Genomic DNA, 56,648 nt, shown 5'->3' with positions numbered 1-56,648 from the left:
GGCCGTGGCGTTGCAGGTCTTCATTCTTTCCTGAGGCGTGGACGGGGTAGCCGCAGCTGCCGGGGCCGCCTTGAGGCAAGTGCTCATGAAGGCTTTGCGCTCATCGCCCTTCAGGGTCTTGGCGGTGGCCTCGGCATTGCAGGTGGTCATCTTGTTCTGCTGGGCGGTGGCGGCAAAACCCTGGGAGCACAGCAGCAGGCCCACCATCAACAACGGAATACGCAACATCTTCATGGAGTTTTCTCCTTGTCACCGCGCCGACGGGCACGGCCTCCAGCGCAGTGTAGACAAAGCCTGTTACACCTTCACCTGTTCTGCAGGCCGGCCCGGCGATACTGCTCCGGCGTGCTGCCAGCCTGGCGCTGGAACATCGCGATAAACGCCGAGGCGCTGCTGTAGCCCATGTCGAAGGCGATTTCCTGGATGCTGCGCGAGCTCTCCAGGGCCTCGATGGAGGCCAGGAAACGCTGGCGCTGGCGCCATTCGCCAAAACTCATGCCCAATTCGCGCACGAACTGCCGGGCCAGGGTCCGCTCGCTGACATGGGCCAGCCCCGCCCAGTGGGCCAAAGGCTGGTTGTTGCCCGGTTCGGCCTGCAGGGCCTGGAGCACCCGCAGCAGGTCGGGGCTGCTGGCGTAGGGCAGGTAACAGGTATGCACCGGCGCCTGGCGCAACTGGTCCAGCAGCACCTGGGCCAGGCGCTGGTCGGCCTCGCCCTCGGGGATCTGCACGTCACGGGCGGCGAAGTCCTTGAGGATCGCCTTGAGGATCTCGCTGATGGCCAGGGTACTGCCCCCGGCCGGCAACTCGGCACACAGCTCCGGGGCCAGCAGTACGGCGCGGTAGTTGATCGGCTGCGCGGTGTAGAAACTGTGGGGCGTCTGTGGCGGCACCCACACCGCATATTGCGGAGGCGACATGAAACGCTGGCCGGCAATCTCCATGTGCATCACGCCGTGGGCCGAATACTCCAGGCAGCCCCAGGGGTGGCGATGCTCCAGGGCATGGCTGTGGGCGGCGAAGTCGGCATAGCGGAAGTACACCGGCGCGGGCAGCCCGTGGAAATCCAGGAGATCGATGTGTTTTTTGCTCATGCTGTCCGGATGTCGGGGCGGGTTGTCCGGTTCGCAGTATAGGCATTGATCCGGACAAGAGGATAATCAGCCTTCATCAACTGTCTGGTTGTCTCCATGCAATACGCTTATCCACTGCTGGCCATCTTTATCTGGGCCGGCAATACCGTGATCAACAAACTCGCCGTGGGCGCGATCTTTCCCGCGGAGATCGGCTTCTATCGCTGGTTGCTGGCGGGCCTGCTGTTTACCCCCTTCATGCTCAAGCCGGTGATCAAGCACTGGCCGGAGGTCCGCCCCAACCTCTGGCGCATCGCCATTCTCGGCGTGCTGGGCATGGCGGTGTACCAGAGCCTGGCCTACTTCGCCGCCAGCCTGACCTCGGCCACCAACATGGGCATCATCCTTTCGCTGATGCCGCTGATGTCCCTGGCCATGGCCATCGCGGCCCTGGGCCAGCGCCTGACTGCCGGAGCCCTGGTGGGCGCCGTGCTGTCCTTCGCCGGGGTGCTGGTGGTGGTGTCCTCCGGCAGCCTGGCCGCGCTGCTGCAACACGGGGTCAACCTGGGGGACGCGATGATGCTGGTGGCCACCCTGGCCTACGCCATCTACAGCACCCTGCTGAAGAAATGGCAGCTGCGCCTGCCGCCGCTGGTGCTGTTGTATCTGCAGGTGCTGGTGGCGGTCGTGGTGCTGCTACCGTTGTTCCTGGCTTCGCCGAAGGTAGGCCCGACTCTGCAGAACATTCCGCTGGTGCTCTATGCCTGCCTGCTGGCTTCGATGCTCGCGCCCTTGGCCTGGATGCAGGCGGTGGTGCGCCTGGGGCCAAGCCGGACCACGCTGTTTTTCAATCTGCTGCCGTTGATCACGGCGCTGATTGCGGCAGTGGTGCTGCATGAGCAGTTGGCCTGGTTCCATTTGGTGGGTGGCTTGCTGACCTTGGGCGGGGTGATTCTCTCGGAACGCTGGACCACCGTGCTGGGACCGCTCGCCGGCAAGCCGGCTTCTGCCGGGCAACGCTGAGATCAGAGTCCGGCGGCCTTGAGGCGCCGGGCATGTTCGACGAACAGGCGGATCGGCTCCGCGCCCTTGCCCACCAGCCCCAGGGACTGGTTGACGATATCGAAATGGTCCAGCGGGTAATCATCGCCAATGACCTGCCCCAGGTGCGAGCTGTAGCGCCCCACCATACCGTCGCACTGGCCGGCTTCACGGACGAAGGTGCGGGCGAACAGCCGGCAACTGCGGTTGGTGCCGTCGAACAGGTTACGCCCGCGGTTGGTCTTGCCCGGCTGCAAAATGCCGGACCAGGAGTAGTAGTGCACACCGTCGACCTGCGCCGGCCCTTGCCCGCCCCATTCCTGCGGCAACCCCTGGGGGTACTGGCGGTTGAACAGGGCCACGCCCTCGGTGGTCAGGGACTGGTGCGAAGCATGGATATCCACCGGCTGCTTCGGTCCGCGATAGCCGGTTTCCAGCAACCGCATCAGGCTTGAAATCCCCCTCAGCAGCAGGCTCAGCACTCGCCCCCGCAGGCTATGGGCGGGTGAATGCCGTTGCAGATAATCCGCCAGCTCGGAGCCATGGTTGGGCCCCGCCACCGACGTTACCGAGGCCACCCAGTCCGGGCGCCTGGCGGCGGCGTAACGCGCGGTGAGCGCGCCCTGGCTGTGGCCGATCAGGTTGACTCGGGCGGCGCCGGTCTCGGCCATGATCCGCTGGATCTGCGCCAGCAACTGCTCACCGCGCACCTCGCTGGAATTGAGCGGCGAGACCTGCACCGCGATCACCTGCGCCCCGCCCCGGCGCAAGGCCGGAATGATCCCGTACCAGTAGGGGTACAGCAGCAGGCGGACAAAGCCGAGCATGCCGGGCACCAGGACCAGGGGGTAACGGGTGGCAAGCTCTTGGGACATGCGGCGACATCCTTGTGCGAAGGCAGCGGGGGCTGGCTGAAAGCTAGACCATAACCGAGGCCGTCGTCAGCCCCCATGACGCTTTGGCGACAAACCGGTGACAGCCCGTTTCTCCCGGCAGCTACTTCAGCCCGGCCACCCCCGCCACGATCAGCCCCACCGACACCAGCTTGACCGCCGTCAGGCTTTCTCCCAGCAGCAGGCAGCCCAGCAGCACCGTGCCCAGGGAACCGATGGCGGTCCAGATCGGGTAGGCCACGCTCACCGGCAACTCGCGCATGGCCAGGGTCAGGAAATAGATCCCGCCCACCGCCGCGACCACCGTCAGCAGCGACGGCCAGGGCCGGGTAAAGCCCTCGGCGTACTTCATGCCCATGGCGAACGTGACCTCGAAGGCCGCCGCCAGCAGCAGGAACATCCAGGCCATGGCGCCGCCCCCTCAGAAACTCTGCGCCAGGGCCAGCAGGCGCTGCTGGGCTTCGCCACAGGACTGCGCGAATCGCTCGGGCGCCGACTCCTCGCCTTCCGCCGCAACCACGGTGACGTCTTCGATACCGATAAAACCCAGGGCCGTGCGCAACCAGCGGTCCGCGTGGTTCATCGCTTCATGCTCGCCCCCCGGGCCAAAGCCGCCCCCGCCGCGGCTGGTAACGATCAACACCTTCTTGCCCTGCACCAGGGGCTGGTACTGGGCCACGCCGTTGTCCTGCTGGGTGTTGAAGGTCAGCCCCAGGCGCACGATGTGATCGACCCAGGCCTTGATCCCGCTGGGCACGCTGAAGTTGTGCATTGGCGCCGAGATCACCAGGCGCTGATGGTCAAGCAACTCCGCCACCAGTTCGTCGCTCAGGGCCAGGTCGGCCTGCATCGACAGAGGCCGCGCCTCGGGCTGTGGATAAAACGCGGCGGCGATAAAAGCTTCGCTGACGTGGGGCAAGGCACCCCGGCCAACCTCGCGCCGGGTCAACTGCCCCTGGGGATTGGCCGCTTGCCAGGCCTGGAGGAAGGCGTCGGCCAGGCGCCGGCTGTGGGAACGCTCGCCCCGTGGGCTACCGTGGATCGCAAGAACTGTACTCATCTCATCTGCCTCAGAGGGGTTGCTGATGGAGGCCTTGAAACCAAGGCCGGTCCGCGCTAAAGCTAAGAGCACAGCCGCACTGCAACAAATGAACAGAATTTCTTTCAGATGAATTTATATCAGCCATGGAGCACTCGATGTTCGCCCACCTGCCCCTCACCGCCCTGCGCACTTTCGAGTCCGCCGCGCGCCTGCTGAGTTTCAAGGCCGCCGCCGAGGACCTGTCGGTGACGCCCACCGCGGTGTCGCACCAGATCCGCAGCCTGGAGCACTGGCTGGGGGTGGCGCTGTTCGAACGACTGCCGCGCCAGGTGCGCCTGACCGAGCCCGGCCAGCGCTTGTTTCACAGCTTGCACGGTGCTCTTTTGGAAGTGACCCAGAGTGTCGATACGCTGCGGCCCACGCCCAGCAATGCCCAACTGACCGTTTCCACCACCGCGGCCTTTGCCGCCCTGTGGCTGGTGCCGCGGCTGGGGCGCTTCTATGCCCGGCACCCCGGCATCAGCCTGCGCCTGGATACCCAGTGCGAGGTGGTGGACCTGCAACAGGACGCCAGCATCGACGTGGCGATCCGCTACAGCCAGGAGGGCTACCTGGACCTGCACGGCCTGTGCCTGTTCGACGAACGTTTCGCGGTCTACGGCTCGCCCCAGCAGGTGGCCCTGGCCCGCCAGCAGGCGCCGACCCTGATCAGCGTGCACTGGCGCAACTCCCGGCTGTATGCCGACGGTTGGCAGGCCTGGTGCGCCCAGGCCGGGGAAAGCTGGTTCGATGACGCGCCGCTGATCCGCTCCTACGACGAGGAACAGTACGCCCTGCAAGCGGCCATTGCCGGCCAGGGCCTGGTCCTGGCCAGCGACATCCTGGTGTCCCAGAGCGTGGCCAGCGGCCTGCTGCAGCCCTACCGACCCGAAGTCCAGGTGGACGGCGCCGGCTACAGCGCCCTGTGCGTGCCCGGCCGCGAGCGCCATCCGCCGGTGCGCGCCTTCCTTCAATGGCTGCAGCAGGAATCATTGCTGGCCGGGCACCCGCCACTGGCACGCAGTTGACCGCCGGGCACATCCGATAAAACTTTTTGCCGCCGCCGCGACTCACAACCAAGGTAGCGATCAGGCCAACAGAGCCTGGCGTAAATCGGATTAGCCTCCAGGAGATCGAGATGAGCGACATGCATTTGTCTGATGTGAACACCCTGCGCGAACGGGCCCGCCAACACGTGGAAAACGGAGCCGTGACCGAGGGCTACAACGCCGATCGCGAGGAGATACTGCGCCTGCTCAACGAGTCGCTGGCCACCGAGCTGGTCTGTGTGTTGCGCTACAAGCGCCACTACTTCATGGCCAACGGGATCAAGGCCAGCGTCGCCGCCAGCGAGTTCCTCGAACACGCCACCCAGGAAGCCGAGCACGCCGACAAACTGGCCGAGCGCATCGTCCAGCTCGGTGGCGAACCGGAGTTCAACCCCGACCTGCTGTCCAAGCACTCCCATGCCCAGTACGTGGCCGGCAACACCTTGAAGGAAATGGTCTACGAAGACCTGGTGGCGGAGCGCATCGCGGTCGACAGCTACCGCGAGATCATCCAGTACATCGGTGACAAGGACCCCACCACCCGCCGCCTGTTCGAAGAGATCCTGGCCCAGGAAGAAGAACACGCCGACGACATGGCTGACATCCTCAACGACCTGTAACGCCCTCTCCCCCAAGCCCGCCCTGCCTGCAGCGGCGGGCTTTTTTCTGGCCGCGCGCCCAGGCCCTTAATGAGTCGGTTTCACCGTCACCGGTGCCTTGCCCGAGCGCATCTGCTGCAACAGCGGCGCGCACTGGTTGGGCTCATCGCCGCTGGGCGCCACCAGCGCCAGCAGGCCCGCAGCAGGCCCGGCGATCACCCCCAGGGCCACCATGCCGGCACCGCGCAGTACCAGGGGCACGGCCTTGACCCCGGCACTGGGCTGGATGAACTTGCCCTGTACATAAAGCGGCGAGCGCAGGGAGAACAGGCGCAGGCCCTTGGATTCCGGAGTGATGGTCAGGTCCAGTTGCTCGCTGGCCATATTGGCGGTGCCATCGATGTAGATGATGGCGTTCTCGGTGTCGAAGACGAACAGCCGGGAAGACGCCAGGCCGCTCTTGATGCCGAAGTCGGCCGCCGCGCAATTGATCTTCACTTCCTTGTCGCCAAACATCTTGCCGACCACATAGTTGCCGACGTTGAGCCCGGCGATTTCCATCAGGCTGCGGCTGATGGCGCCATCGTTGATCAGCATCTTCAGGTCACCGTTGGCGCTGCCCAGCAGGGCCGCCACCGAGTTGCCGCGACCGGCGATGTCGGCATCGCCATTGAGCTCGCCAAAGCTGGTCTTCATCGGTTCGAAGGTGGGGAACAGTTGCTTGAGCTTGAAATTGCGCGCCGTCAGCCTGGCCCGACCCTCCAGCGGCGTGGTGTGGCCGTTGAGGCGGATCTGGGCGTCGAGCTTGCCGCCGGCCACGCCGAAGCGCAGGGGCTCCAGGCTGAGCTGGCCGTCGTCGAGCACCAGGTGGGTGTACAGATCGGTGAACGGCAGCTCGGCGCTGTGGACGATGCGCTTGCCGGTGAATTCCACATCGGCGTCCATGTCCCGCCAGCGCTCGGTGCGGAACTCTTCCACCGGCAGCACCTTGTCCGCCGGCTGCTTGCTCTCGCCGCCCCGGGCCTTCTGCTTGGCGTTGGAGTCGGCGCCGATCAGCGGCGCCAGGTCGCTCATCAGCAACTGGTTGGACACCAGCGCGCCACTGAGCTTGGGCCGTGGCTGGCTGGCCACGTAGGTCAGGTTGCCGTGGATGTCGCTGTCGCCGATCTTGCCGTTGAAGTCCTGGTAACTGAAGGTCGCGCCCGCCGGATCGTGCAGCTTGGCGGTCAGGTGGCCGTCGGTGGAATAGGGCGGCGAATCCGGCAGGGTCACCCCGGTCAGCGGGTAGAGGTTGCCCAGGCTGGTGCCCGCCAGCTTCAGGCGCAGGTCCAGGGCGCCGAGGTTCAGCGGGTCGGTCAGGCTGCCGCGCAGCTCCACCTTGGTGTCGCCGATCTGCGCCTGGGCCTGCAGCGGAAACGGCTTGCGGGAATCCTGCAAGGCCAGCAGGCCGCCGATCTTGCCGGTGCCGGCGAGCTTCTGCCCGTGATACTGGCCCTTGACCTTGAGGGCGAAGGCATAGGCCTGGGCCTCGGCGCCTTTCTCGGCCACCTTCTTCGCTTCACTTTCACCGACGATATCGCTGAACGGGATCGGCTTGCCGAGCAATTCCACCTGCAGGTCCAGCTGGGTCTTCAGGCTCTGGTCATCGAGGGTCACGTGGCCCTTGTCGAAACCGATGGCACCGATGTCCACCGTCCAGTTGGACGGTTCGGCGTTCGGGTCCTTGGGGTCGAACTTGAAAGTCCAGTTGGCGCGCCCGTCGGCCAAGCGCTGCAACGCGGCGTCGGGCTCGGTGAGGTCGATGCGCGGAATGCTCACCCGTTGCGCCAGCAGGGCCAGAGGCGAAATGCGCAGCTCAACCCGCTTGAGGCTGACCATCTGCGGCGCCTTGGACCAGTCCGGGTTGCCCAGGGTCAGGTCCTCGGCCACCACGTGAGGCCAGGGCACCCAGGCCCGCCAGCCACCTTCGTCAGGTTCGCGTTGCCAGACCACCGACAAATCGCCATTGATCGCGAAGGGCCGGTGCAACTCCTCGGAGACCTTGGCATTGAGCGTGGGTTTGATCCGGTTCCAATCGAAGAACGCGATCACCAGCACCAGCACCGCCAGTAGCAGGATCAGGCCAGTGATGGACCAGGCGAGAATTTTACGAGTGCGCGTCATTGCACGAGACTCCTGAAGACAACTGAGCGCCCAACCACGACGCATCGATGAACTGCCGATGGAAAAATCACCGGCCATGAAAACTACGACTGACAAAGCCCGCGCAGGTTTAATCCGGCTACCCGATCCGCTGAAAAAACCTGCTTTCCTGATCACTCGGACAGCTTTGTGTTACCTCGAGCCGCCCCTCCCTGAAGCGGCAGTGAGTCGAAAATACCCACCCTGGTGCAAAAGCAATCGGCGTTAACGCCCGAGCTAGAGCCTTCGCGGCAAACAATCAATTCCGTTGATTATTACCATTGTGTTTATGAACTTTTATATCGATTTAGCGGCGGTAACATTAGCTCCGTACCCAATTTATCGCCCTACCAAGGAGCAACCCATCATGAAACGCCAACTTTTACTGAGCCTCGCCATATCTGTTCTGGCTGCCAACGCCTTCGCCCTGCCAGCCGCTGAACAAGCCACCCCACAGGTCAAGGCCAGCCACAGCGTGTTCACCCAGACCCTGGCCGAAGGCGGTTCGGATCGCCTGATCGAACGCAACAAAGTCGCTGCAGACGGTTATGACCGTACTCCACAAGGCCAGAGCGTTGCCGAAGACGGCTATGATCGCACCCCTCAAGGCCAGAACGTTGCCGAAGATGGCTACGACCGTACACCTCAAGGCCAGAACGTCGCCGAAGATGGCTACGACCGCACCCCACAAGGTCAAAACGTAGCTGAAGGCGGCCGTGATCGCCTGGAAGAGAAAGGCCTGGTGGAAGATGGCTACAGCCGTACACCTCAAGGTCAGACCGTTGCCGAAGGCGGTGCTGATCGCCTGGCCGAACGTCATCAAGCTGCGAGCTAAGGCCATGCTGGCCCTGGAAAAAAGCCCGATCCCTGGATCGGGCTTTGACTTTCATAGCAGCTGCATTTTTCCCCCTGCCTCTCCCTCCTGTCTCTGACAGCAGTTCGACTCCGGCAAAGTTGATTTGCTAGAGTGCGCCGCTCCCATTGAGCAAAGAACGCCCCGCCGATGCTGCCCCGCGCCGAACAGAAGCAACAGACCCGCAACGCCCTGATGGATGCCGCCCGGCACCTGATGGAGTGTGGCCGTGGGTTTGGCAGCCTGAGCCTGCGGGAAGTGGCGAAAGCCGCGGGTATCGTGCCCACCGGTTTCTACCGGCACTTCAGCGACATGGACCAACTGGGCCTGGAACTGGTCAGCGAAGTCGGCCAGACCTTTCGCGAAACCATCCGCCTGGTGCGCCACAATGAATTCGTCATGGGCGGCATCATCGATGCCTCGGTACGCATCTTCCTCGATGTGGTGGAAGCCAAGCGCTCGCAGTTCCTGTTTCTGGCCCGAGAGCAGTACGGCGGCTCGCTGCCGGTTCGCCAGGCCATCGCCACCTTGCGCGAGAACATCAGTTCGGACCTCGCCGCCGACCTCACCCTGATGCCCAAGCTCCAGCACCTGGACGCCGCCGATCTCAGCGTCATGGCCGACCTGATCGTCAAAAGCGTGTTCGCCACCCTGCCCGACATCATCGATCCCCCGGCCCAGGCCCTGCCCGAACACCTCACGCCCCAGGCCAAGATCACCCAGCAACTGCGCTTCATCTTCATCGGCCTCAAGCACTGGCAAGGCCTGGGCAGCACCGAGTAACTCGCCCGCACCACTGCCCCCTTCACACTATGCGCCCCGCTCTGGGCTGCGCGTTTGCGCCTGCCTGCCCGCCGGGCACCGGATTGCAGCAAAAACATTTCCCGCGCACCAACTCAGTGCTATAAATCAGCTCAGCGCATCAATTTGTAACAAGATGAAACAAGGTTTTGCCCCTTTTTCAGGCGCAGTTCCGGCATCGAGAAAGGGTTTTCCCTCTCCACCGAGTGATTGGCAAGGCCCTTGCTCTGGCTTGTGCATCGCTCATAGCTGGAAGCTTTCCGATGCTGGTGATCCACCGCAGAACCGCCCCCCAAGCCACCTGGTCCGCCGAACTGCACCTGACTTACGAGGCCCGCAGCAAAAGCCGCCTGCGCTGTTTCAGTGCCGCCGGTGAAGACGTCGGCCTGTTTCTGGAGCGGGGCCAGCCACCGCTGCACGATGGTGAGTTCCTGGAGGCCGAGGACGGGCGCATCGTCAAGGTCTGCGCCCGCCCGGAAGCCCTGCTGCACGTCACCTGCCGCAACGCCTTCGAACTGACCCGAGCCGCCTATCACCTGGGCAACCGCCACGTGGCCCTGCAGGTGGGTGACGGCTGGCTGCGCCTGCTGGACGACTATGTGCTCAAGGCCATGCTCGAACAGCTGGGGGCCAGCACCGCGCCCCTTGAGGCACCGTTCCAGCCCGAGCATGGCGCCTATGGCGGCGGCCACCATCATTCGCGCCACGGCGATGAAGACTTCAACTATCCGCCGCGCCTGCACCAGTTCGGCGTCCGCCCATGAACCCGGCCTGGGCCCTGCTGCGCCTGGCCAGCCCGCAGTTGCCGATTGGCGGCTACAGCTATTCCCAGGGCCTGGAAATGGCCGTGGAGCAGCAGCGGGTAAATGATCAGGCCAGCGCCCGCCGCTGGATCAGCGATCAACTGCTGCTGAACCTGGCACGCTTCGAAGCACCGCTGCTGCTCGCCCACTGTCAGGCCGCAGCCGACCAGGACTGGGCCCGCTTGCAGCAGTTGTGCGAGGAACATCGGGCCAGCCGCGAAACCCGCGAGCTTTACCAGGAAAGCCGGCAGATGGGTTATTCCCTCAAGCAACTGCTGGAGGGTTTGCCGGAACTGGACAGCGATGCCAGGGAACTGCTGACGCACCAGGACGAACCACACCTGGCCCTGGGCTGGGCCCTGGCGGCACGGGCCTGGGGCATCAGCCCGGCGGACGCCCTGGCCGCCTGGCTGTGGAGCTGGCTGGAAAACCAGCTGGCGGTGCTGATGAAGACCCTGCCCCTGGGCCAGCAGGCCGCCCAGCGCCTGACCAGCGAGCTGCTGCCACTGTTGCAGCAAGCCCAGCACCACGCCGCGAACCTTGACCCCAACCATCATGGCAGCGCCGCTTTCGGCCTGTCCCTGGCGAGCATGGCCCACGAGCGCCAGTACAGCCGCCTGTTCCGTTCCTAGGAGAAACTCATGAACGCACAACCTCTGCGCGTCGGCATCGGCGGCCCGGTGGGCTCCGGTAAAACCGCCCTGACCCTGGCCTTGTGCCTGGCCCTGCGCGAGCGCTACAACCTGGCGGTGGTGACCAACGATATCTACACCCGCGAAGACGCCGACTTCCTGGTACGCAATGAGGCCCTGGCGCCGGAACGGATCATCGGCGTGGAAACCGGCGGCTGCCCGCACACCGCGATCCGCGAAGACGCCTCGATCAATCTGGAAGCGGTGGACCAGTTGAACCGGCGCTTTCCCGGGCTCGACCTGATCCTGGTGGAGTCCGGCGGCGACAACCTCTCGGCCACCTTCAGCCCCGAACTCTCCGATCTGACCATCTATGTGATCGACGTTTCCGCCGGTGACAAGCTGCCGCGCAAGGGCGGTCCGGGCATCTGCAAATCCGACCTGCTGGTGATCAACAAGATCGACCTGGCGCCGCTGGTGGGGGCCTCCCTGGAGATGATGAACAGCGATACCCAGCGCATGCGCGGCGGCAAGCCGTTCGTCTTCAGCAACCAGAAAACCGGCCAGGGCCTGGCGGACATCATCGCCTTCATCGAACGCCAGGGCCTGCTCACCGCTGCCTGATCCCCGAACCCAATCCGCTCAACAAGGAAAGCCACTCCATGACCCTAAAACGCATCCTCGGGGCCCTGGCCCTGCTGCTGACCCCGGCCCTGGCCTTCGCCCACCCGGGCCATGGCGACAACGGCCTGATGGCCGGTATCAGCCACCCCATCAGCGGCCTCGACCACCTGCTGGCCATGCTCGCTGTCGGCCTGTGGGCCGCCCAGCAGCAAGGCGCCGCGCGCTGGGCGCTGCCTTGCACCTTCGTCGGCACCATGCTGATCGGTGGTGTGCTGGGCTTCGAGGGCCTGGAGTTGCCGGCCCTGGAAAGCGGCATCGCCGCCTCGGTATTGGCCCTGGGCCTGGCCGTGGCCCTGGCCGTGCGCCCGCCCCTGAGCCTGGCGATTGCCGCCACCGCGCTGTTTGCCCTGTTCCATGGCGTGGCCCACGGCCTGGAACTGCCGGACATGTCCAGCCCTTGGGCCTATGCCGCCGGTTTTGTGGCGGCCACTGCGGCCCTGCATGCCGCCGGCTATGCCGTGGTACGGGTACTGCCTCAGGCGGCAGCGCCGCTGGTGCGCCTGGCCGGTGCGGCCTCGGCCGCTACGGGCGTCTGGTTGCTGGCAGGCTGATCCCTGCTTCATCTGCAGGAGCCGGCGTGCCGGCGAAGGCGATCTTGCGGGCCGCCTTCGCTGGCAAGCCAGCTCCTGCCAGCAGGTCGTGCTCGGCGGGCAAGCCGCCTTGTGGGGCTTCTCTGGTAACATGTCGCGCATTCAAAACTGCCGTGACGACGCCAGCCAATGCCCGATGTATCCCGCTCCGCCACCTCGCCTGAATCGAGCGCTCTGTTCAACGCCATGCAGCAGCATTTCCACAAGGTGATAGTGCCGCTGTGGCAAGGCCCGGGCTGGAATCCGCAGTTGGCGCTGCCCTATGAGGCGCTGGACGCCGAGCATCGGCCGCTGCCGCCGCAGCGCTATCGAGCCATGGCCTGTGCCCGACAGTTGTATCTGTTTTCCCAATTGATCGGCGATGCCGCCGCGCCCTTTGCCCAGGAGCGTGCCGCCGCGCTGTTTCGCTCGCTGCAGCGGCACTTCCACGACGCCGAGCACGGTGGCTGGTTCTACAGCATCGACCCCGAAGGCGCGCCGCTGGATCGCCGCAAGGACCTCTATACCCACTCCTTTATCCTCTTCGCCTGCGCTCATTACTGGGCCAAGGTCCGCGAGCCGCTGGTGGAGTCGGTGCTCAACGCCGCCCTGGAAGTGGTAGCCCAGCGCTTCGCCCGCGGCGACGGGCTCTACGAAGCCAGCCTCGCCGAGGACTGGTGCATATTGGGTTCGGGGCCCCTGCAGAATCCACTGATGCACCTGGCCGAAGCCTTTCTCGCGATCCTGGCCGTACGCGAGGACGCTGCGGTGCAAGCCGCGTTGCTGGACCTGTGCCAGGCCATGCAGCAGCAGTTCATCGACCCCCAGCACGGGGTGATGATGGAGAAGCCCCTGGGAGCTGTGGATAACTGGTTCGAGCCGGGGCACCAGTTCGAGTGGTACTTCCTGCTGGCCTCATCACAGTTACTGCGCGGCAGAGCCCTGCACGCTTGCGTGGAACGAGCCTTCGCCTTTACCGAGCAACTGGGTGTCGAGCCCGAGAGCGGCGCCGTGTGCGCCATGCTCGAACTGCCGCCCCGAGCCGGCGTCAAGGACGCCACCCAGCGCATCTGGGCCCAGGCCGAGTACCTGCGCGCCCTGACCTTGCGTGCGGACAGCCAGGCGCCCTTGCTGCGTCAGCTAAAGGCGCTGCAAGCGCATTTCCTGCATGCCGGGGGCTGGAATGAATGCCTGGATACCAGCGGCGCGGTCAGCCGGCGGGATATGCCGTCGACCACGCCTTATCACCTGGCGACCTGTTATCGCGGGCTGGCGGAATATTTTGCCTGAAGCCCTTCGCCTGCAAGCCGGCTCCTACGCGGTGTTGTAGGAGCCGGCTTGCCGGCGAAACAGGCGCCGCCCATCAAGCGATCCACTTGCGATCCCCGGTAAAGCTGATGGTCAGCCAGCGCGCTGCGTCGGCCTCTCCCAACTGGCTGGAAATCTCCTCGCGCAAGCGATCCAGAGTCGCTACATCCTGCAGCGGATAGTGCGCCGGCAAGACGATATGGATCTCGATGAACCGCGCCCGACCGTGCTTCTGCACGTAGCTGATGTAGTCGTCGAAACCATGGGCGGCCTTGGCCTGCTCCATCACGTTGCGGACCTTTTCGTCCAACTGGTCCGGGGCGATCCCCAGCACATCACGCAGGGCCGGGCGCAAGATCTTCAGCGCCGGCGGCAACATGCTCAGGGCCAGCAGGATCAGGATCGCCGGGTCGACATACACCGCCCACTGGCCGTGCCCGTACTGCTTGAGCAGCAAGGCGATGATGAAGCTCACCAGCAGCCCCACCGAGAGCATCGCGTCTACCAGCCAGCTGATGTTGTCGAACTGGATCAGCGACGACTTGAGCTTGCGGTTACGCCGGCGCACGTAGAAGAAGTAGGCGAACTCCGCCACGGCGAAAAACGCCGCATAGAAAATCACCAGCCCCAGCTCGACCTCGCGGCCACCGTTGATGATGCCGAACACCCCATTGAGGAAGGCGTAGATGGCGATGAGCATCAGGAAGCTGCCTTCGATCAGCAGCACCATGGGTTCCAGGTGCCAGAAGCCGAACTGGAAACGGTGGTTGCTTTCCTTGGCGATCAGCTTGGCGGTGATCAGCATCAGGACCTTGATGAAGGTGGCGATCAGCGAAAAAAATCCATCGAACAGGATGGATTGGGCGCCAGAAACAAAACCCGTGACGATACCGGCGATCGCCACGGCGAACATCAGTACGGTCGATTGTTTGAGCAGAGCCTGCTCACCTCGGTTACTCACAATTCCTCCTATCGAACTTCAAAAACGCCGCCTCGTGTGAGGCAGCGGCGAAATTTCTGGCGGGAATTCTAACCTGTCAGGGCTGACCACAAGCTGAAACGAATCAGCTTATGTGTATCCGAGTACAACTGTAGCCGCTGCCGAGCGATGGCGAGGCTGCGACCGCCTCCGCAGGAGGCGCAAGATCTTGCGGGCGCCGGAGGGCCCTGCGGCCCTGTCGCAGCCTGCGGCAGCGGCTACAGGAGGCTCATGACTTGGCGTTGCGTTCGATGGCGAAACCGGCCCAGGTCTGGCTCACAGGCATCAGCTCCAGGCTGTTGATGTTGACGTGTGCCGGGGTATTGAGCACCCAGAAAATGGTGTCGGCGATGTCCTCGGGCTGGATCGGCTCGGCCCCGGCGTAGGTGGCGTCGTAGCGTGCCTGGTCACCGGCGAAGCGCACCAGGGAGAACTCGCTTTCGCACAGCCCCGGCTCGATGTTGGTGACGCGCACGCCGGTGCCCTGCAGGTCGCAGCGCAGGTTCAGGGAGAACTGCTTGACGAAGGCCTTGCTCGCGCCATAGACGTGGCTGCCCGGGTACGGGTAGTTGCCGGCGATGGAGCCCAGGTTGACGATGCCTGCGCCGCGACCGTGGGCGATCAACCGTGGCAGCAGCAGGCGGGTGCTGTACATCAGGCCCTTGATGTTGGTGTCGACCATGGTGTCCCAGTCATCCAGGTCGCACTTGGGCGCCGGGTCCACGCCCAGGGCCAGGCCGGCGTTGTTGATCAGCCCGCGCAGCTTGCTGAACGAGGGCGGCAACTGGGCGATGGCCTCTTCCATAGCCTTGCGGTCGCGCACATCGAGCACCAGGCCGTGCACCTCGGTCTGTTTGGACAGCTCCGCGCACAGCGCGTTGAGGCGCTCCTCGCGGCGGCCGGTCAGTACCAGGGACCAGCCGGCTGCGGCAAAGCGCCGGGCGCAGGCTTCGCCAAAACCGGAAGTCGCGCCCGTAATGAACAGTGTGGAAGTCATGGTGTTCTCCTTGCTGGGTGGCGAGCCGCCGTTTCGATAAAAAACGCTTCGCAGCATGCCCGGGCCGGCTCCTACCGGCAACCGCGCCGTTGGCCGTAAAGAGCCGCAAGCGGTGAGCGCGCCCGATGCTCGCTGTACAAAAAACACTCACCAGGCGCCAAGCCACGGGTTACATGGCCTGCAGCCATGTGCACGCACCTTATCCACAGGCCGGTCCACAGTCTTTGGGGGCAAGTGCAAAGGGCTGAAAGCCGCTATCCACAGGGCCTGCGCGGGTCCAGCAGAAGTTTTTTGCTTGACCCGGACCGCGGGTCCATGCAGCCGGCCCGGGCAAAGATGACCGCACGGTCAAGGTTGACAAGGCCAGAGGCCAGTAACTACGCCGCTCAGAGCCGTCTTTCCAGAGTTTAATCACAGACTTATCCACAGGCTTATCCCAACCCTTTTCCAGGTACAGCTGCGACAATAAAAAGGTTGACAAGCGCACCTTCAGCTCCCACAAAAAGCACCGATCAAAAAACAACCAATCGCCTGCAAGCCACGTGGTTAAAGGCCTGCAGCCAGCTACACCCACGTTACCCACAGCCCGCTCCACAGCAAACGGGGACAAGTCAAAACAGTGGAAAAACAACTGTTTGCAGCGTCTTTATGCCGCGTTAAAGCAGCTTGCCAGGAATGTTTTCCACAATTACCGGACACAGGCTTGGTGCAGGCGCAAAGCGCCAGTCGGCACTCGGTGAAATCAGAAGGGCGGTCAGGCGGTCCCCTTCGCTGGCAAGCCAGCGCCTACAGGGGAGGACGGGATGGGGTGGGCATAACAATGCCCCGGCGGCGCGGGCCGGCGGGGCATGCTTTATCCACAGAGCGGACGGTCAGTGGCCGCCCAGGTAGGCGTTGCGCACCTCCTCGTTGACCAGCAGTTCCTTGCCGGTGCCGCTCAGGCGGATCTCGCCGTTGACCATCACGTAGGCGCGGTCCGAGAGCTTCAGCGCGTGGTTGGCGTTCTGCTCCACCAGGAAGATGGTCATGCCGGTGGCCGCCAACTCCCTCAAGGTGGCGAAGATCTGCTTCACCACGATCGGCGCCAGGCCCAGGCTCGGCTCATCCAGCAGCAGCAACTTGGGCCGGCTCATCAATGCCCGGGCAATGGCCAGCATCTGCTGCTCGCCGCCAGACATGGTCATGGCCCGCTGGGTACGCCGTTCCTTGAGGCGGGGAAACAGCTCGAACATGCGCTGCATGTCCTCATTGGCGTACTTGTCGCCAATCGGGATGGTGCCCATCAGCAGGTTTTCCTCCACGGTCATGTCGGGGAACACCCGACGCCCTTCCGGGGACTGGGCGATGCCGTTGGAGGCGATGTAGTGGGACGACTTGTGGGTGATGTCCACACCGCGATAGAGAATCTGCCCGGACTCCGCCCGGGGCTGGCCGAAGATCGACATCAGCAGGGTCGACTTGCCGGCGCCGTTGGAGCCGATCAGGCTCACGGTTTCCCCTTCGTTGATGTGCAGCGAGACTTTCTTCAGGGCCTGGATCGGGCCGTAGTACACGTCCAGGTCCTTGAGTTCGAGGATAGGTTGAGTCATGCCAGTTCCTCTTCGTCGGCACCCAGGTAGGCGGCAATCACTTTCGGATCATTGCGGATCGCCTCCGGGCCGCCCTCGGCGATCACGTTGCCGTGGTCGAGCACCACGATGTGGTCGGAAATACTCATCACCATGCCCATGTCGTGTTCGATCAGCACCACGGTCAGGTCGTGCTCGTCGCGCAGCAGCCGGATCATTGCGCTCAGCGCTTCGGTTTCCTGGGGGTTGAGGCCGGCGGCGGGCTCGTCGAGGCAGATGATCTGCGGCCGGGTACACATGGCCCGGGCGATCTCCAGGCGCCGTTGCTGGCCGTAGGACAGCTCGCCGGCCAGGCGGTTGGCGCAGTCCACCAGGTCCACCACCTCCAGCCAGTAGAAGGCATGGTCCAGGGCGGCGCTTTCCGCCTTGCGGTAGCCCTTGGTGTTGAGGATGCCCGCCAGCAGGTTGCGGTTGACCCACATGTGCTGGGCCACCAGCAGGTTTTCCACCACGGACATTTCCTTGAACAGGCGAATGTTCTGGAAGGTCCGCGCCAGCCCGGCGCGGTTCACCAGGTGGGTGCCGCCGAACATCTTGTAGTACAGGCGGCTGGCGAAGCTTTTCGGCGAGACGAAGTCGGTGGCGCGAAAGGGCTCGCCCAGGAGCTTGATGACGTTGGTCTGCCGGCCCCGGGTATTGAGCTCGATGCGCCCGCCGGAGGCCTTGTAGAAGCCGGTCAGGCAGTTGAACACCGTGGTCTTGCCGGCGCCGTTGGGGCCGATCAGGGCGAAGATCGAGTTGCGCTTGACCTTCAGGCTGACGTCGCTGAGGGCCTTGATGCCACCGAAGTGCATCATCAGGTTTTCGACCGAAAGAATGTATTCGCTCATGGCGCGTTCCCCTCAGTCAGAGCACCTTTGCGTGGAGTGACGCCAGTACGGCTGATGCGGATCAGCCCTCGCGGTCGCCAGATCATCATCAACACCATGAGAATGCCGAACAGCAGCACCCGGTACTCGGAGAAGCTGCGCAGCAACTCCGGCGCCACAGTCAGCACGAAGGCCGCGATCACCACACCCACCGTCGAGCCCATGCCCCCCAGCACCACGATGGCCAGGATCAGCGCCGATTCGAAGAAGGTGAACGACGACGGGTTGACGAAGCCCTGGTAGCTGGCGAAGAACACCCCGGCCAGGCCGGCGGTGGAAGCACCGATGGTGAAGGCCGAGAGTTTGACCAGCACATGGTTCAGGCCCATGGCGCGGCAGGCGATCTCGTCTTCACGCAGGGCTTCCCAGGCCCGCCCCACGGGCATGCGGGTCAGCCGGTGCTTGATGTAGAGCACCAGCAGCACCACCAGGAACAGCACGATGTAGATGAACAGGAATTTCAGGTTGGGGTTGTATTCCAGGCCGAAGAACTCATGAAACGGCACCCCGCCGTCCTTGGCCTTGCGGCCGAACTCCAGGCCCAGGAAAGTCGGCGACGGTACCGGCATGCCGTTGGGGCCACCGGTGAAGGACAGCCAGTTATTGAGCACCAGGCGGATGATCTCGCCGAAGCCCAGGGTCACGATGGCCAGGTAGTCGCCGTGCATCCTCAGCACCGGGAAGCCCAATATGCACCCCGCCAGGGCCGCGGCAATCGCCGCCAGGGGCAGCACGGTCCAGAAGCCCAGGCCCAGGTACTGGTAACCCAGGGCCAGGCCGTAGGCGCCGATGGCGTAGAACGCCACGTAGCCCAGGTCCAGCAGGCCCGCCAGCCCCACCACGATGTTCAGCCCCAGGCCCAGCAGTACGTAGATCAACCCGAGAATGACCACGGTCAGCAGGTACTTGTTGGCGAAGAACGGAAACACGATGGCGATCACGATCAGGGCCGGGATGATCCAGCGCAGCCGCGACTTGTAGTCCGGCGCCAGCACATGCACGCCGGAGCCGGTGCTTTCAAAGCCCTGGAGAATCTTCAGGCCCTTGGGGGTTTGCAGGAACAGGCTCAGGGCCAGCCGGCCGGCCATGACAATGGCTACCAGCCAGGCCACGCGAGTCGGCTGCAGGTTGAAACTGTAGCCATCGAGCACCACACCCACGATGGGGCCAAACACGATCAGCGAGATCAGCCCGGCCAGCACGGCGTCGATGACGCTCTTTTTGATATCAATCGGTTTATTGGCAGCAGACATACTTACACCTTCGCCACGAGTGGGCGACCCAGCAGGCCTTGGGGACGGAAGATCAGGATCAGCACCAGCAGCGAGAAACTGAACACGTCTTTGTAGTCGGAGTTGATCAAGCCGGAGAACAGCGACTCGGAGATGCCGAGGATGATCCCGCCGAGCATCGCCCCAGGCAACGAGCCGATGCCGCCGAGTACCGCCGCGGTGAACGCCTTGATGCCGATGACGAAGCCGGCATAGAAGTCGAACGTGCCGTAGTTCATGGTGATCAGCACCCCGGCCAGGGCCGCCATGGCCGCGCCGATGACGAACACGTAGGAGATCACCCGGTCGGTGTTGATGCCGAGGATCGAGGCCATCTTGCGGTCTTGCTGGGTGGCCCGGCACATACGCCCGAGCTTGGTGTACTTGATGATGTAGGTGAGCAGTGCCATGCCGGCGAACGCCGCCACCAGGATGAAGATCTTGGTGTAGGTAAGCTGCACGAAGCCTGTGCCGATATCGACTTTCCAGGCCCCGGCCAGCAGGGTCGGAACCCCTTGCTGCTTGGCGCCCTGGCTGATCTGCGCGTAGTTCTGCAGGATCAGCGAAATGCCGATGGCGCTGATCAGCGGCGCCAGGCGGGTGGAGTTGCGCAGGGGTTTGTAGGCCACGCGCTCGATGACCCAGCCATAGATCCCCGTCACCACGACGGTGAAGATCAGCGTGCCGAGAATGAGTAGCGGGAAGGATTCAATGCCGAAATAGGCCAGCAGAGCCAGACTGATTGCCGCGAGGTAGGCGGAAATCATGTAAACCTCGCCGTGGGCGAAGTTGATCATGCCGATGATGCCATAGACCATTGTGTAGCCGATGGCGATCAGACCGTAGACGGACCCGAGGGTCAGCCCATTGATCAGTTGCTGCAGGAAAATACCATCCATAACGCAATCTCACGGACTTGAGAGACTGCACAGGCCGTCGACGCCGGACAGGGATCACCCGTCTGCGCAACACGTCCGTTGTGCAGCTCTACGAGAAAAGGCAAGTACTGCACGAGCAGGGACCGGTACCAGGGGGTGGTACCGGCCCGTTCGGACTCATGTCACTTCTGTTTTTCCAGCTGGTGGTACTTGCCGTCCTTGTCCCACTGATAGACCACGTAGTCGGAAACCTTGAGGTCACCCTTGGCGTCCCAGGACTTCTCGCCCATCACGGTTTTCACCGGATTGGCCTTGAGCCATTTGGCCGCATCTTCGCCCTTGTTGGACTTGGCGCCGCCGAAGCCGGCCGCCAGGGCCTGGATCGAGGCATAAGCGTACAGGGTATAGCCCTCTGGCTCGGTGCCGGCCTTGCGGAAGGCATCCACCACGGCCTTGCTGTCTGGCAGCAGGCGCGGGTCGGCGCCGAAGGTCATGTACACGCCGTCAACGTATTGCGGGCCACCGGCGGTGGTCACCAATTCGTCGGTAACGATGCCGTCGTCGGACATGAACTTGACGTCCTTCAGGCCCTGCTCGCGCAGTTGGCGTACCAGCGGACCGGCTTCCGGATGCAGGCCGCCGAAGTACACCACGTCGGCGCCGGCGGCGCGGATCTTGGTCACCACGGCGCTGAAGTCTTTCTCGCCACGGGTCAGGCCCTCGTACAGCACCGGGGTCACGCCGCGCTTGGTCAACTGTGCCTTGGTGGCATCCGCCAGGCCCTGGCCGTAGGTGTCCTTGTCGTGCAGCACCACGACTTTCTTGCCCTTGAGCACATCGATGATGTAGTCACCGGCGACGATGCCCTGCTGGTCGTCACGCCCGCACATGCGGAACATCGCGGAGAGGCCACGCTCGGTGACCTGGGGGTTGGTGGAGCCCGGGGTGATGGCAATCACACCGGCGTCGCTGTACACCTCGGAAGCCGGAATGGTCGACGAGGAGCAGAAGTGCCCGACCACGCCGGCCACCTTGTCCTGGTCCACCAGGCGGTTGGCCACTGCCACCGCCTGCTTGGGTTCACAGGCGTCATCGCCCTTGACCAGGACGATCTTCTCGCCGTTGACCCCGCCCTTGGCGTTGATCTCGTCAGCCGCTGCCTGTGCACCCTTCATGTACTGCTCGCCAAATGCCGCGTTGGCGCCTGTCATGGGACCCGCTACACCGATCTTCAGGTCGGCTTGAGCAAACGCAGAAACACCCAGCGCAGTTGCCACTGCGAGGGCCAGAAAGCCTTTCTTGTAAAACGTCTGGGACATGAGGTGGTGCTCCAAGGTTTTTTTAGTTGGCACTGCGACTTCACTAAGGTTGCTCAGAGCAAGCGCCGTGCCAGTGGTTTTTTATTCTGAAAAAAGTCGCTGTCTTATTGTTATTTCGACTGTTTCGAGCCCTTTTTTATTGGGCGTGCAACCGTCTAAACCGCGGAAGGTAAAACCCTGCTTTTTAATGGGCGCAACCCATGCGTGCCATCATTGCAACCGCGACACAATTCAACGTGCAACCCTGCTGTAACAGCTCGCGTCACCGAACTGCACACTGCTGGTGCGAGACTGCTACGAGCCGCACCATTACAGGCTAGTCGCTGCATCGAAAAGCGTCGTCGGCCGCCCGCTATTTCCTTGTTCAGATCACAATTCGCAGGCACTGGCCCGCGTGGTAGAGGGAGAAGCCGGCTTCGTACAGGCAACTGCGCAAGCCCACGCCGGCCAGGGGCTGCATGGCTGCGAAGGGGATCGGCAGGGCCTGGGGGTCGCCGTTGCACAGGTAGTCGGCGAAGGCCTTGCCCACCACGGTTCCGGTGGTCACGCCCCGGCCGTTGTAACCGGTGACAGCCACCAGGCCCGGGGCCGGCTCGAACAGGCGCATCAGGTGGTCGGGGGTGAAGGCGATGCAGCCGGTCCAGGTGCATTCCCACTCCACCGGCTTGAGGTACGGGAAGTAATGCTGCTGTACGCGGTCGGCCCAGGCCTTGAGGAACCACAAGGGCTTCTGGCTGCCATTGCCCAGGCTGCCCAGCAACAGGCGGCCCTCGGCATCCCGGCGGATGCTGCTGAGCACCTGTCGGGTATCCCAGGAGCCCTGGCCCCCGGGCAGGATCTGCTGCGCCGCTTCTTCGGTCAGGGGCGCGGAAGCCACCTGGTAGTAGTAGCCGGGGAAGAAGTTGCGCCGCAGCTCGGTCCAGTCGCCTTCGGTGTAGGCGTTGGAGGCGATCACCACCTGCTCGGCCAGCACCGAGCCCTGCTCGGTCTGCACCGACCAGCGCTGGCCCTGGCGCTCCAGGCGGGTGACCGGGGAATGGTCGAACAGACGCCCGCCCAATTCCGTCGCCGCCCTGGCCAGGCCGCTGACGTAAGCCATGGGGTTGAGGGTTCCCGCCCGCCGGTCGAGCAGGGCCGCGGCAATCTTGCGAGTGCCGGTGGCCGCCTCGCACGCCGCGCCGGTCAGCAACTCCACGGGGGCCCCGCGACGTTTCCACTGTTCTTCACGGCTGCGCAGATCGGCCTCGCCCCGGGCGTTGTGGGCCATGTGCAAAGTGCCTTCGCGGCGCAACTGGCAATCGATGTGGTACTTGTCCACCAGGCTGAACACCAATGACGGCGCCGCGCCGAGCATGCGGTTGAGCTGGCTGCCCACCTGCTCGCCGAAACCGGCCTCGATCTCGTCCGGCGGGATCCACATGCCGGCGTTCACCAGCCCGACGTTGCGCCCTGAACCGCCGTGCCCCGCGCGGTGGGCTTCGACCACACAGACCCGCTTGCCCTGCTCCAGCAAATGCACGGCGGCCGACAGCCCGGTGAAGCCGGCGCCGATGATGCACACATCCGCCGTCAGCTCGCCCTTGAGCGGCGCCCTGTCAGGCCGTTGCGGGGTGAGTGTTTCCCACAGACATTGTTCTTGTAGCGCCATTGCCAGACTCCGAAATCAACGAACCACAGACGCTGAAACGCACTTGCCGCTGTTCGCCAGCAAGCTGGCTCCTACAAACCTCCCCGTAGGAGCGAGCGTGCTCGCGAAAAGACTCAATCGAAGGTGATGCCCTGGGCCAGCGGCAGCTCCCGGGAGTAGTTGACGGTGTTGGTCTGGCGCCGCATGTAGCCGCGCCAGGCATCGGAGCCGGATTCGCGACCGCCGCCGGTTTCCTTCTCGCCGCCGAAGGCGCCGCCGATCTCTGCGCCGCTGGGGCCGATGTTGACGTTGGCGATGCCGCAGTCGCTGCCCACCGCCGACATGAACTGCTCGGCCTCACGCACGTCGGTGGTGAAGATGCAGGACGACAGGCCCTGAGGCACGGCGTTGTTCAGGCGCAGCGCTTCTTCGAAGTCGTTGTAGCCGATCACATAGAGGATCGGCGCGAAGGTTTCGCTGCACACCACCTCGCTCTGCTCGGGCATTTCGACGATGGCCGGCGACACGTAGTAGGCGTTGGGGAACTGGTCCTGCAACTGGCGCTGGCCGCCGAAGACCCGGCCGCCCTCGCTCAGGGCCTGCTCCAGGGCATCCTGCATGGCCTCGAAACTGTGCTTGTCGATCAGCGGGCCGATCAGGTTGCCTTCCAGCGGATGGCCGATGCGCACCTTGGAATAGGCCGTCTTGAGGCGGCTGATGATTTCCTCTTTCACCGACTCGTGGGCAATCAGGCGACGCAGGGTGGTGCAACGCTGGCCGGCGGTACCCACGGCGCTGAACAGGATGGCGCGCACCGCCATGTCCAGGTCGGCGCTGGGGCCGAGAATCATGGCATTGTTGCCCCCCAGTTCGAGAATGCTGCGGGCAAAACGTGCGGCCACTTTCGGCGCCACTTCGCGGCCCATACGGGTACTGCCGGTGGCGCTGATCAGGGCCACCCGCGGATCGTCCACCAGGGCGGCACCGGCATCACGGCCGCCGATGATCACCTGGCTCAGGTATTCGGGAGCATCCTGGAAGTTCTTCAACACGCGCTCCAGCAGCGCCTGGCAGGCCAGGGCGGTGAGCGGGGTCTTTTCCGAGGGTTTCCAGATCACCGGGTTGCCGCAGACCAGCGCCAGGGTGGTGTTCCAGGCCCAGACCGCTACCGGGAAGTTGAAGGCGCTGATCACCCCGACAACCCCCAGGGGATGCCAGGTTTCACGCATGTGATGGCCCGGGCGCTCGGAGGCGATGGTCAGGCCGTAGAGCTGGCGCGATAGGCCGACGGCGAAGTCGCAGATGTCGATCATTTCCTGCACTTCCCCCAGGCCTTCCTGGGTGATCTTGCCGGCTTCCCAGGAAACCAGCTCCCCCAGGTCGGCCTTGTACTCGCGCAGCACCTCGCCGAATTGCCGCACCAGCTCGCCGCGACGGGGTGCCGGCACCTTGCGCCACAGGGCGAATGCATGCTCTGCGCGACTGACCTGCTGCTCCACCTCGGCGGCACCCTGCCAGTTCACCGCAGCGATCCGGCTGCCGTCGATGGGCGAGTGCACAGGCTGGGTGCCCGACTGGTACAGGGCCGGGTTGACACCCAGACGATCAAGCAATGCGGCAACCATGGGGTTACTCCTTACAGATGAAAGCGAAAGAACCAGGCCGCTGCGACGGCCATCAAGGCTAGTAGTTGTAGCTGGCCCGAGACTTGCCAACAAACGACCTTTAAGCGAGATATCATTCCGTTTATTCATGCTGAGCCGCTCGCTGGCACCCATAAGAACAAGGACCACCCATGCTCAACAAACGCTACTTGCCGTCGATTACCGCCCTGCAGTGCTTCGAGGCCGTGACCCGGCACCTGAGCTTCACCCGTGCGGCCGAAGAGCTCAACCTGACCCAGAGCGCGGTGAGCAAGCAAGTGGCGCAACTGGAAGAGCTGCTGCAACACCTGCTGTTTCGTCGGGTACGGCGGCGCCTGCAACTGACTCCGGCCGGCGACCTGTACTTGGTGGAGGTGCGCAAGATCCTCACCCAGGTGGAGATGTCTACCCATTACCTGCGTTCCTACGGCGGCGAGACCGAAGTCCTACGAGTCTCCACGCCTTACACTTTTGGCGCCCGCTGGCTGGTGCCGCGCCTCAAGGGCTGGCGACTGCGCCACCCGCACATCCACCTGGACCTGTGCAATGAGCAAGAGCCTGACGAACTGCTCCAGGGCCATGCCGACCTGGCCTTCTACTTCGGCCAGGGTTCACGCCCCGGCACCGAGAGCCTGAAGCTGTTCAGCGAAGAGCTGGTGGCGGTCTGCGCCCCTGACAGCCTGCCCGCCGAGCCCTTGACCGACCCCAGGCAACTCACTGAACTGGTGCTGTTGCAAAACGCTTCACGGCCCCAGGGCTGGCACGAATGGTTCGACCAACAGGGCTACCAGACCGAGCACAGCTACCACGGCCCACGCTTCGAAACCTTCTATATGTGCATCCGTGCGGCCCAGGTCGGCTGCGGGGTCGCCCTGCTGCCACGTTTTCTGGTGGAAGAAGAACTGGCTGAAGGCAAGCTGGTGATCGCCTGGGAATACGCCATGCCCAGCCAGGACGCCTATTACCTGGCCTACCCCGAACACTCGGCGGAAGTGCCCAAGGTCCGGGACTTCGTGCGCTGGATGCTCGAACACAACGACTCGCCCCTCCCGTAGGAGCCGGTTTGCCGGCGATGGGGCCCTTGAGCCCTGCTCAAGACTGAAGATCCGTTCGCTGGCAAGCCAGCTCCTACGGCCGGAGAATGGCCCGCCACAAAAAACACTGGCAAAGCGCTGCGCGTCTATGCGCCACTAGCGCCTTCATTGAAAGAGCTGAATGCCGCACTTGTCCGTCGCGGCCAGCATGGAGATTCCCGTTATGAGCGAGAGTGTGTTTGCCGATCGCATCGTGCAGAACCTGCTCGACACCGACTTCTACAAACTGACCATGATGCAGGCGGTGCTGCACAACTACCCCAACGTCGAGGTGGAATGGGAGTTTCGTTGCCGTAACAGCGAGGACCTGCGGCCCTATCTGGCAGAGATCCGCTACCAGTTCGAGCGCCTGGCGGATCTGAGCCTGAGCGCCGACCAGTTGGGCTTTCTCGAACGGATCAGCTTCCTCAAGCCGGATTTCCTGCGCTTTCTCGGGCTGTTTCGCTTCAACCTGCGCTACGTGCATACCGGCATCGAGGACGGCGAGCTGTTTATCCGCCTGCGCGGCCCCTGGCTGCACGTGATCCTGTTCGAAGTGCCGATGCTGGCCATCATCAGCGAGGTGCGCAACCGCTACCGCTATCGCGAGATCCAGCTGGTCCAGGCCCGCGAGCAGCTGTACCGCAAGTTCGACTGGCTGACCGCCAACGCCAGCAGCGAAGAACTTTCCGAGCTGCAAGTGGCGGATTTCGGCACCCGCCGACGCTTTTCCTACCGGGTCCAGGAAGAAGTAGTGAACGTGCTCAAGCACGATTTCCCCGGACGTTTTGTCGGCACCAGCAACGTGCACCTGTCCCGGGAACTGAACATGAAACCCCTGGGCACCATGGCCCACGAATGGATCATGGCCCACCAGCAACTGGGGCCGCGGCTGATCGACAGCCAGATCGCCGCCCTCGACTGCTGGGTCCGCGAATACCGTGGCTTGCTGGGCATCGCCCTGACGGACTGCATCACCACCGATGCCTTCCTCGGCGATTTCGACCTGTTCTTCGCCAAGCTGTTCGACGGCCTGCGCCACGACTCCGGCGACCCGATCCTCTGGGCAGAAAAGGCCATTGCCCACTACCACAAGCTGGGCATCGATCCGATGAGCAAGACCCTGGTGTTCTCCGACAGCCTGAGCCTGCCGCGCGCCCTGGAAATATTCCGTGCGCTGCGGGGGCGGATCAATGTCAGCTTCGGCATCGGCACCAACCTGACCTGTGACATTCCCGGTGTCGAGCCGATGAGCATCGTGCTTAAAATGGCTGCCTGCAATGGCCAGCCCGTCGCCAAGATCTCCGATGAAGCGGGCAAGACCCATTGCAAGGATCCGAACTTCGTCGCTTACTTGCGCCACGTTTTCCAAGTACCTGCCCAACCTGGCAAGGAGTGAATCATGCAAGCCGTACAGCGTGAGATTGCGCAGCAGCTCAAGGTCCAAGCACCTTTTCCCGACCACGCCGCCCTTGAGGCAGAAATCGCCCGGCGCATCCGCTTCATCCAGGACTGCCTGGTCAATTCCGGGCTCAAGTCCCTGGTCCTGGGCATCAGCGGCGGTGTCGACTCCCTGACCGCCGGCCTGCTGGCCCAACGGGCGATGCGTGAATTGCGCGAACGCAGCGGGGACGATCGCTACCGCTTCATTGCCGTGCGCCTGCCCTATGAGACCCAGTTCGACGAGCACGATGCCCAGGCCTCGGTGGACTTCATCAACCCTGACGAACGCCACACCGTGAACATCGGCCCGGCGGTCAGGGCCCTGGCCGACGAAGTGGCGGCCTTCGAGGGGCAGCACGCGGTGTCCCGGGATTTCGTCCTCGGCAACACCAAGGCGCGGATGCGCATGGTGGCCCAGTACACCATCGCCGGCGCCGCCCATGGCCTGGTGATAGGTACCGACCACGCCGCCGAAGCGGTGATGGGTTTCTTTACCAAGTTCGGTGACGGCGCCTGCGACCTGGCGCCCCTGAGCGGCCTGGTGAAAAACCAAGTGCGCTCCATTGCCCGCCACTTCGGTGCCCCGGAATCCCTGGTGGAAAAGGTCCCTACCGCCGACCTCGAAGACCTGTCGCCGGGCAAGCCGGACGAAGCGTCCCACGGCGTCACCTACGCCGAGATCGACGCCTTCCTGCATGGCCAGCCGGTACGTGAGGAAGCCTTCAAGATCATCTGCGACACCTACCGCAAGACCCATCACAAACGCGTCATGCCCTTCGCCCCATGACCCGCCTCGCTCTGTAGGTGCCGGCTTGCCGGCGAAAAGGCCGCTTGTGCTGCACAAGGCTCGAGGGCCTCTTCGCGGGCAAGCCCGCTCCTACGGATGCACACAAAAAAAGCGCCCCTGGGGGCGCTTTCTTGTTGCAGCCGGGCCTGATGCTTACTTCAGGACCACAGCGCCTTTCATCATCGAGTTGTGGCCTGGGAACGAGCAGAAGAACTGGTAGCTTTCGCCAGCGGTCAGCTTCGATACGTCGAAGGTCACCGAATCTTTCTCGCCGGCACCGATGATCTTGGTGTGGGCGATGACGCGGGTGTCGCCTTCCTTCAGGTAGCTCTTGTCGATGCCGGCGGCCATGCCGTCGGTGGCGATGCCAGCCATGTCTGCGGTCTTGCTCAGTACCCAGTTGTGGCCCATGACGTTCTTCGGCAGGCTGCCGGAGTGGGTCAGGTTCACGGTGAAGGTCTTGCAGCTCTTGTCGATGGTGATTTCCTTAGTGTTGAAGGACATCTGGTCGGTAGAGTCGACATCGACCTTGCATTCGGCGGCCATCAGTTGGCTGCTGGCCAGTGTCAACAGGGATACCGCAACGAGTTTGGCAAACATGGTGAATCTCCAAGGCAGGGTTAACAAAATCCATCTGAATCCATGGGACGGAAGACTGCCTGAATTTCTCGCAAGTTCCTATGATTTGCATCAAAAAATTGTATACAACTCTCTGCTATCGACCTGATCAAGACAATCAACCGGCCAGCGGCATGGCACGCTTCTAGAATCACGCCATCGTCCCTGATCGGAGTCACCCTCATGCCGTTGAACAGCCTGTTTCGCAGCTTGCTCGCCGCCTACGCCTGTGGCGCCAGCGGTACCCATGAAACCCCGCAACGGGAGGTTTAATACTTGGAGCGAGGCCGGCGAGCCTTTACTCTGAGGCCATCAATGACCTCGGAGTAAGGCATGTCGTTAACTTCTGTCTGTGTATTCTGTGGCGCCAGCACCGGCGCCAACCCTCTCTATCGTGAAGCCGCCCAGGCCCTGGGCCGGGCCATCGCCGAGCGTAGGCTGACCCTGGTGTATGGCGGCGGCGCGGTAGGGCTGATGGGCATCGTCGCCGACGCGGCCCTGGCGGCCGGGGGCGAAGTCATCGGGATCATTCCGCAAAGCCTGAAGGACAAGGAAATCGGCCATCGCGGCCTGACCCGCCTGGAAGTGGTGGACGGCATGCACGCCCGCAAGGCGCGCATGGCCGAGCTCAGCGACGCCTTCATCGCCCTGCCCGGCGGCCTGGGAACCCTGGAAGAACTGTTCGAAGTCTGGACCTGGGGCCAGTTGGGCTACCACCACAAGCCGCTCGGCCTGCTGGAAGTGAATGGCTTCTACGAAAAACTCAGCGGTTTTCTCGATCATATCGTCGGCGAAGGCTTCGTCCGTGCCCCGCACCGTGACATGCTGCAAATGAGCGAGTCGCCGGCCGGCCTGCTGGATGCGCTGGACGCCTGGCAACCGACGGTCCCGGACAAATGGGCCGAAGGCAAACCCAGCTAACCACCCGGCCCCGATAACAGGCAGAATACGCGCCGCTCAACCTCACCTTCGACCCCAGAGGATCGCCCATGGCCAAACCCAACTACTCCTTCGCCAAACGTCAACGTGACTTGGCCAAGGAACAGAAGAAAGAGGAAAAGCTGCAACGCAAGAAAGCCGCCGCGGAAGAAACCAGCGCACTGAACCCGGATGCAGAAGGTGAAGTGAGCGTCGACGACGCCGAGCCCGAGGCCCCCCAGGCCTGACCTGCCCCGTAGGAGCTGGCTGGCCAGCAAAAGCGCTCTCCAGCCCTACGCAATATCCGCAGGCCCCATCGCTGGCAAGCCGGCTCCTGCAAGGTCGGAGATGGCAGTGTCATGCCAGGGGCATGACGGTGACCCGAACATCCGGGTCATGGCTGCCCCCTCCCAGAATCACCCCACGCAACGGCGACACATCGGAAAAATCCCGGCCCCAGGCCAGGGTGATGTGCTCCAGCGCCGGCTGCACGTTGTTGGTCGGGTCGAAATCCACCCAGCCCAGCACCGGGCAAAACACTGAAACCCAGGCATGGGAAGCATCGGCGCCGATCAGCCGCGGCTGCCCCGGCGGTGGCTGGGTCAGCAGGTAGCCACTGACATAGCGCGCCGCCAGCCCTCGCGAGCGCAGGCAGGCCAGCATCAGGTGGGCGAAGTCCTGGCACACCCCGCGCCGGCGTTCCAGCACCTCCACCAGCGGCGTCGCCACCTGGGTGGCTTCGGCGTCGAAAGTGAACTCACTGAAGATCTTCTCCATCAACGCCTGGGCGCCCTGCAACAGCGGCCGCCCCGGTACGAAGCAACTGGCGCAGAACTCGACAAAACTCTGCTTCAGATGCACATAGGGCGATTCGAAACGGTAGCGACAGGCGTCCAGCAACGCCTCGGACAAGGGCTGGCCGCTGTAGGCCAGGGCGCCGCGGGCGGCATCCCAGGGCAGTGACGCGGCAAAATCCAGCGCCGGCCGCTCCAGCACCTCGACACTGAGCTGGGCATTGACCAGCAATTCGTCATGGGGCCGCTCGAAGGCCAGGCGGGTCAGCGGGTTGCCGAATACATCCTGCTCGTCACGACGGCTGGTAGGGTCGGGGCTGATCAGCAATTGCCGCTCGCTGCACAGTTGCCAGGCACAGGCCCGGGGCCACAGGTGCGCCAGTTGCTGGGCCAGGGACACCGGGCTGTCGTAGCGGTAGTGGGTGTCGTGGAACACCTGGTAGCGCGCGCTCATCAGACCGACACCGTTTGCTGGCTGACATCATCCACATGGGCGAAATGCCGCAGCGCCAGGCGGTCCGAAACCTGCCCGCTGACCTCGGCGATCTCCTGCAGCAGGTCCGCCAGGCCCTCTACTGCGGCGCGCACACTGACCTCGCCGAACAGCGAGTTCTCCAGGCAGCCCAGGTCGAAATGCGCCAGGCGCTCCACCAGCCGCGGCAGCGCCAGCTCGCGGGGCACGCCGAAATCATCGTTGAGGCGCTTGAGGGTGCGGGTCACCAGCTTGAGCTGGAACAACACGGCGTGGGGGTTCTGTTCATCCAGCAGCAACAGGTCGAGGACCGGAATCAACTGCGCCACCGCCAGGTAGCGCGACCGGTAGGTGATGCTGCTGTTACCCAGCTCCAGCAGCCAGTCCAGGCCGGCCTGGTCGAAGGCCGCGGTGCCCCGCAGGAAGGCCGCGAGGCTGCTGCTGAGGAACTGCAGGCGCTCGATGCGCCGGCCAATCATCAGGAAGCGCCAGCCTTCGTCGCGAGTCATGTCGTCCAGGGCGAACCCGGAGAGCGCCGCCAGGGACATCACCAGGCGGTTGAGAAAATCCAGCAGTTCGGCGAAATCCGGCTCCGGAGTGTCCAGCTCCTGGGCCTCGCGCTGCAGCTCCACCAGGGCCTGCCAGTTTTCCCGGGACAGCTTGCCGCGTACCTGGGAAGCCGCCCACTGCAAGCGTTGCAGGTTGGAGCGCAGGCTGAAGGACCAGTCCTCACCCAACAGGGCCGCCAGCAGGCGCTCGGGCAGCTCGCCCTCATCCGGCAGCAGCATCAGGCTTTCTCCCAGGTCCACCGCGGCCAGCAAGGCTTGAGGGTCATCGCCGTCGACATAGCGCGCCAGCATGATCCGCAGCAGCCGCGCACTGTCGTCACAGCGCTCGCAATAACGGCCGAACCAGAACAGGTTTTCCACCACCCGCGACGGCAGGTAGGGATCGCGGCGCACCAGGTCATACACGCCGATGGTGCGCTGGGCCTTCCACTGCTCGCCGCTGGGCGCCCGCTCCCCCAGCACCCAGGTGTCCTTGCTGGCGCCACCGCGCTGCATCGACACCACTTCGGCACCGGCCTGGGCAGCGACCCGGGTCAGGCCTCCGGGCAGCACCCGGTAGCCGTCCTCGCTGGCCACCGCGTACACCCGCATGCCGATGGCACGGGGCTGCAGCTGCCCGTTCTCGGCCTGCCAGACCGGCGCCTGGGACAGTTGCGGCAATTCCTGGGCGACATAGGCATAGGGCCGCGCCCGCATGCGCTCAGCCAATTGCCGGCGTTGCTCGGGGTCCAGGTCGCGGCCCAGCACCGGGGTGAAGCTCTGGGAAGCGAAGGCCGGCTTGACCAGCAGATCCGGGAGTTTTTCCAGGGCCTGCTGCAGCACCGGGGCCTCGCCGCACCACCAGGTAGCGATGGACGGCAGAAGCAGTTCCTCGCCCAGCAGAAACTGGCTGATCTTCGGCAGGAAGCCCAGCAGGCCGGGGGACTCCAGCACCCCGCTGCCCAGGGCGTTGGCCACCAGCACCCGGCCCTGGCGCACCGCGTCCAGCAGCCCGGGAACCCCCAGGGCCGAGTCGGTGCGCAACTCCAGCGGATCGCAGAAATCGTCGTCCAGGCGACGCATGATGGCGTGCACCCGGCGCAGGCCGCTGAGAGTCTTGAGGTACACCGTGGCATCACGCACGGTCAGGTCGCCGCCCTCCACCAGCGGGTAGCCAAGCTGTCGCGCCAGGTACAGGTGCTCGAAATAGCTCTCGTTGAACCGCCCTGGCGTCAGCAGCACCACCAGCGGCGCTTCGCTGTCCCGGGGTGCCTGGCGGGCCAGGGTTTCCTGCAGGGTGCGGAAGAACCCGGCCAGGTGCTGCACTTGCAGGTCGCGGTACAGGTCGGGGAACGCCCGGGACACGCTCATGCGGTTCTCCAGGGCATAGCCGGCTCCGGAGGGCGCCTGGGTACGGTCGGCGGTGACCCACCAGCGCCCGTCCGGGCTGCGTGCCAGGTCCACGGCATACAGGTGCAGGAAGGTCTGTTCCGGCGGGCAGATGCCCTGGCATGGCCAGAGGAAATTGTTGTGGCCGAACACCAGTTCCGCCGGCAACAGCCCTTCGCGGATCAACCGCTGCGGGCCATACAGGTCCGCCAGCACGGCATTGAGCAGGCGAGCGCGCTGGGCGATTCCGGTGGACAGCAACTGCCATTCATCCGCTGCGATCACATGGGGCAACAGGTCCAGTTCCCAGGGCCGGTCGGCGCCCTTGGGGTCGGCATAGACGTTGTAGGTGACGCCGTTCTCGTGGATCTGCCGGGTCAGCAGCGCCTGGCGCTGGGCCAGTTGACCGGGGCTGCTGCGCTGCAACTGTTCCAGCAGCCGCTGCCAGTGCGCCCGGACCTGGCCCTGGTCATCCAGCAACTCGTGGTAGGTACCCGCCGTCAGCGGGTAACGGTCTAGCAAGTCAGGCATGGAACACTCGGCAGACGGCAGGGAAAGTCAGATTAACGCACCGCCATGACGCCCGGATATGGCTATCTCACAGGCGTCGCAGGTGGATTAGAAGCGTCGCAAATCCAGGGTCAGCGGCAACTCGGCATTGATCACCACTGGCGGCACCTCCAGGCTTCCCGGGCTATGGCCAAGGCGGAAGAAGCGCGCCATGCGCCGGCTTTCCGCCTCGTTGGCATTCACCGGCAGGCTGTCGTAATTACGCCCGCCGGGGTGGGCCACATGGTATTGGCAGCCGCCCAGGGAGCGCTGCATCCAGGTATCGAGCAGGTCGAACACCAGCGGTGCATGCACCGGGATAGTGGGTTGCAGGCAATTGGCCGGCTGCCAGGCGCGGTAACGTACCCCGGCGACAAACTCGCCGACCCGCCCAGTGGGATGCAGGGGCAGCGCCACGCCATTGCAGGTCAACACATGGCGCTCGGGTACCAGGCCGCCGACCTTGACCTGCAGGCGCTCCAGGGAAGAGTCGACATAACGCACCGTGCCACCCGCCGCGCCCTCCTCTCCCAGCACATGCCAGGGCTCCAGGGCCTGGCGCAGTTCCAGCTCGATGCCACTGACGGCGTAATCGCCGACCTTGGGAAAGCGGAACTCCAGGTGCGCGGCAAACCATTCGGCCCGCAGCGGGTAGCCGGCGGCATTCAGCTCCACCAATACATCAGCGAAATCCTGTTCGATAAAGTGCGGCAACAGAAAACGATCGTGCAGTTCGGTGCCCCAGCGCGCCAACCGGGCCGGCGCGTAAGGCTCGCGCCAGAAGCGCGCCACCAGCGCCCGCAGCAGCAACTGCTGGGCCAGGCTCATGCGCGCATGGGGCGGCATTTCAAAGGCCCGCAGCTCCAGCAGGCCAAGGCGCCCAGTGGCGCCATCCGGCGAATACAGTTTGTCGATGCAGAACTCGGCGCGATGGGTGTTGCCGGTGACATCGATCAACAGGTTGCGCAGCAGGCGGTCCACCAACCAGGGCGCGCACTCCTGGCCGGGAGCCGGCATCTGCGCGAAGGCAATCTCCAGCTCGTACAGCGCGTCATTGCGTGCCTCGTCGACCCTCGGTGCCTGGGACGTGGGGCCGATGAACAACCCGGAAAACAGGTAGGACAGCGACGGGTGGTTGTGCCAGTAACTGATCAGGCTGCGCAGCAGGTCGGGGCGCCGCAGGAACGGCGAGTCGGCCGGGGTGGCTCCGCCAAGGACAAAATGGTTGCCGCCGCCGGTGCCGGTGTGGCGCCCATCGATCATGAACTTCTCGCTGGTCAGGCGCGTCTGCCGGGCCTGCTCATAGAGAAACTCGGTGCGCTCCACCAACTCGTCCCAACTGACCGAGGGCTGCACGTTGACTTCAATCACCCCCGGGTCCGGGGTCACCCGGAAGTTGCACAGGCGCGGGTCCGCCGGCGGCTCGTAGCCCTCCAGCAAGACCGGGCAGCGCAGCTCCTCGGCCGTGGCCTCGATCACGCTGACCAGTTGCAGGTAATCTTCCAGACGCTCCAGGGGCGGCATGAACAGGTACAACCGTCCCTCGCGCGCCTCGGCGCAGAGCGCGGTACGGGTCAGCCAGTCGGCGGACTCGTCCATCTGGGGCACCCGCTCGTCCGCCACTGCCGGCTCATCAATCGCTGCCAGCTGAGCCGCGCCCGCCAGTTCGGGAAAATCCTGGTTCGGATCGGTGGCATGAATGAACGGATACTCCGCCGCGGTCACCCAGGGCTGGGACGCCAGGGGCAAGCGATAGCCCAGGGGCGAATCACCCGGTACCAGCCGGCAATGGCTATCGCGCAAGTACCAGCGCCCGCTCTGCCACTGGTCGCCCTTGGCGGTACGGGCCAAGGGCAGGACCTGGCCGATGACCTTGTCCAGCCCCTGGCTGAAAACCTTGCGCAGGCGCTGCCGCTCCAGGGCATCCTCCAGCCGCGAATCCTCGGCGCTGACATTCAGCGGCAGGCTGCCTTCGCGCCACAGGTAGTAGAAATTGTCCTCGTAGGCGGGAAACACAAAACGCGCAGGCAGCTTCAGACGCTCGGCGACACTGGCCAGAAAACGTCCGGCCAACAGCGCATCGGCGGCGTAATCTTCATGCTCGTCGGCAATCAGCGCGTTGTTGCGCCACACCGGTACACCGTCGCGACGCCAGTGGCAATTCAGCGACCAGCGCGGCAGTTGCTCTCCCGGGTACCACTTGCCCTGGCCGAAGTGCACCAGGCCCTGGGGCGCATAGTGCTGGCGCAGGCGCTGGAACAGCTCGCCGGCCAGGCGGCGCTTGTTCGCCCCCAGGGCTGCCGTGTTCCACTCCGGGCCATCGGGATCGTCGATGGCGACGAAAGTCGGTTCGCCGCCCATGGTCAGGCGCACATCCGCCTCCAGCAGGTCGACATCGATCTGCCGGCCCAGGGCCTGGATCGCCAGCCATTGCTCGTCGGTGTAGGGCTTGGTCACCCGGGGCGCTTCCCAGATGCGCTCCACACTCATCTCATGGCTGAATTCGCATTCACAGGGCTCCACCAGCCCGGTGATGGGCGCCGCTGAAGAGGGGTCGGGGCTGCAGGCCAGGGGAATATGCCCTTCCCCGGCGAACAGCCCGGACGTGGCATCCAGGCCGATCCAGCCGGCGCCCGGCAGGTACACCTCGCACCAGGCATGCAGGTCGGTGAAGTCCACCTCGGTGCCGGAGGGGCCATCCAGGGATTTGACGTCCGCCGTCAGCTGGATCAGGTAGCCGGAGACAAAGCGCGCCGCCAACCCCAGGTTGCGCAGCAATTGCACCAGCAGCCAGGCCGAGTCCCGGCAGGAGCCGGAGGCGTTGAGCAGGGTCTGCTCCGGAGTCTGCACCCCGGGCTCCATGCGGATCAGGTAGGCGATGTCGGCACTCAACCGCTGGTTCAGGCCCACCAGGAAATCCACCGCCGGCAGCGGTGAGCGCGAAATGGCGTCCAGGTAAGCCTGGAACCTCGGCGTCAGGGGCAGGGTTTCCAGGTAGGGCGCCAGCTCGCGCTGTTCATCGGCGGCATAAGCGAAGGGAATCTGCTCGGCGTAGGGCTCGAGGAAGAAATCGAACGGGTTGAACACCGCCATTTCCGCCAGCAGGTCGACTTCGATCCGCAGCTCGCTGGTTTTTTCCGGGAACACCAGGCGCGCCAGGTAATTGCCCTGCGGGTCCTGCTGCCAATTGATGAAATGCTGCTCGGGCTGGACCTTCAGCGCATAGGAGAGAATTCGCGTGCGGCTGTGGGCCGCCGGGCGCAGGCGAACGATCTGCGGGCCCAGTTCGACGGCGCGGTCGTAGCGATAGTGCGTGACATGGTGCAATGCGACATGAATCGACACGGCGTGCCTCCTGCGAGCCTGAACGGTGGGAGAACCTGCGCAAGACTTATGCCAGCGCGCAAGTCCATGGAGTTGTTCAGCGACCCTGGGCAGTACAGCACCAAAACCGCGCAATCGATGCATCCCGGTGCAGGCAATTGCACATAAATGCGCCAGAAGGCAGGCGACGAATCAGCCGTGCTTGCGCTGCTGCTTGAAGCGCTGGCGCTGCTGGCGGATCTGCAGCAGCCGTTCGCGCATTTCCCGGTGCCGCTTGCTGTTGAGCAGCAACAGCCCGAGCAGCGGCAGCAACACGCCGAACAGGTACACCCCCTGGTGCGGGTGATACTGAAACATCGGCACCACCCCAAGCAGGCAGGCGACAAAGTAGCCGGCCACCAACCATACCGCGCGGGAAATGCCACGCACTATCAGCAGGTTGCCCAGCACCAGCAGCGGGATCAGTACCAACAGGCCAAACAGCAGGTATTCGTCGCGCTGGGGCGGTGCCATGGCGCGCCAATAAGTGGTGCCGGCCAGGGACAGCAGGAGCGAGGCACTGAAGCAGCCCAGCAGCACGGTGAGCATGAAGGTCGGGAAATAACGTACTAGGAAGTCTCTCATGCGGCCGCCATCTATCACTCGTCGAACTCCTCGTAGAGCCCCACCGCAAGGGTTTTCACCTGGCCAAGATTGCCGGAGCTGATACTCCCGCTGGTACTCAGGGCAGCGCCCAGAGCATCCTGCATCTGGGTCAGGGTGGCGTGGCGGATCTGCGTCGACGAATAGCGCCTGGGCAACGCACCGGCACGCTGTTGCAGCTTCAGCAGCTTGGAGGTCAGGCTCGGGTCCCGCAGGGTCAACAGTTCCTTGGTCAGCTTGGCCCGTTCCTGGCGGTTGAGCCCCTTGAGCAACTGCATCCAGCTTTTGCCGGTGTTCGCCGCCTTGCTGGCCTTGAGCAGCCTGAGAGTGGTCAGCGCCGAACCGCCGACACCCACCAGGGAAATGCCATCGAGAATCGGCGTGACTATGTTGTACCACTCGGCATCGTCCATGCGGTCGTTGGCCGCCGGGTCCTGGATCTCGTTGATCACCCGCGCGCCGCCAATCACGCACTGAGCGGTGCCGGCCATCGCCGCCGAGGCCCCAAGCGCTACCACCCAGACACTGGCACCGGCGGTGAAGGGCACGGCGATGCTGCCGCTGAACACCACCAGCCAGCCGATCACTGCGGCCGTGCAGGCCAGGGTGGTGTTGAAGGATTCAGTGGCCAGCCGCGATTCGCGCGGGTTGTTCTTCACCTGGTCGACGAACTGCTGGGGCGCGATGTAGCGCTTGGCTTCGCGCAAGATCACCCGCTTGGGCACAATGCTGCAGATCGGCCTGAATTCGCGCAGGGTCACGACATTGAAGTCGGCATCGATGTACACCACCCCGGCACCGGCAATCGAGGGATCGGTGTCGATGGCAGCAAACAGACGCGGCAGGTTGATCTGGCTTTCGATCCGTTGGCGGGCAAGAACCTGGGTCAGGCTGAGGTCCCTGATCACTCCGTCTAGTGGGCTGGTCACGCGGTTCATCCTTGGTCTGACGATGTGAATCTGCCTGGTAGCCATGAGCCAGCCAGGCATCGCGGCAATGCAAGCCCGGCAACCTTAACAAAGCCCTGACCGTTTGTTGCTCGCCCGCCGGTAAAAAAATCGATCTCCATAAAAGCAAAACGCCAGCTCGGTGGCTGGCGTTTTGTGGGGTTTAGCGCGGCACTACCGGCTTGCGGGTCGGCTTCTTGCCTTTGCCCTTGGCCGCATCGGCGCGCTCCTTGGCCGCCTGCTTGTTGCGGGCAAACGCCGCAGCCTTGGCCTGTTCGCGCTTGTCCCAGGCATTGCCGCCGTCGCTGCCGCGAGGAGGCAGCCCGGTGTGCTGGGTAAGGATCTTGGTTTCCTTGGCCACCTTGTGGCTGCCGGCCGGTGTCGAATTCTTGCGACGGGCACTCTGGTAGCTGTCGGTAGCCGGCTGGTGGGTCGGAATCAGCTGGTTCTTGCCCGGACCGATCAGGTCGCCACGGCCCATGCGCAGCAGAGCCTCGCGCAGCATCGGCCAGCCCTTCGGATCGTGGTAGCGCAGGAACGCCTTGTGCAGGCGGCGCTGCTCCTCGCTCTTGACGATGGTCACGCCGTCGCTCTTGTAGGTGACCTTGCGCAGCGGGTTCTTGCCCGAGTGGTACATGGCCGTGGCGGTGGCCATCGGAGACGGGTAGAACGCCTGTACCTGGTCCGCGCGAAAGCCGTTGCCCTTGAGCCACAGGGCCAGGTTCATCATGTCTTCATCGGTGGTGCCCGGGTGGGCGGCGATGAAGTACGGAATCAGGTACTGCTCCTTGCCCGCTTCCTTGGAGTATTTCTCGAACATCCGCTTGAAGCGGTCGTAGGTACCAATGCCCGGCTTCATCATCTGATTGAGCGGACCTTCCTCGGTGTGTTCCGGGGCGATCTTCAAGTAGCCGCCCACGTGGTGGGTCACCAGCTCCTTGACGTACTCCGGCGACTCGACCGCGAGGTCGTAGCGCAGGCCGGAGGCGATGAGGATCTTCTTCACCCCGGGCAAGGCACGGGCGCTGCGATACAGCTGGATCAGCGACGAATGGTCGGTGTTCAGGTTCGGACAGATGCCCGGGAACACGCAGGACGGCTTGCGGCACGCGGATTCGATTTCCGGGCTCTTGCAGGCGATGCGGTACATGTTCGCGGTCGGGCCGCCGAGGTCGGAAATGACCCCGGTAAAACCTGGAACCTTGTCGCGAATTTCTTCGATCTCGCGAATGATCGACTCTTCGGAACGGTTCTGGATGATCCGCCCTTCGTGCTCGGTGATGGAGCAGAAAGTACAACCGCCGAAGCAGCCGCGCATGATGTTCACCGAGAAACGGATCATGTCGTAGGCCGGGATCTTTTCCTTGCCATAGGCCGGGTGCGGAATGCGCTGATAAGGCATGCCGAACACGTAGTCCATTTCCTCGGTGGTCATGGGAATGGGCGGCGGGTTGAACCACACGTCCACTTCGCCATGCTTCTGCACCAGGGCGCGGGCGTTGCCCGGGTTGGTTTCCAGGTGCAGCACACGGTTGGCGTGGGCATACAGGACCGGGTCGTTGCGCACCTTCTCCATGGACGGCAGGCGGATCACGGTCTTGTCCCGGGTCATGCGCGGGCTGGCAAGGATCTGCACCACCTTGGCTTCCTGGGGATCGTCCACCGGGCCCTTTTCCTGCTCGATGGCGCAGGCCTGGGTGTCCTGGGTATTGACGTAGGGGTTGATGATCTTGTCGATCTTGCCCGGGCGGTCGATACGGGTGGAGTCCACTTCGTACCAGTCCTTGGGCGTGTCGCGGCGGATGAAGGCGGTGCCGCGCACGTCGGTGATGTCTTCGATCTTGTGGCCGTAGGACAGGCGCTGGGCCACTTCGACAATGGCTCGCTCGGCGTTGCCGTAGAGCAGGATATCGGCGCTGGCGTCGATCAGGATCGAGTTGCGCACCCGGTCCTGCCAGTAGTCGTAGTGGGCGATGCGGCGCAGGGACGCTTCAATGCCGCCGAGAACGATGGGCACGTGCTTGTAGGCTTCCTTGCAGCGCTGGCTGTAGACCAGGCTCGCACGATCCGGGCGTTTGCCCGCCAGGCCACCGGGGGTGTAGGCGTCGTCGGAGCGGATTTTCTTGTCGGCGGTGTAGCGATTGATCATCGAGTCCATGTTGCCGGCAGCGACACCGAAGAACAGGTTCGGCTCGCCGAGCTTCATGAAGTCGTCTTTGGACTGCCAGTTGGGCTGGGCGATGATCCCGACGCGAAAGCCCTGGGACTCCAGCAGCCGGCCGATGATCGCCATGCCGAACGACGGGTGATCGACGTAGGCATCACCGGTGACGATGATGATGTCGCAGGAATCCCAGCCGAGCTGATCCATCTCCTCCCTGCTCATGGGCAGGAATGGTGCTGGCCCGAAACATTCGGCCCAGTACTTGGGATAGTCAAATAACGGCTTGGCTGCTTGCATGTCGATGACCGGTGTTGGCTTGGATAGGGACGCGTTGATTCACAGGGAAATTCGCGGGCGCGGAATATAGCACAAAAAATAACCAATTCCGACCAAAAGGGTCGGAATTCATTGTCACGTCACGCGACCCGTGGCGAGAGCGCTTGCTCCCGCTCGCCCGCGCAGCAGGCGCAGAGTCGGTGGCGACAATATATCTGGAGCAAGGCGCCGACCGGCCTTGGGGCCGCAGCCTGCTCCAGCGGGAGCACGCTGCCCCACCACAGCCGGCCAACCACCATGGCTGGCGCCGTTATTCGTCGTCGTCGAAGTTGTAGCTGCCCGGGGCGAGGTTCTCGAAGCGGGTGTACTTGCCGATGAACGCCAGGCGGATAAAGCCGATGGGGCCGTTCCGCTGCTTGCCGATGATGATCTCGGCAATGCCCTTGTGCTCGGTTTCCGGGTGATACACCTCGTCCCGGTAGACGAACATGATCACGTCGGCGTCCTGCTCGATCGCTCCGGATTCCCGCAAGTCGGAGTTCACCGGGCGCTTGTTGGGACGTTGTTCCAGGGAGCGGTTGAGCTGGGACAGGGCCACTACCGGGCAGTTGAACTCCTTGGCCAGGGCCTTCAGGGACCGGGAAATCTCGGAAATCTCGTTGGTCCGGTTGTCGCCGCTGGAGCCTGGAATCTGCATGAGCTGCAGGTAGTCGATCATGATCATGGCGATATCGCCGTGCTCACGCACCAGGCGCCGGGTCCGCGCACGCATCTCCGAGGGGCTGATGCCCGCGGTGTCGTCAATGAACAGCTTGCGGTCGTTGAGCAGGTTGACCGCCGAGGTCAGGCGTGGCCAGTCGTCGTCTTCCAGCTGGCCGGAACGGACCTTGGTCTGGTCGATGCGGCCCAGGGAGGAGAGCATACGCATGATCAGCGATTCACCTGGCATCTCCAGGGAGTACACCAGCACCGCCTTGTCGCTGCGCAGTACCGCGTTCTCCACCAGGTTCATGGCGAAGGTGGTCTTACCCATGGACGGACGGCCGGCGACGATGATCAAGTCGGCCGGCTGCAGGCCGCTGGTCTTCTCGTCGAGATCGGTATAGCCGGTGGACAGGCCGGTGATGGCGTTGTCCGTGTTGAACAGGGTATCGATGCGGTCGATGGCCTTGGTCAGCAGTTCGTTGACCCCCACCGGGCCGCCGGTCTTGGGCCGCGCTTCGGCGATCTGGAAGATCTGCCGCTCGGCCTCGTCGAGAATCTCTTCGGCGGTGCGCCCTTCCGGGTTGAAGGCACTGTCGGCGATCTCGGTGCTGATGCCGATCAGCTGGCGCAGGGTGGCCCGCTGGCGAACGATCTGCGCATAGGCCTTGATGTTGGCCACCGACGGAGTGTTCTTCGCCAGTTCACCCAGGTAGCCCAGGCCGCCGACCTGCGAAGTCTGGCCTTCCTTGTCCAGTTGCTCGGACAGGGTGACCACGTCGATGGGCATGTTCTGGTCGGCCAGCTTGGCGATGGCGCGGAAGATCAAACGGTGGTCATGCCGGTAGAAATCGCCGTCGGACACTTGATCCAACACGCGTTCCCAGGCGTTGTTGTCCAGCATCAGACCACCGAGCACGGCCTGTTCGGCCTCGATGGAGTGCGGCGGCACCTTCAGGGCAGCGGTTTGCAGATCGTATTGCTCGGGAGCGGAGATATCGTTCATGGCCACTTGGAATTCGGGGGATGAAAATCAGGATCAGCAGAAAGACAAAGGGCACGACCTGTAAACAGGATCGTGCCCGATGTTAACCGTCAGCCACACAAGGTGCCAGACGATTTGGTACTGCTTAAGCAGCCACCACGACAACGCGTACGGTTGCTTCAACTTCAGCGTGCAGGTGCACGGCTACGTCGAATTCACCTACGTTGCGGATGGTGCCGTTCGGCAGACGAACTTCGCTTTTTGCCACTTCAACGCCCGAGGCGGTCAGTGCATCAGCGATGTCGTGGGTGCCGATCGAACCGAACAGCTTGCCTTCGTCACCGGCGGTGGCAGTGATGGTCACTTCCAGCTCAGCCAGTTGCGCAGCGCGAGTTTCGGCAGAAGCCTTCTTCTCTGCAGCCAGTTTTTCCAGCTCGGCACGACGCGCTTCGAACGCAGCCAGGTTGGCAGCGGTAGCAGCGGTGGCTTTGCCGAAAGGCAGCAGGTAGTTACGGCCGTAACCAGCCTTAACGTTTACCTTATCGCCCAGGTTGCCCAGGTTGGCGATTTTTTCCAGCAGGATCAGTTCCATTTGGTAATAACCTCTTAACTTTTAACCTTCACCGTTCGCAGAGCCGTTATCAGCGTCTTTCGGCGCCAAACGACCGCGAAAATCAACCAGACTGTCGACAATGGCCAGGACCACGAGCAACGGATAGATCAGTTGCATGAACGGCAACAGCGTGACGTACAACCCCACCAGCCAGAACCTGGCCAGTCGCCCTTGTGCCACCAGCCCGTGAATCAGGGCCAGCCCGGCAAAAGCCAGCGGGACACTGCACATCGGCGTCAGCATGGCCAGTTGAGGTCCGAAGTTCGGCCCCACCAGCATGCACGCCAGCAGCAACATCGCTGGCCCAAGAGGGATTCTGATGGCGCGAAACTCGCGACCAAAACCACCCGGGTTATACAACACAGCCTGCCAGTAACGCCCAAGAATCAGGCTCAGCACGCTGATGGCTTGCAACAGGGCCGCTATCAGGCCGGTCAGGATCGGTGCAATCAGCGTGGCAAGACGAGCTCGCTCTTCAACCGATAGCTGCTGGTAGACCTCACCCAAGGCCATCGGCAGGATTTTTATCAATTCCTGTGACAGCGCTTCGATCTGAGGGCGGAAAGCCGCACCCAGGACTCCAGCAAACACCAACCCCATCGCTATGCTGACCAGCAGCACGCGGCTCCAGGACTCGCTTGCGCGCAAAACCAACGCAAGACTCGAAGAACCCAGCAGCACCAGAAGTGCCCGCGGGTCATCGAACGTCAGCCACCAGAGCAAAGCTGGCAGCACTCCCAGAGCGAGGACGCCAAGGGCATCCTTCAATCCGCGCCGCAGAAGCACCAGGCTCCCGGCGGCAGCACCCAACCAATACAACAACGGCAATGCCGAACAGCCAGCCACTACCAGAGTGGCCTGCATACGACCGCGCATGATGAACTCAGCTAAGGCGCGCATGCATTCAATCCCTTACTACTTGTCGACTGCCCGATCTCAGCGGCCGTGGCTGTCGGTGTAGGCCAGCAGGGCCAGGAAGCGGGCGCGCTTGATAGCGGTGGCCAGCTGACGCTGATAACGAGCTTTGGTACCGGTGATGCGGCTTGGAACGATTTTGCCGGTCTCGGATACGTAGGCTTTCAGAGTGTTGAGATCTTTGTAATCGATCTCTTTCACGTCTTCAGCGGTGAAGCGGCAGAATTTACGACGACGGAAGAAACGTGCCATGTAATTGGCTCCTCAAAAGGTCCGTGGATTACTCGTCAGCGTTATCGCTGGCGTCGCTGTTGTCGCTGTCATCGCCATCGGCGCTGTCAGCATGCTCAGGACGGTCACGACGCTCACGGCGCTCACTGCGGTTTTCTTCAGCCTTGAGCATCTCGGATTGGCCAGTGATGGCTTCTTCGCGACGGATGACCAGGTTACGGATCACAGCATCGTTGTAACGGAAGTTGTCTTCCAGCTCAGCCAGGGCTTTACCGGTGCACTCAACGTTCAGCATCACGTAGTGAGCCTTGTGAACATTGTTGATTGCGTAGGCCAGTTGACGACGGCCCCAGTCTTCCAGACGGTGGATTTTGCCGCCGTCTTCTTCGATCAGCTTGGTGTAACGCTCAACCATGCCGCCGACTTGCTCGCTTTGATCCGGGTGGACCAAAAAGATGATTTCGTAATGACGCATGAATGCTCCTTACGGGTTGTAGCCTGCCGCCTATAAGCGGTCAGACAAGGAGTGAATGACACTGGTGTGTCTTGCCTGGTAGTAGGCACATATGCGCCTGCCGTCACGGCAAGGGGCGCAATTGTAGAGAAGGGGGAACAGCGGCGCAAGGCAATTGGTGATTATTTGAACAACCACCTGCGGGAGCCGGCGTGCCGACGATGGACGGCAGCACGCGCCTCGCCGGCAAGCCGGCTCCTGCAACTGCGGGTCAGGCTTTCTTGGCGCCGGCCTTGGCCTTGGCACCGCGCTGGCGCATGGCTTCGAACAGGCACACGCCAGTGGCCACGGAGACGTTGAGGCTGCTGACGCTGCCGGCCATCGGCAGGCGTACCAGGTAGTCGCAGTGCTCGCGGGTCAGGCGACGCATGCCCTTGCCTTCGGCCCCCATGATGATGATGGTCGGGCCGGTCAGGTCCTGGTCGTACAGTTCCTGTTCGGCCTCGCCGGCGGTGCCGACGATCCACAGCCCACGCTGCTGGAGCTTCTCCAGGGTGCGGGCCAGGTTGGTCACGGCTACCAGCGGAATCACTTCGGCGGCGCCGCAGGCCACTTTGCGCACGGTCGGAGTCAGGGTCGCCGACTTGTCCTTGGGCACCAGCACTGCCAGGGCACCGGCCGCATCGGCAGTACGCAGGCAGGCCCCGAGGTTATGCGGGTCGGTCACACCGTCCAGCACCAGCAGCAACGGCGCGCCTTCGGTACGGTCCAGCAGCTCGTCGAGCATGGCCTCGCCCCACACCTGGCTCGGGCTGACTTCCGCCACTACGCCCTGGTGCACGCCTTCAACCCATGCGTCCATCTCACGACGCTCGGCCTGGCCAACCGAAACACGGTTCTGCGCAGCCAGGTCCACCAGCACCTGAACCCGTGGATCACTGCGCCCTTCAGCCAACCAGATCTGCTTGACCCGCTTGGGATGGTGACGCAGCAACGCTTCTACGGCATGCACGCCGTAGATCTTTTCCAACTGACTCATGACTTGGCCTTAGGTTTGCGCGCCCCGCCGCTTTTAGCGCCGGAAGCGGAGCCCGCCTTGGGCGGACCTTTACGATGTTTGCTCGGCTTGGCGGGCTTTTCGCCAGCGCGCGAGGGCGCCGGCTTACCGGACTTTCCCGCAGACGTCGCTTTACCACCGCCCTTGGCTTCGGCCAGCAGCGCCCGCTTCATTTCGCGGCTTTTGCGCACTTCGGCGTTTTTCGCGGCAGCGTCGCTTGGACGATAAGCCTCGACCGCCTTTTCCTTGGCGGAGCTGCGACGCCCCGCCTTGGCTGGAGCCGGCTCTTCCACGACCTTGCTGGCAGGTGCGTCCGCGGCGCCACGCTTCTTGCGGCCGATCGGTGCGTTGATGGTCTTCTCGGCCATTTCGAAATCGATCTTGCGCTCGTCCAGGTCGACGCGCATGACACGCACTTCCACAGTATCGCCCAGGCGGAAGCTGCGACCGGTGCGCTCGCCCGCCAGGCGGTGATGCACAGGGTCGAAGTGGTAGTAGTCCCCCGGCAAGGCGGTGACGTGCACCAGGCCCTCGACGTAGATGTCGGTCAACTCGACGAACAGGCCGAAACCGGTCACCGCGGTGATCACACCCGGGAAGGACTCGCCCACACGATCCTTCATGAACTCGCACTTGAGCCAGTTCACTACGTCCCGCGTAGCCTCATCGGCACGGCGCTCGCTCATCGAGCACTGCTCGCCGAGCTGCTCCAGGGTCGCTTCGTCGTACGGATAGATACGCGCCTTCGGAATGGTCATCGCCCCGGCGCGGCGCACGTGCGGCGTGTCCTGCTTGGAGTGGATGACGCTGCGGATGGCCCGATGGGTCAACAGGTCCGGGTAGCGACGGATCGGCGAAGTGAAGTGGGTATAGGCTTCGTAATTCAGGCCGAAGTGGCCCTGGTTATCAGCGCTGTACACCGCCTGGCTCAGGGAGCGCAGCATCACGGTCTGGATCAGGTGGTAATCCGGACGGTCCTTGATGGTTTCCAGCAATGCCTGGTAGTCCTTCGGCGTCGGGCCATCCTTGCCTTTATGCAGGGACAGGCCCAGTTCGCCGAGGAAGGCGCGCAGTTTTTCCAGACGTTCCGGCGGCGGACCATCGTGCACCCGGTACAGGGCCGGAATCTCGTGCTTCTTGAGGAACTCGGCGGTGGCCACGTTGGCCGCCAGCATGCATTCCTCGATCAGCTTGTGCGCATCATTGCGTGTAGTCGGACGAATTTCGGCGATCTTGCGCTCGGAACCGAAGATGATCCGGGTTTCCTGGGTCTCGAAGTCGATGGCGCCCCGGGTATGACGAGCCCCCAGCAAGACCTTGTACAGCGCATACAGCTGCTTCAGGTGCGGCAGGACATCGCCGTATTCACCGCGCAACTGCTTGGCTTCGCTGGTTTTCGGCTGCTCGAGCATGGTGCTGACCTTGTTGTAGGTCAGACGCGCCTTGGAGTGGATCACCGCTTCGTAGAACTGGTAATCGGTCATCTCGCCGGACTTGGAGATGGTCATCTCGCAAACCATGGCCAGGCGATCGACTTTCGGGTTCAGCGAGCACAGGCCGTTGGACAGTTGCTCGGGCAGCATCGGGATCACCCGCTCGGGGAAGTACACCGAGTTGCCGCGCACCTGGGCTTCGGCATCCAGAGCCGAACCGATCTTCACGTAACTGGAGACGTCGGCAATCGCCACATACAGCTTCCAGCCACCACCGAACAGGCGCAGCTTGCCGGGCTTGGCTTCGCAGAAAACAGCGTCGTCGAAGTCGCGGGCGTCTTCGCCGTCGATGGTGACGAAAGGCAGATCACGCAGATCGATGCGCTTCTCTTTGTCCTTCTCTTCCACTTCGGGCTTGAGCTTGCCGGCTTCCTTGAGCACCGCCTCTGGCCAGACATGAGGAATATCGTAGGTGCGCAGGGCAACGTCGATTTCCATGCCCGGTGCCATGTAGTTGCCCACCACCTCCACCACATCGCCTTGCGGCTGGAAGCGCGGCGTCGGCCAGTGAGTGATCTTCACTTCGACGAACTGACCGATCTTGGCATTGGCATTGCGCCCCGGCGTTACCAGCACTTCCTGCTGGATCTTCGGGTTGTCTGCCACCACGAAACCGATGCCACCTTCTTCGAAGTAGCGACCGACGATGCTTTCGTGGGCACGGGACACCACTTCGACGATCACGCCTTCGCGACGGCCGCGGCGATCCAGGCCGGAAACCCGGGCCAGGGCGCGGTCGCCATCGAATACCAGACGCATTTGCGCCGGGCTCATGAACAGGTCGTCGCTGCCGTCATCCGGCACCAGGAAGCCGAAGCCGTCGCGGTGACCGCTGATACGGCCGAGAATCAGGTCGAGCTTGTCCACCGGAGCATAGGTGCCGCGGCGGGTATAGATCAGTTGAGCGTCGCGCTCCATGGCGCGCAGGCGGCGGCGCAGGGCTTCCAGCTGGTCTTCCGTGGTCAGACCGAACTCTTCTACCAACTGCTCGCGACTAGCAGGCGAACCCCGGTCAGCAAGGTGCTGAAGGATGAGTTCGCGGCTAGGAATAGGGTTTTCGTATTTTTCCGCTTCACGAGCGGCCTCGGGATCGAGGGACTGCCAATCGGCCATTAGATAAATTTCACCTTGTCTATATGCGGGTTAGTTTGGCATACGCGTATTGAAACGGGAAATTTCAGGCTCAGACAACCTGGGAATAATCCTCGCCATCGCCTCAGAAACATCGTCACGCATACCGCCGGAGACTTTTTTCAAACTTTTTTGAAATCTGGGGTTTACAGCTTAAAAGAGCCTCCGTATAGTGCGCGCCATCGACGACGGAGACGTCAGCGATACTGCCCAGATGGTGAAATTGGTAGACACGCCAGCTTCAGGTGCTGGTGGCCGCAAGGCCGTGGAAGTTCGAGTCTTCTTCTGGGCACCAATTCAAGAGCTTGAGATTAGATCAGTTTCAAGGCTCGAACAAAAACCCGCGAAAGCGGGTTTTTGCATTCTAAGTGTTTGATTTAATAAAACCAAAACAGGGGTTTACAGATCAAAACGCTGTCCGTATAGTGCGCTCCATCGACACGGCGACGACGTCGATACTGCCCAGATGGTGAAATTGGTAGACACGCCAGCTTCAGGTGCTGGTGACCGCAAGGTCGTGGAAGTTCGAGTCTTCTTCTGGGCACCAATTCAAAACTTGAGAGCATCGCTTTCAAGTCTCACAAAAACCCGCGAAAGCGGGTTTTTGCGTTTCTGCCCCCTGATATTTCCCCGCGCCATCGCCTTCCTCCGCATCCGCAAAGCGCACATGAGAAACGATATCGTTTATGATTGTTACAAGTTTTTGCGACACTACAGTGAGGAAACCTGCGAATGATGTTCAGAAATACCCTCCTTCCAACATCCCTTCTGCGTGGCTTGACCATCACTTTGCTGGGGCTGACCCTGGCATCCCCCTTCACCCAGGCAGCCGATCCAGTTTCCCTGACCCTGTACAACGGTCAGCACAAGGAAGTCGGCGACGCGGTAGCCAAGGCTTTCGAAGCCAAGACCGGCATCCATGTGAATGTCCGCAAGGGCAGCAGCAATCAACTGGCCAGCCAGGTTGTCGAAGAAGGTGATCGCTCCCCCGCTGATGTGATCTACACCGAAGAATCCCCTCCCCTGAACAAACTCGGCGAGCAGGGCCTGCTGGCCCAGACCGACGCCACGACCCTGGCCGTGCTGCCCAAGGAATATGTTGCGGGCAACGGTACCTGGATCGGTGTCACCGCGCGCGTACGAGTCGTCGCCTTCAACCCGAAACTGATCGACGAAAAAGACCTGCCCAAGTCGGTGATGGAATTCTCCCAGCCGCAGTGGCAAGGCAAGGTTGGCTTCGTGCCCACCAGTGGCGCCTTCCAGGAACAGGCCGTGGCCATCATCAAGACGCACGGCAGGGATGCTGCCGAAGAATGGCTGACCGGCCTGCGGGCTTTCGGCAAGGTCTACAGCAACAACATGGTGGCTCTCAAAGCCGTGGAAAACGGCGAAGTGGCCACGGTCCTGGTGAACAACTACTACTGGTTTGCCCTGCAACGGGAAAAAGGCCAGCTCGACTCGAAACTGCACTACTTCACGGGCGGCGACGTCGGCGGCCTGATCACCGTGTCCAGCGCAGCCGTACTCAAGTCCAGCAAGCATCCGAAAGAGGCCCAGCAGCTTCTGGCCTACATGGCCAGCGAAGAAGGCCAGCGGGTGATTACCCAAACCACGGCCGAGTACCCGCTGCATAAAGGCATGCAGTCCGATCGCGGACTCAAGCCCTTCAATGAACTGGAAGCCCCGAAGGTGACCCCAGCCGATCTCGGCAATGCCGAGGAAGCCCTGGACCTGGAACGTGACGTCGGCCTGAACTGATGAATCCATCGCCATCCGCTTCCGCCTTGCGCACCACCTTTGTGCCGAGGCGCAAGCGGCCTTCGATCTGGCTACTGCTGCCAGTCCTGCTACTGGTCTGCCTGAGCCTGTTGCCACTGTTATATGTCGGCCTCAAGGCCTGGCAGGCCGGCTGGGCTGAAGCCCTGCACCTGCTGTGGCGCCCCTATGTGTTGCGCCTACTGAGCAATACCCTGCTGCTGATGCTCGGGGTGCCCCTTGCCTGCGCCGTGCTCGGCCTGTCCCTGGCCTGGCTGCTGGAACGCAGTGATTTGCCGGGAAGGCGGATCTGGGGCGTGGTGCTGTGCTTGCCCTTCGCCGTACCGGCCTTTGTCAGCAGCTTCACTTGGGTATCCCTGAGCGCCGGGTTCGAAGGACTGGGCGGCGCGATCCTGGTGATGACCCTGTCCAAATACCCGCTGGTGTTCCTGCCGGTGGCGGCCACCCTGCGCAATCTCGACCCCTCCCTGGAGGAGTCGGCGCGGACCCTGGGGCAAAATCGCTGGGGCGTGTTCTTCAAGATCACCTTGCCCTTGCTATGGCCTTCACTGCTGGCCGGCTCGCTGCTGATTGCCCTGCATATGCTGGTGGAATTCGGTGCCCTGTCGATCATCGGCCTGCAGACCTTCACCACCGCCATCTACCAGCAATTCGAGCTGGAGTTCAGCAATGCCAACGCCGCCATGCTGTCGGCCGTGTTGTTGGCGCTGTGCCTGCTGCTGCTGGGGCTGGAACTGCGCGTCCGCGGCAAGGGCCGCCATGTACGCACCGGCCAGGGCGCAGCCAGGCACGCCGAACAGGTACGCCTGGGACGCTGGAGCATCGGCGGACAGCTTTACTGCCTGATGCTGGCGCTGATCGGCAGCGGTGTCCCCCTGGGCATGCTTGCCTATTGGCTGGCCGTCGGTTCATCGGCAGCCTTCCCCGTCGCGGCAATCAGCGAAGCATTGCTGTCTTCACTGGCCCTGTCCCTGGGCGGCGCCGGCCTGTGCCTGGTGCTGGCAGTGCCGGTGGGCCTGCTGGTGGTGCGCTACAAGGGGCGCCTGGCCATCTGGGCAGAGCGCCTGCCCTATCTGCTGCATGCCCTGCCAGGGCTGGTGATCGCCCTGACCCTGGTGTATTTCGCGCTGCACTATGTGCCGGTGCTGTACCAGACCTCGGCGCTGCTGCTGATTGCCTATGCCCTGCTGTTCCTGCCCCTGGCCCAGGCGCCGATCCGCACCGCGCTGAACAAGGCCGCGCCACAGCTGGAAGAAGCAGCAAGAACCCTCGGCGCATCGTCGTTCAGCGCCTTTTGCCGAGTGACCCTGCCGATCATCTTCCCGGCGCTGGGCGCAGCTTTCGCCCTGGTCTTTCTGGATGCGATGAAGGAACTGACAGCGACCCTGCTGCTCAGCCCAACCGGGCTCAACACCCTAGCCACAGAAGTGTGGGCGCATACGGCGAATGTGGAGTTTGCAGCGGCGGCACCTTATGCGGCGCTGTTGATACTGGTGTCAGGGCTACCGGTCTATCTGCTGACAACGCGGATGTATTTGAGTCGCTGAGAGGTGGCAAGCCGGCTCCTGCAGTAAGGTGGCAGGAACCAGCTTGCCGGCCAGGCATCAGGCGCGGAACTGACCGAGGCTGGCCTTGAGCTGCGCCGCCAGGCTGTCCAGTACCTTGCCGCTGGCGGTGGTTTCTACCACGGCCTGAGCCGCCCGCTCGGCCTGGGCATGGATGGTTTCCACCCGCCCACGCACCGCCTGCGCGCCCTGCGCCTGATGGGCCGCAGCCTGCGTGGCCAGGCCAATCGCGGCGTGCACCTGCTCTACCGAAGACTGCACCGATTGTTGCAGGCGAGCACTGTCGCGCAGCACCAGCAAGCCCTCGCTGGCCTGACGCCCGGCCTGACCGATAGCCGCTACGGCCTCCCGCGCCCCCTGCTGCAGGGCACCGATATGGGCCTGGATATCGCCAGTGGAGCTTTGCGTCTTGCTGGCCAGGGCCCGCACCTCATCCGCCACCACGGCAAATCCGCGCCCGGTCTCGCCGGCGCGCGCGGCCTCGATCGCAGCGTTCAATGCCAGCAGGTTGGTTTGCTCGGCAATGCCATGGATCACCGTCAGCACCACCTCGATCTGCTCGCTCTGCTGGGCCAGGCGCTCGATCACCTTGGCCCCGGTATCCACTTGCCCCGCCAGCGCCTCGATCAGGCTGCCGACCTGCTCGGAGGTGCGGGTAGTCTCGTCCGTCGCCTGACGAATCTCCACCACCTGCTGCAGTGCGGCCTGCATCGCCTGGCTCTCCGCCTGGGCTTCATCGGCCATCTGCGACAACGCTCGCAGGCTCTCTGCCACCTCATCACGCTGCGCTTCGGCTGCGGCATCAGCCCCGGCATTACGCTGGCTCATGGCGCCGATCTCGACGCCTGTGCGCTGGGCCACATCCCCCGCTTCCCGCACGATGGGCTGCAACTTATCCACAAAGCGATTCACCGCCGAGGCCATGTCGCCAATCTCATCATTGCTGTTGAGCGGCACACGCTTGGTCAGGTCACCTTCGCCCGCTGCCAGGTCATTGAGCGCAGCGATCAGCAAATGCAGCTTGCTCACCACGCGACGCCCCAGCACCACCGCCAGCAACAGCAGCAGGGCCAGGCCAACCAGCGCCAGGCCGACGCCGATCTGCCAGCGCAAGGTGGCCGCCGCCTCCTGCACCGTGCTCGCGGTATTGGCCTGCATCTGTGCCGCCGTACCCTGGGCCGACTGCAAGCGCGAGCGCATGGCCGCCGAGCTGTCGGCAGAAGCTCCCTTGAGGCTGTCGCCAACCAACTGATCGCTGCTGGCAATCAAGACACTGAAGCGCTGATCCAGGGCGGCGATATCGGCCTCCACCGACGCGGTGGAGACTCCCATCAGCACCTTGCCGATTTCCACGCCATTGGGATTGATCGAGGCTTCAAGGTAGTACACCGAAGGATCGTTCTTCGCTGCATCCAGGACTTTGTCCAGCGCCCGGTCGCCCTTGCCCTTTTCCAGCAGCGCCTTGTTGATCGGGTTTTCACGATTCAGGTAGCGGGTCAGGTGCTCTCCCGCCGCATCGTCATAAACCACGAACAACACATTGGGGTTGCGCTGAGCCCTTCGGGCGAACTCGGACAAGGTCGGCACATCACTGTCCCACATGGCGCGAGGCGCCACGGAGGCCAGCAATTGAGCCATGTCATTGGCAGAGTCCTTCAGGTCCTTCTCCAGCGCCGCACGCAGCTGTACCTGTTCTTCCTTGAGACGCGAAGACAGGCCGGCCGTGAGGCGTTGGCGGGTACTGCTGGAAAGACTCTCCAGACTGGAGGTGACTTCTTTGCCCGCCTGCTCGAGCTCGCCAGCCAATTTCTGGCTGTCGCCGCCCAGGCGCGAAGCCAGATCCGCCTCGAGGGCAGTCACTGTGCTCCGAGTCAGGGCAACCGCTACCAGCACTTGCACCAAAAGGGCGATACCGAGAGTAACGAACACAGGCCGTAGTAAACGGCTTTGTAACAGTGAGAGAACGGCCGACACAGGAAATCCCTCTACTTTTGACGCCATTATTCTGATGGCACTCTAGAAGTGGATTTCACAGCAAGGGTCGTGCCGCGTGGCAGGCAGAAACGACAAAGGGCCCGATTAAGGGCCCTTTGTTTTTTACATCAACGACTTATCAAGCGAACGGATGACGCAGGACGATGGTCTCGTTGCGGTCCGGGCCTGTCGAAATAATGTCGATCGGCGCGCCGACCAACTCTTCGATACGCTTGATGTAGGCCTGGGCGGCGGCAGGCAGCTCTTCCAGGGTCTTGGCACCCAGGGTCGACTCGCTCCAGCCCGGCATCTGCTCGTACACCGGCTCCAGGCCGATGTAGCTGTCGGCGTCGGTTGGCGCGTCGATGACTGCACCATCCTGGTTCTTGTAGCCGACACAGATATTGATGGTTTCCAGGCCGTCCAGAACGTCCAGCTTGGTCAGGCACAGGCCCGAGATGCTGTTGACGTCGATGGCGCGACGCAGGATCACGGCATCGAACCAGCCGCAGCGACGAGCGCGGCCGGTGGTGGCGCCGAACTCATGGCCACGCTTGGCCAGGAAAGCGCCGATGTCGTCGAACAGCTCGGTCGGGAACGGGCCCGAGCCCACGCGAGTGGTATAGGCCTTGGTGATGCCCAGGATGTAGTCCAGGTACATCGGACCCACGCCCGAACCGGTGGCGATACCACCAGCAGTGGTGTTGGAGCTGGTGACATACGGGTAGGTGCCGTGGTCGATGTCCAGCAACGAACCCTGGGCGCCTTCGAACATGATGTCCTTGCCGGCGCGGCGCAGCTGGTGCAGCTCGGCAGTCACGTCGAGCATCATCGGCTTGAGCAGCTCGGCGTATTCCATGCACTCGTCAAGGGTCTTCTGGAAGTCGATGGCCGGCTCTTTGTAGTAATTCACCAGAACGAAGTTGTGGTAGTCCAGCAGCTCGCCCAGCTTGGCGGCGAAACGCTCGCGGTGGAACAGATCGCCGATGCGCAGGCCACGACGTGCAACCTTGTCTTCGTAAGCCGGGCCGATGCCGCGGCCGGTGGTACCGATCTTCTGCTCGCCACGGGCTTTCTCGCGGGCCTGGTCCAGGGCCACGTGATAGGACAGGATCAGCGGGCAGGACGGGCTGATACGCAGGCGCTCGCGCACCGGCACACCCTTCTCTTCCAGCTTGACGATTTCACGCATCAAGGCATCCGGAGCTACCACCACACCGTTACCGATCAGGCACTGCACGCCTTCGCGCAGCACACCGGACGGAATCAGGTGCAGGACGGTCTTCTCACCGTCGATCACCAGGGTGTGGCCAGCGTTGTGGCCACCTTGGTAGCGCACTACGGCGGCGGCATGTTCGGTCAGCAGATCAACGATCTTGCCTTTGCCCTCATCACCCCATTGGGTGCCCAGGACTACGACATTCTTACCCATAACACTTGTCCTCATTCGCGCAAACTTGGTGCCGGCAGCCGCCGGCAGGAAAACTCAAGAAGCCAGCGGCAATACTTGCCAAAGCCCATTCTGCTGAATCAATTGCCGGTCGCAGTCCGCTTCACGGGCGGCGGCCAAAGGCTGCCCAGGCAACGCCTGAACCACACGCTGACCCTCACTGCGCAAGCGGCAGACGGTCTGCCAGAGTGCCGCGTCAGTGTTGTCTGGCATCCAGATACCGCCAGACGGTAGCTCGACTTCAGCACGCCCCAGGGTCACCAGGGTTTTCAAATCGGTGGAGAAACCAGTCGCGGGACGGGCACGCCCGAAATCGGCGCCGATGTCATCGTAGCGCCCGCCCTGGGCGATGGATTGGCCCACGCCTGGAACAAATACCGCGAAGACCACACCGGTGTGGTAGTGATAGCCGCGCAACTCGCCAAGGTCGAAATACAGCGGCAAGTCCGGGAACCGCACGGACAGGCGCTCGGCAATGGTCAGCAATTCATCCAGCGCCAGCAGCACAGACGTCGGCGCACCGGCCAGGCGACGGCGGGCATCGCCCAGCACTTCGCGGCTGCCGCACAGGTCCACCAGGGAGCGCAACATGTCCGCCAGGTCGGCCGGCAGGCCTTCCGTCAGGCTGATGACCTCGTCGATCGCCTTGCGCTGCAGGGCATCGAACAGTTGCTGTTCAACAGCACCGGACAAGCCGGCGGCCTGTGCCAGGCCACGGTAGATGCCAACATGTCCCAGATCCATGTGCACATCGGGCACGTCGGCCAGTTGCAGCATGGCCAGCATCAGGCTGATGACTTCAACGTCGCTGCTCGGGCTGGCATCGCCATACAACTCGGCCCCCAGCTGGATCGGGCTGCGCGAGGACGACAAGGCACGCGGCTGCGCATGCAGCACACTGCCGGCGTAGCACAGGCGGCTCGGCCCTTCGCGGCGCAGGGTGTGGGCATCAATACGCGCCACCTGCGGCGTGATGTCGGCCCGAAACCCCATCTGCCGGCCCGACTGCGGGTCGATGACCTTGAAGGTACGCAGATCCAGATCCTGGCCTGCACCTGTCAACAGGGATTCCAGGTATTCGATATGGGGAGTGACGACGAACTCGTAACCCCAACTCTGAAACAGATCCAACACCTGACGACGCGCCACTTCGATGCGCGCCGCTTCCGGCGGCAATACTTCTTCGATGCCATCTGGCAGCAGCCAGCGGTCTACCGTTGCCATTACGCCATTCCCCTATGGTCCGGGCGGCAAGCCTGGGGCCAGCCTTAGAGTGAAGCAGAAAATAGTCGCATCCGACGCGAGCTCAGCCGGACAGGCAGCCAGGAATCAGCTGTACAGACCATTTTCCTCGAAAAATCTCGCCGGACTCTTGAACGAGCCACGGCCAATCAAAGATGCAGACGCAAAAAAGCCGGGAATTTCCCGGCTGCCGCATCATACACCCGTTTTCCCAAAGGATCACCCCGCGAGGCGTTTTAGCCGCCCGGCGGGGTGCTCCAGGGTCAGGGCCTGATCAAGGCTTGGACTTTTCCAGGTAGTGGAAGAAGTCGCTGCTTGGGTCCAGAACCATGACGTCG

Annotated in this window: 50 protein-coding genes and 2 tRNA genes (2 of these 52 only partly in view); 19 read left to right on the top strand and 33 right to left on the bottom strand. The window is 63.3% G+C overall.

Annotated features, from left to right (window positions below):
• Positions 1-234, bottom strand: partial view of a PsiF family protein gene (locus AC1RGE_RS27735; RefSeq protein ID WP_011058988.1) — the 5' portion only. It extends 66 nt beyond the left edge of the window; the window shows 234 of its 300 coding nt (coding positions 1-234); its start codon is at positions 232-234; the stop codon falls past the left edge of the window.
• A 71-nt stretch (positions 235-305) separates the two neighbouring features.
• Positions 306-1,094, bottom strand: a complete 789-nt coding sequence (locus AC1RGE_RS27730; RefSeq protein ID WP_011058987.1) for an AraC family transcriptional regulator — start codon at positions 1,092-1,094, stop codon at positions 306-308.
• A gap of 96 nt (positions 1,095-1,190) precedes the next feature.
• Between AC1RGE_RS27730 and AC1RGE_RS27725 the strand changes: the two genes are divergently transcribed.
• Positions 1,191-2,096: a DMT family transporter gene (locus AC1RGE_RS27725; protein ID WP_011058986.1), complete on the top strand. Its 906-nt coding sequence runs from the start codon at positions 1,191-1,193 to the stop codon at positions 2,094-2,096.
• Positions 2,097-2,098: 2 nt separating this feature from the next.
• On the opposite strand, the gene AC1RGE_RS27720 is transcribed toward AC1RGE_RS27725, so the two are convergent.
• The 3 genes from AC1RGE_RS27720 to AC1RGE_RS27710 all read right to left on the bottom strand — a co-directional run bounded on the left by AC1RGE_RS27720 (position 2,099) and on the right by AC1RGE_RS27710 (position 4,067).
• A complete protein-coding gene (locus AC1RGE_RS27720; RefSeq protein WP_011058985.1) occupies positions 2,099-2,989 on the bottom strand; it encodes an esterase/lipase family protein in 891 nt (296 codons plus the stop codon).
• Positions 2,990-3,110: 121 nt separating this feature from the next.
• Positions 3,111-3,416 carry a DMT family transporter gene (locus AC1RGE_RS27715; protein ID WP_011058984.1) on the bottom strand — a complete coding sequence of 102 codons (306 nt, stop codon included), beginning with the start codon at positions 3,414-3,416 and terminating at the stop codon, positions 3,111-3,113.
• Between the two features lie 12 nt (positions 3,417-3,428).
• A complete protein-coding gene (locus AC1RGE_RS27710; protein WP_053148805.1) occupies positions 3,429-4,067 on the bottom strand; it encodes an FMN-dependent NADH-azoreductase in 639 nt (212 codons plus the stop codon).
• 125 nt (positions 4,068-4,192) lie between these two features.
• Here AC1RGE_RS27710 and AC1RGE_RS27705 point away from each other — a divergent pair, with 125 nt between their 5' ends.
• Both AC1RGE_RS27705 and AC1RGE_RS27700 read left to right on the top strand, forming a co-directional pair.
• Positions 4,193-5,116, top strand: coding sequence for a LysR substrate-binding domain-containing protein (locus AC1RGE_RS27705; RefSeq protein ID WP_162470465.1), 924 nt, complete (start codon positions 4,193-4,195; stop codon positions 5,114-5,116).
• Positions 5,117-5,226: 110 nt separating this feature from the next.
• Entirely contained in the window at positions 5,227-5,757 is a 531-nt protein-coding gene (locus AC1RGE_RS27700) for a ferritin-like domain-containing protein (protein WP_015633957.1), read from the top strand.
• A 66-nt stretch (positions 5,758-5,823) separates the two neighbouring features.
• Here the strand turns inward: AC1RGE_RS27700 and AC1RGE_RS27695 are convergent, their stop codons facing one another.
• Positions 5,824-7,899, bottom strand: coding sequence for an AsmA family protein (locus AC1RGE_RS27695; protein ID WP_492585376.1), 2,076 nt, complete (start codon positions 7,897-7,899; stop codon positions 5,824-5,826).
• A 385-nt stretch (positions 7,900-8,284) separates the two neighbouring features.
• Here AC1RGE_RS27695 and AC1RGE_RS27690 point away from each other — a divergent pair, with 385 nt between their 5' ends.
• The 7 genes from AC1RGE_RS27690 to AC1RGE_RS27660 all read left to right on the top strand — a co-directional run bounded on the left by AC1RGE_RS27690 (position 8,285) and on the right by AC1RGE_RS27660 (position 13,549).
• Positions 8,285-8,752, top strand: a complete 468-nt coding sequence (locus AC1RGE_RS27690) for a hypothetical protein (protein ID WP_410919321.1) — start codon at positions 8,285-8,287, stop codon at positions 8,750-8,752.
• 168 nt (positions 8,753-8,920) lie between these two features.
• Entirely contained in the window at positions 8,921-9,553 is a 633-nt protein-coding gene (locus tag AC1RGE_RS27685) for a TetR family transcriptional regulator (protein ID WP_011058978.1), read from the top strand.
• 281 nt (positions 9,554-9,834) lie between these two features.
• Positions 9,835-10,335, top strand: coding sequence for an urease accessory protein UreE (ureE, locus tag AC1RGE_RS27680; protein WP_015633955.1), 501 nt, complete (start codon positions 9,835-9,837; stop codon positions 10,333-10,335).
• Positions 10,332-11,006, top strand: coding sequence for an urease accessory protein UreF (locus AC1RGE_RS27675; RefSeq protein WP_065364892.1), 675 nt, complete (start codon positions 10,332-10,334; stop codon positions 11,004-11,006). Before ureE ends, AC1RGE_RS27675 begins: the two co-directional genes overlap by 4 nt.
• Positions 11,007-11,015: 9 nt before the next feature.
• Positions 11,016-11,630, top strand: coding sequence for an urease accessory protein UreG (ureG, locus tag AC1RGE_RS27670; RefSeq protein ID WP_011058975.1), 615 nt, complete (start codon positions 11,016-11,018; stop codon positions 11,628-11,630).
• Between the two features lie 38 nt (positions 11,631-11,668).
• Positions 11,669-12,241, top strand: a complete 573-nt coding sequence (locus tag AC1RGE_RS27665) for a HupE/UreJ family protein (RefSeq protein ID WP_015633953.1) — start codon at positions 11,669-11,671, stop codon at positions 12,239-12,241.
• Between the two features lie 168 nt (positions 12,242-12,409).
• Positions 12,410-13,549, top strand: a complete 1,140-nt coding sequence (locus AC1RGE_RS27660; protein ID WP_492585374.1) for an AGE family epimerase/isomerase — start codon at positions 12,410-12,412, stop codon at positions 13,547-13,549.
• A 73-nt stretch (positions 13,550-13,622) separates the two neighbouring features.
• On the opposite strand, the gene AC1RGE_RS27655 is transcribed toward AC1RGE_RS27660, so the two are convergent.
• The 9 genes from AC1RGE_RS27655 to amaB form a co-directional block, all read right to left on the bottom strand.
• Positions 13,623-14,528 (bottom strand): cation diffusion facilitator family transporter, encoded by a 906-nt coding sequence (locus AC1RGE_RS27655; protein WP_011058972.1) that lies wholly within the window; start codon positions 14,526-14,528, stop codon positions 13,623-13,625.
• 247 nt (positions 14,529-14,775) lie between these two features.
• Positions 14,776-15,543 (bottom strand): SDR family oxidoreductase, encoded by a 768-nt coding sequence (locus AC1RGE_RS27650; protein WP_011058971.1) that lies wholly within the window; start codon positions 15,541-15,543, stop codon positions 14,776-14,778.
• Between the two features lie 872 nt (positions 15,544-16,415).
• Complete coding sequence (locus tag AC1RGE_RS27645) at positions 16,416-17,132, bottom strand: ABC transporter ATP-binding protein (RefSeq protein WP_011058970.1); 717 nt, start codon at positions 17,130-17,132, stop codon at positions 16,416-16,418.
• Entirely contained in the window at positions 17,129-18,001 is an 873-nt protein-coding gene (locus AC1RGE_RS27640) for an ATP-binding cassette domain-containing protein (protein ID WP_011058969.1), read from the bottom strand. The genes AC1RGE_RS27645 and AC1RGE_RS27640 overlap by 4 nt, the downstream gene beginning before the upstream one ends.
• Positions 17,998-19,293 carry a high-affinity branched-chain amino acid ABC transporter permease LivM gene (livM, locus tag AC1RGE_RS27635; RefSeq protein ID WP_011058968.1) on the bottom strand — a complete coding sequence of 432 codons (1,296 nt, stop codon included), beginning with the start codon at positions 19,291-19,293 and terminating at the stop codon, positions 17,998-18,000. The genes AC1RGE_RS27640 and livM overlap by 4 nt, the downstream gene beginning before the upstream one ends.
• A gap of 2 nt (positions 19,294-19,295) precedes the next feature.
• The gene (locus AC1RGE_RS27630) at positions 19,296-20,210 is read right to left on the bottom strand and encodes an ABC transporter permease subunit (protein WP_011058967.1); all 915 of its coding nucleotides are present in this window, start codon (positions 20,208-20,210) and stop codon (positions 19,296-19,298) included.
• A 161-nt stretch (positions 20,211-20,371) separates the two neighbouring features.
• Complete coding sequence (locus AC1RGE_RS27625; protein WP_011058966.1) at positions 20,372-21,508, bottom strand: branched-chain amino acid ABC transporter substrate-binding protein; 1,137 nt, start codon at positions 21,506-21,508, stop codon at positions 20,372-20,374.
• Between the two features lie 364 nt (positions 21,509-21,872).
• Positions 21,873-23,156, bottom strand: coding sequence for an L-pipecolate oxidase (amaA, locus tag AC1RGE_RS27620; RefSeq protein ID WP_053148791.1), 1,284 nt, complete (start codon positions 23,154-23,156; stop codon positions 21,873-21,875).
• A 113-nt stretch (positions 23,157-23,269) separates the two neighbouring features.
• Positions 23,270-24,760 carry an L-piperidine-6-carboxylate dehydrogenase gene (gene amaB, locus AC1RGE_RS27615; RefSeq protein ID WP_011058964.1) on the bottom strand — a complete coding sequence of 497 codons (1,491 nt, stop codon included), beginning with the start codon at positions 24,758-24,760 and terminating at the stop codon, positions 23,270-23,272.
• A 170-nt stretch (positions 24,761-24,930) separates the two neighbouring features.
• On the opposite strand from amaB, the gene AC1RGE_RS27610 reads away from it, so the two are divergent.
• The 3 genes from AC1RGE_RS27610 (at position 24,931) to nadE (ending at position 28,081) form a co-directional block, all read left to right on the top strand.
• On the top strand, positions 24,931-25,833 hold the full coding sequence (locus tag AC1RGE_RS27610) for a LysR family transcriptional regulator (RefSeq protein WP_015633948.1): 903 nt from the start codon (positions 24,931-24,933) through the stop codon (positions 25,831-25,833).
• Between the two features lie 202 nt (positions 25,834-26,035).
• Positions 26,036-27,250: a nicotinate phosphoribosyltransferase gene (gene pncB / locus AC1RGE_RS27605; protein ID WP_011058962.1), complete on the top strand. Its 1,215-nt coding sequence runs from the start codon at positions 26,036-26,038 to the stop codon at positions 27,248-27,250.
• Positions 27,251-27,253: 3 nt separating this feature from the next.
• Positions 27,254-28,081: an NAD(+) synthase gene (gene nadE / locus AC1RGE_RS27600; RefSeq protein ID WP_492585372.1), complete on the top strand. Its 828-nt coding sequence runs from the start codon at positions 27,254-27,256 to the stop codon at positions 28,079-28,081.
• A gap of 153 nt (positions 28,082-28,234) precedes the next feature.
• Here the strand turns inward: nadE and azu are convergent, their stop codons facing one another.
• Positions 28,235-28,681 carry an azurin gene (gene azu, locus AC1RGE_RS27595; RefSeq protein ID WP_011058960.1) on the bottom strand — a complete coding sequence of 149 codons (447 nt, stop codon included), beginning with the start codon at positions 28,679-28,681 and terminating at the stop codon, positions 28,235-28,237.
• A gap of 351 nt (positions 28,682-29,032) precedes the next feature.
• Here azu and AC1RGE_RS27590 point away from each other — a divergent pair, with 351 nt between their 5' ends.
• Positions 29,033-29,620, top strand: coding sequence for a cytokinin riboside 5'-monophosphate phosphoribohydrolase (locus tag AC1RGE_RS27590; protein WP_011058959.1), 588 nt, complete (start codon positions 29,033-29,035; stop codon positions 29,618-29,620).
• A 68-nt stretch (positions 29,621-29,688) separates the two neighbouring features.
• On the top strand, positions 29,689-29,865 hold the full coding sequence (locus AC1RGE_RS27585; protein WP_011058958.1) for a hypothetical protein: 177 nt from the start codon (positions 29,689-29,691) through the stop codon (positions 29,863-29,865).
• A gap of 109 nt (positions 29,866-29,974) precedes the next feature.
• On the opposite strand, the gene AC1RGE_RS27580 is transcribed toward AC1RGE_RS27585, so the two are convergent.
• From AC1RGE_RS27580 to rnr, 13 genes are all read right to left on the bottom strand, one after another.
• A complete protein-coding gene (locus AC1RGE_RS27580; RefSeq protein ID WP_492585370.1) occupies positions 29,975-30,865 on the bottom strand; it encodes a transglutaminase family protein in 891 nt (296 codons plus the stop codon).
• The gene (locus AC1RGE_RS27575) at positions 30,865-33,351 is read right to left on the bottom strand and encodes a circularly permuted type 2 ATP-grasp protein (protein WP_015633945.1); all 2,487 of its coding nucleotides are present in this window, start codon (positions 33,349-33,351) and stop codon (positions 30,865-30,867) included. The genes AC1RGE_RS27580 and AC1RGE_RS27575 overlap by 1 nt, the downstream gene beginning before the upstream one ends.
• Positions 33,352-33,438: 87 nt before the next feature.
• The gene (locus tag AC1RGE_RS27570; protein ID WP_492585368.1) at positions 33,439-36,714 is read right to left on the bottom strand and encodes a transglutaminase family protein; all 3,276 of its coding nucleotides are present in this window, start codon (positions 36,712-36,714) and stop codon (positions 33,439-33,441) included.
• 171 nt (positions 36,715-36,885) lie between these two features.
• Positions 36,886-37,335, bottom strand: a complete 450-nt coding sequence (locus AC1RGE_RS27565) for a hypothetical protein (RefSeq protein WP_492585366.1) — start codon at positions 37,333-37,335, stop codon at positions 36,886-36,888.
• A complete protein-coding gene (gene ssp4 / locus AC1RGE_RS27560) occupies positions 37,332-38,273 on the bottom strand; it encodes an Ssp4 family T6SS effector (RefSeq protein ID WP_186355319.1) in 942 nt (313 codons plus the stop codon). Before ssp4 ends, AC1RGE_RS27565 begins: the two co-directional genes overlap by 4 nt.
• A 172-nt stretch (positions 38,274-38,445) precedes the next feature.
• The gene (locus tag AC1RGE_RS27555; protein ID WP_011058952.1) at positions 38,446-40,743 is read right to left on the bottom strand and encodes a YgiQ family radical SAM protein; all 2,298 of its coding nucleotides are present in this window, start codon (positions 40,741-40,743) and stop codon (positions 38,446-38,448) included.
• Positions 40,744-41,032: 289 nt separating this feature from the next.
• Positions 41,033-42,430 (bottom strand): replicative DNA helicase, encoded by a 1,398-nt coding sequence (gene dnaB / locus AC1RGE_RS27550; protein ID WP_011058951.1) that lies wholly within the window; start codon positions 42,428-42,430, stop codon positions 41,033-41,035.
• A gap of 124 nt (positions 42,431-42,554) precedes the next feature.
• Positions 42,555-43,001 carry a 50S ribosomal protein L9 gene (gene rplI / locus AC1RGE_RS27545; RefSeq protein WP_007921484.1) on the bottom strand — a complete coding sequence of 149 codons (447 nt, stop codon included), beginning with the start codon at positions 42,999-43,001 and terminating at the stop codon, positions 42,555-42,557.
• A gap of 21 nt (positions 43,002-43,022) precedes the next feature.
• Positions 43,023-43,922: a hypothetical protein gene (locus AC1RGE_RS27540; protein WP_011058950.1), complete on the bottom strand. Its 900-nt coding sequence runs from the start codon at positions 43,920-43,922 to the stop codon at positions 43,023-43,025.
• Between the two features lie 36 nt (positions 43,923-43,958).
• The gene (gene rpsR / locus AC1RGE_RS27535) at positions 43,959-44,189 is read right to left on the bottom strand and encodes a 30S ribosomal protein S18 (RefSeq protein ID WP_002551829.1); all 231 of its coding nucleotides are present in this window, start codon (positions 44,187-44,189) and stop codon (positions 43,959-43,961) included.
• A 28-nt stretch (positions 44,190-44,217) separates the two neighbouring features.
• Entirely contained in the window at positions 44,218-44,643 is a 426-nt protein-coding gene (rpsF, locus tag AC1RGE_RS27530; protein ID WP_011058949.1) for a 30S ribosomal protein S6, read from the bottom strand.
• A 250-nt stretch (positions 44,644-44,893) separates the two neighbouring features.
• Positions 44,894-45,661 carry a 23S rRNA (guanosine(2251)-2'-O)-methyltransferase RlmB gene (gene rlmB / locus AC1RGE_RS27525; protein WP_015633942.1) on the bottom strand — a complete coding sequence of 256 codons (768 nt, stop codon included), beginning with the start codon at positions 45,659-45,661 and terminating at the stop codon, positions 44,894-44,896.
• Positions 45,658-48,285 (bottom strand): ribonuclease R, encoded by a 2,628-nt coding sequence (gene rnr / locus AC1RGE_RS27520; RefSeq protein ID WP_011058947.1) that lies wholly within the window; start codon positions 48,283-48,285, stop codon positions 45,658-45,660. The genes rlmB and rnr overlap by 4 nt, the downstream gene beginning before the upstream one ends.
• Positions 48,286-48,511: 226 nt before the next feature.
• Here rnr and AC1RGE_RS27515 point away from each other — a divergent pair.
• From AC1RGE_RS27515 to AC1RGE_RS27500, 4 genes are all read left to right on the top strand, one after another.
• Positions 48,512-48,598: transfer RNA gene (locus AC1RGE_RS27515), tRNA-Leu, on the top strand.
• A 165-nt stretch (positions 48,599-48,763) separates the two neighbouring features.
• Positions 48,764-48,850: transfer RNA gene (locus tag AC1RGE_RS27510), tRNA-Leu, on the top strand.
• Between the two features lie 185 nt (positions 48,851-49,035).
• Positions 49,036-50,061, top strand: a complete 1,026-nt coding sequence (locus AC1RGE_RS27505) for an extracellular solute-binding protein (RefSeq protein WP_492585364.1) — start codon at positions 49,036-49,038, stop codon at positions 50,059-50,061.
• Entirely contained in the window at positions 50,061-51,626 is a 1,566-nt protein-coding gene (locus tag AC1RGE_RS27500; protein ID WP_492585362.1) for an ABC transporter permease, read from the top strand. Before AC1RGE_RS27505 ends, AC1RGE_RS27500 begins: the two co-directional genes overlap by 1 nt.
• A gap of 57 nt (positions 51,627-51,683) precedes the next feature.
• Here AC1RGE_RS27500 and AC1RGE_RS27495 read toward each other — a convergent pair whose 3' ends face one another.
• From AC1RGE_RS27495 to hflC, 4 genes are all read right to left on the bottom strand, one after another.
• Positions 51,684-53,618 carry a methyl-accepting chemotaxis protein gene (locus AC1RGE_RS27495; protein WP_492585360.1) on the bottom strand — a complete coding sequence of 645 codons (1,935 nt, stop codon included), beginning with the start codon at positions 53,616-53,618 and terminating at the stop codon, positions 51,684-51,686.
• Positions 53,619-53,757: 139 nt separating this feature from the next.
• A complete protein-coding gene (locus AC1RGE_RS27490) occupies positions 53,758-55,050 on the bottom strand; it encodes an adenylosuccinate synthase (protein WP_011058943.1) in 1,293 nt (430 codons plus the stop codon).
• A 54-nt stretch (positions 55,051-55,104) separates the two neighbouring features.
• The gene (locus tag AC1RGE_RS27485) at positions 55,105-56,292 is read right to left on the bottom strand and encodes an ATP phosphoribosyltransferase regulatory subunit (RefSeq protein ID WP_011058942.1); all 1,188 of its coding nucleotides are present in this window, start codon (positions 56,290-56,292) and stop codon (positions 55,105-55,107) included.
• Positions 56,293-56,584: 292 nt separating this feature from the next.
• On the bottom strand, positions 56,585-56,648 hold the 3' portion of the coding sequence (gene hflC / locus AC1RGE_RS27480) for a protease modulator HflC (RefSeq protein WP_011058941.1). 806 nt of this gene lie beyond the right edge of the window; the window shows 64 of its 870 coding nt (coding positions 807-870); its start codon lies off the right edge, out of view — the gene reads right to left on this strand; it ends in the stop codon at positions 56,585-56,587.

The sequence above is a fragment of the Pseudomonas sp. GW823-FHT02C05 genome, assembly GCF_058797595.1.
Note: the sequence above shows the minus strand (reverse complement) of the source record. Positions and strands in the feature narration are given on the sequence as shown.

What these genes read in the sequence shown, in the direction of transcription:
- AC1RGE_RS27730 (WP_011058987.1), bottom strand. Translation starts at nt 1,094, where the DNA reads ATGAGCAAAAAACACATCGATCTCCTGGATTTCCACGGGCTGCCCGCG.
- AC1RGE_RS27725 (WP_011058986.1), top strand. Translation starts at nt 1,191, where the DNA reads ATGCAATACGCTTATCCACTGCTGGCCATCTTTATCTGGGCCGGCAAT.
- AC1RGE_RS27720 (WP_011058985.1), bottom strand. Translation starts at nt 2,989, where the DNA reads ATGTCCCAAGAGCTTGCCACCCGTTACCCCCTGGTCCTGGTGCCCGGC.
- AC1RGE_RS27715 (WP_011058984.1), bottom strand. Translation starts at nt 3,416, where the DNA reads ATGGCCTGGATGTTCCTGCTGCTGGCGGCGGCCTTCGAGGTCACGTTC.
- AC1RGE_RS27710 (WP_053148805.1), bottom strand. Translation starts at nt 4,067, where the DNA reads ATGAGTACAGTTCTTGCGATCCACGGTAGCCCACGGGGCGAGCGTTCC.
- AC1RGE_RS27705 (WP_162470465.1), top strand. Translation starts at nt 4,193, where the DNA reads ATGGAGCACTCGATGTTCGCCCACCTGCCCCTCACCGCCCTGCGCACT.
- AC1RGE_RS27700 (WP_015633957.1), top strand. Translation starts at nt 5,227, where the DNA reads ATGAGCGACATGCATTTGTCTGATGTGAACACCCTGCGCGAACGGGCC.
- AC1RGE_RS27695 (WP_492585376.1), bottom strand. Translation starts at nt 7,899, where the DNA reads ATGACGCGCACTCGTAAAATTCTCGCCTGGTCCATCACTGGCCTGATC.
- AC1RGE_RS27690 (WP_410919321.1), top strand. Translation starts at nt 8,285, where the DNA reads ATGAAACGCCAACTTTTACTGAGCCTCGCCATATCTGTTCTGGCTGCC.
- AC1RGE_RS27685 (WP_011058978.1), top strand. Translation starts at nt 8,921, where the DNA reads ATGCTGCCCCGCGCCGAACAGAAGCAACAGACCCGCAACGCCCTGATG.
- ureE (WP_015633955.1), top strand. Translation starts at nt 9,835, where the DNA reads ATGCTGGTGATCCACCGCAGAACCGCCCCCCAAGCCACCTGGTCCGCC.
- AC1RGE_RS27675 (WP_065364892.1), top strand. Translation starts at nt 10,332, where the DNA reads ATGAACCCGGCCTGGGCCCTGCTGCGCCTGGCCAGCCCGCAGTTGCCG.
- ureG (WP_011058975.1), top strand. Translation starts at nt 11,016, where the DNA reads ATGAACGCACAACCTCTGCGCGTCGGCATCGGCGGCCCGGTGGGCTCC.
- AC1RGE_RS27665 (WP_015633953.1), top strand. Translation starts at nt 11,669, where the DNA reads ATGACCCTAAAACGCATCCTCGGGGCCCTGGCCCTGCTGCTGACCCCG.
- AC1RGE_RS27660 (WP_492585374.1), top strand. Translation starts at nt 12,410, where the DNA reads ATGCCCGATGTATCCCGCTCCGCCACCTCGCCTGAATCGAGCGCTCTG.
- AC1RGE_RS27650 (WP_011058971.1), bottom strand. Translation starts at nt 15,543, where the DNA reads ATGACTTCCACACTGTTCATTACGGGCGCGACTTCCGGTTTTGGCGAA.
- AC1RGE_RS27645 (WP_011058970.1), bottom strand. Translation starts at nt 17,132, where the DNA reads ATGACTCAACCTATCCTCGAACTCAAGGACCTGGACGTGTACTACGGC.
- AC1RGE_RS27640 (WP_011058969.1), bottom strand. Translation starts at nt 18,001, where the DNA reads ATGAGCGAATACATTCTTTCGGTCGAAAACCTGATGATGCACTTCGGT.
- livM (WP_011058968.1), bottom strand. Translation starts at nt 19,293, where the DNA reads ATGTCTGCTGCCAATAAACCGATTGATATCAAAAAGAGCGTCATCGAC.
- AC1RGE_RS27630 (WP_011058967.1), bottom strand. Translation starts at nt 20,210, where the DNA reads ATGGATGGTATTTTCCTGCAGCAACTGATCAATGGGCTGACCCTCGGG.
- AC1RGE_RS27625 (WP_011058966.1), bottom strand. Translation starts at nt 21,508, where the DNA reads ATGTCCCAGACGTTTTACAAGAAAGGCTTTCTGGCCCTCGCAGTGGCA.
- amaA (WP_053148791.1), bottom strand. Translation starts at nt 23,156, where the DNA reads ATGGCGCTACAAGAACAATGTCTGTGGGAAACACTCACCCCGCAACGG.
- amaB (WP_011058964.1), bottom strand. Translation starts at nt 24,760, where the DNA reads ATGGTTGCCGCATTGCTTGATCGTCTGGGTGTCAACCCGGCCCTGTAC.
- AC1RGE_RS27610 (WP_015633948.1), top strand. Translation starts at nt 24,931, where the DNA reads ATGCTCAACAAACGCTACTTGCCGTCGATTACCGCCCTGCAGTGCTTC.
- pncB (WP_011058962.1), top strand. Translation starts at nt 26,036, where the DNA reads ATGAGCGAGAGTGTGTTTGCCGATCGCATCGTGCAGAACCTGCTCGAC.
- nadE (WP_492585372.1), top strand. Translation starts at nt 27,254, where the DNA reads ATGCAAGCCGTACAGCGTGAGATTGCGCAGCAGCTCAAGGTCCAAGCA.
- azu (WP_011058960.1), bottom strand. Translation starts at nt 28,681, where the DNA reads ATGTTTGCCAAACTCGTTGCGGTATCCCTGTTGACACTGGCCAGCAGC.
- AC1RGE_RS27590 (WP_011058959.1), top strand. Translation starts at nt 29,033, where the DNA reads ATGTCGTTAACTTCTGTCTGTGTATTCTGTGGCGCCAGCACCGGCGCC.
- AC1RGE_RS27585 (WP_011058958.1), top strand. Translation starts at nt 29,689, where the DNA reads ATGGCCAAACCCAACTACTCCTTCGCCAAACGTCAACGTGACTTGGCC.
- AC1RGE_RS27580 (WP_492585370.1), bottom strand. Translation starts at nt 30,865, where the DNA reads ATGAGCGCGCGCTACCAGGTGTTCCACGACACCCACTACCGCTACGAC.
- AC1RGE_RS27575 (WP_015633945.1), bottom strand. Translation starts at nt 33,351, where the DNA reads ATGCCTGACTTGCTAGACCGTTACCCGCTGACGGCGGGTACCTACCAC.
- ssp4 (WP_186355319.1), bottom strand. Translation starts at nt 38,273, where the DNA reads ATGAACCGCGTGACCAGCCCACTAGACGGAGTGATCAGGGACCTCAGC.
- AC1RGE_RS27555 (WP_011058952.1), bottom strand. Translation starts at nt 40,743, where the DNA reads ATGCAAGCAGCCAAGCCGTTATTTGACTATCCCAAGTACTGGGCCGAA.
- dnaB (WP_011058951.1), bottom strand. Translation starts at nt 42,430, where the DNA reads ATGAACGATATCTCCGCTCCCGAGCAATACGATCTGCAAACCGCTGCC.
- rplI (WP_007921484.1), bottom strand. Translation starts at nt 43,001, where the DNA reads ATGGAACTGATCCTGCTGGAAAAAATCGCCAACCTGGGCAACCTGGGC.
- AC1RGE_RS27540 (WP_011058950.1), bottom strand. Translation starts at nt 43,922, where the DNA reads ATGCGCGCCTTAGCTGAGTTCATCATGCGCGGTCGTATGCAGGCCACT.
- rpsR (WP_002551829.1), bottom strand. Translation starts at nt 44,189, where the DNA reads ATGGCACGTTTCTTCCGTCGTCGTAAATTCTGCCGCTTCACCGCTGAA.
- rpsF (WP_011058949.1), bottom strand. Translation starts at nt 44,643, where the DNA reads ATGCGTCATTACGAAATCATCTTTTTGGTCCACCCGGATCAAAGCGAG.
- rlmB (WP_015633942.1), bottom strand. Translation starts at nt 45,661, where the DNA reads ATGAGTCAGTTGGAAAAGATCTACGGCGTGCATGCCGTAGAAGCGTTG.
- rnr (WP_011058947.1), bottom strand. Translation starts at nt 48,285, where the DNA reads ATGGCCGATTGGCAGTCCCTCGATCCCGAGGCCGCTCGTGAAGCGGAA.
- AC1RGE_RS27505 (WP_492585364.1), top strand. Translation starts at nt 49,036, where the DNA reads ATGATGTTCAGAAATACCCTCCTTCCAACATCCCTTCTGCGTGGCTTG.
- AC1RGE_RS27500 (WP_492585362.1), top strand. Translation starts at nt 50,061, where the DNA reads ATGAATCCATCGCCATCCGCTTCCGCCTTGCGCACCACCTTTGTGCCG.
- AC1RGE_RS27490 (WP_011058943.1), bottom strand. Translation starts at nt 55,050, where the DNA reads ATGGGTAAGAATGTCGTAGTCCTGGGCACCCAATGGGGTGATGAGGGC.
- AC1RGE_RS27485 (WP_011058942.1), bottom strand. Translation starts at nt 56,292, where the DNA reads ATGGCAACGGTAGACCGCTGGCTGCTGCCAGATGGCATCGAAGAAGTA.